This is a genomic window from Streptomonospora wellingtoniae, assembly GCF_031845375.1.
GTDB lineage: Bacteria > Actinomycetota > Actinomycetes > Streptosporangiales > Streptosporangiaceae > Streptomonospora > Streptomonospora wellingtoniae.
Window position 1 is genome coordinate 342,091 of the sequence record NZ_JAVREK010000001.1, and the last position, 56,680, is coordinate 398,770.

Here is a 56,680-nt window from a genome sequence, read left to right on the forward strand (position 1 = left end):
TGACGCTGGTGCAGCGCGGCCCGTCGCTGATGGACCGCGAGGACCCCCGGGTGGGAGAACTGACGGCGGAGCTGCTGCGCGGCGACGGGATCGACGTGCGCACGGGGGCCGAGCCGCGCAGGGCCTACCGCAGGGGCCGCGACAGCGTGCTGGAGCTGCACGACGGCTCCGAGGCCGTCGGCGACGTGGTGCTGCTGGCCACCGGCCGCAGGCCCCGCCTGGAGGACTTGGAGCTGGACGCGGTGGGTGTGCGCACCGCGGCCGCGGGCCTGGAGGTGGACGAGCGCTGCCGAGCGGCGCCCGGGCTGTGGGCGGTCGGCGACGTCACCGGCGTCGCGCTGTTCACGCACGTCGCCAAGTACCAGGGGGGCGTCGTCGCCGCGAACATCCTCGGCGGCGACCGCACCGCCGAGTACACCGGAGTCCCGCGCGTCGTCTTCGCCGACCCCGAGATCGCCGCCGTGGGCCTGACCGCGGAGGGCGCGCGCGAGCGGGGGTTGGACCCGGTGTCGGCGGAGGTGGACCTGACTGCCGGGCTGGCCCGTCCCTGGACCTACGAGACCTCGCCCCGGGGCCGTGTGGGCGTGGTTGCCGACCGCGCGAGCCGCACCCTGGTGGGCGCCTGGGCGGTGGCCCCGCTCGCGGGCGAGTGGATCCACACGGCCGCACTGGCGATCCGCGAGGGGATCGGTGTGGACCGGCTGCGCGACGGGATCTTCCAGTTCCCCACCTACAGCGAGGGCTACACGCTGGCTGTGAACGAACTGGACCTCTAGCGCGGAGGCCGGCGAGCCGTGCGGGCCGTCCCCGCGGGCCCGTGCGGCCGGCCGCGGTGCCCTCCGCGGAACGGCCGGGCGGTGTCCGAACCTCGTCGCATGGGGCGGATACTGGCGGTGAGTGTGTTACCGGTGCCACAGTCGGGCAGGGAAGTGTCTCCGAGCGCGGTCGGCGCGGTTCCGGCCGTGTGCCGCTGCCGGGCTCCGGGGAACACGGTCCAGGAGTAGGCGCGGGCGCCTTCCTACTCTCCGCGCGGTAGAGGCGGTGCCGCCCGCGGCACGACGACGGGCGCAGGCGGCAGGGGCAGACTCGGCCGCGAACAGCCGACGGCACGAGGGGCGGTCCTCATGGGAGCCGATACAGCCGGGCGCGCGGGCCGCTGGGCCGCGCGGCGCGCGGACGCGCGTGCCGCGGGTGCGGCCGTGTGGACCCCCTTCCCGCTACTCGCCGCCCAAGGCGCGCGCCTGTGCTCACCGGTGGTGCGCGGCCTGTCGGCGGCCGCTCCCGCGCCGGCGCTGCTGGCCGCCTCGGCGCTGTCGTCGGCGGCGGCCGGACTGCGGTCGGCCCGCGCCTCCGTCCTCGCACGAGCGGCGTCCCCGCCGCGGAGCGGCCCCCCAAAGCGCCGGGACCGCCTTCCGCGCGCATCCGGGGAGAGCGCGGCCAGCGGAGACGGCCCGGCGCGGGTCCCGGTCCAGCGCCCGCCCGAGCCCCGTCCGCCCGCCGCTCCCGTTCCGCCGCAGTGGACCGTCCCACCGCGCCTGCCCGTGCAGCGGCCTGCGCCGCCGCGGACCGCGGCCGCCGGTGCGGCTCCGGCGCCGCCCGAGCACGCTCGGGCGGATCCGCCCGAGCGGAGCGCGCCGCAGCGGCCGCGGGGGAACGCCGCCCGCCCCCGGTGGCGCTTCGCGGACCGCGCATGGCGGCACTCCGCACTGTGGTGGCTGCGCGTGGCCGCGCTCGTGCAGATCGCCGCCGTTCTGGCCGGTTCGGTCACCGCCGGCGCTCCGACCGCCTCTCCGGTGCAAGCCGCCGCGCTGCTGCACGGCCCGCTGCTCTGGCCGGTGCTCTTCGCGGGTGCGGTACAGGCGGCAGCGGCCACGGCGATCGCGGCGGCCGCCCGGACCAGCCGGCTGCCCGCAGTGTTCAGCCTCGTCCTGGTGGCGGGCACGGCGGCGCAAGCACGGCTGCTCGGCGGGGTCGACCCGTTATACGTGCTCCTCCTCGGTGCGGTGCTCGTGGCACCGGGGCTGTGGGTGGCTCTGTGGGCATGGGGTTGGAGCTGGCCGGAACCGGACGGCGCCGAGGTGCGGGCGCCCGCACCGGCCGACTGACCCGCGGGGCGTCGGCGCGGCGCGGACCAGCCGTCCCGCGCCGCGATCGGGGCCCCGCGCGCAACCGGCGGCCGCGGGCACCTGGTCCCTCCGGCCGGTCGTCGCTCACCCGCTGCGGCGGGCCGGGCGGGTCGGCTCGCGGCGCCCCTGCGGCACCCGCGAGGCCTGCTTCAGTGCTTCCAGGAGGAGTCGTAGTCCGGGTGGGCCGCGTACACCGACGCAAGGTGCTCCAGCGCGCGGCGCCAGGCGTGCAGCGCCGACCAGGCCCCGTCCTCCTCGGCGGCGGACTGCCCACCCTCGTTCAGGGAGTCCATGCACTCGCGGTAGGTGGCGGTGTACTCCTCCACGATGCCGCGCTTGGCGCCGACGTCGGCGCGGGCGCGCTCGGGGCCGCCGGTGCCCGGTGACGCCGCGTGCGCCGCGCGCTCATCCTCCTCCAAGCGCGCGTTGAGGAACTCCACGATCGTCACCCTGCTCCACTCCTTCCGCCGGAGTCCACACCTCATCGACGCCGCCCGCGGCCCGTGCGTTCCGCTACGCGCCCCGGCGGATACGCTACGCGCTCCGCCGGCTCCGGTAGGTCCGTGACTCACTCGTACGGGCGGCGGTCCGGCGATTGTACGGAGTCTCCCCGTTCCGGCGGCCGCCCTCGGCCGCGCCCCGACGACGCCGCCTGCGCTCAGCCGCACCCCTCGAACTGGGGAACGCTGGTATTGATGTCCAGCCCGCTGTCGCCGAACCACTTGCGCAGCAGCCAGGCCGCGGTGCCGTCCTGATACATCCGGGTGATGGCCCGATTGACCTCCTCACAACCCGCGATGTCGTCCTTGGCGACGCCCACCCCGTACTTCTCGTTCGTGAACGGGGCGTTGACCAGGTGGAAGGCTGACGGCCTGTTCTCCAGGTAGCCCGCCAGGATCAGGTCGTCCGTCGAGACCGCGTCCACCTCGCCCTCGGCGAGCAGGCCGATGCAGTCGCTGTAGGTCGGGCGCTCCACGCTCACGGCGTCGATGCCGCGCTCCTCGATCACCCGGCTGGCGGAGTTGGACCCGGCGCCCTGGCACAGCCGCCGGCCCTCCAGGTCGGCCACTCCGGTGATCGAGGTGTCGCCGGCGCTGACCAGGATGTCCTGGTGCGCCACGTAGTAGGGGCCGCCGAACGTGACGACGGTCTTTCGCAGCTGGGTGATGGAGTAGGTGGCCAGCACCAGGTCGACCTCGCCGCTCACGAGCGCGCGCTCGCGCTCCTCGGAGGTCACTCCCACGAACTCCACGTCCTCGGGCGTCAGTCCCAGCTCGCCGGCGATGTAGAGGGCCACGTCCACGTCGAAGCCCTTGATGGCGCCGTCGTCGGCGCGCATACCCAGGCCGGGCTGATCGTCCTTGACTCCGATGCGCAGCCGTGCGGCGTCCACGATCGAGGCGGACCGGCCCACCGCGTCGGTACACGCCCCGACGGCGAACAGCAGTACGGCGGCGGCGACGGCGGGCGCCAGGCGGCGCAGTCCCATCGGCTCTCGCCTCCTCTCCTGCTCGGCCGTACCGTGCGCGGCTAGCGGTACTCCGCGAGGCGGGGACGCACCCCCAGCACCACCAGGGCGGCGAATCCCAGGCAGGCGCCCAGCACGGCCGCGTCCCAGCCGCGCAGACCCGCCCGTGCCTCGGCTACGGCGGTGTCGAACGTGTTGATGTGCAGCGCGGTGAGCTGCACCAGCGACCGCTCGTAGCGGTCGAAGTAGTCGTCGGCGGACTCCTCACCCGACATGTGGGCGTCCACGGCCGCGGCGATCCGCCCGTCCTCGGCCAGGGAGCGCATCCGCTGGTCCGCGCTGAGGAAGGCGCTGTAGTCCCGCAGTGCGCGCCGCTGGACCTCCTCGCGTCCCTCCACCCCGCCGGAGCGGATCTCCCCGCCGAGCAGGCCGAGCATCCGGCCGTCGTAGGCGGTGTGGTCGGGCGCGGCCTCGGCCACCTCGGCGGTGTAGCCCTCCAGGTCGCCCGGCGGATCGGAGCCCTCGGGCACCAGCAGCACCACCATCCGCGCGTCCTCCAGGAAGTTCTGCTCGTAGGTGACGGCGCGGCCGGGGTCCATCAGCCACCGGCTCTGGTCGGCGTTCATGCCGGTGCTGATCGCACGCGCCCGCGACAGCGACAGCACCGAGTCGAGACCGTCGACCTTGGCGCTGCGCAAGTACGAGGCCTGCTGCTCCAGCATGCCGATCGCGGCGAGTCCCAGCACGAGCACACCCGCGGTCGCCACCGCGAGCGGGAGGTTGTAGCGGCGCCGGAACCGCCGGCGCAGGAAGAGCTGGAGAGCGACCAGCGACGCGAGCAGCGCGGTCGCGGCGGCCGCGACCAGCGCGATGCCCACCGACGACGCGGAGCTGTTCTCCTGGTAGGTGCTGCGCACGGTGGCGCCGCTGTCGAGGGTGAGGTTGTAGGCCTTGGGCAGCAGGTCGCGGCGCATCAGTTCGCCGGCCTCCCGGTAGAGCCGGACGACCTCCTCCGGCGGCGAGCCCGCGGGGCGGCCGGCCTCGTCGCTGATGAGCTGGGCCTGGGCGACCAGGTGCTCGTAGCGGTTCATCCCCTCCATGACCGCGCGGACGTTCTGCTCCTCGGTCCGGTCGCCCTCGGCGAGCTGGGCGGCGTGCAGCAGCGCCTCGCTGGCGTCCGAGCGGCGCTGCTCGTAGCGGACCAGGGCGGCCGCGCGCCCGTCGCCCAGCCAGTGGTCGGCGCCCATCAGCAGGACGTTGGCCATCTGGGCGTCCATGTCGCTCAGCGCGAAGTACAGATCGGCGGTCGCAACCACCTTGGGACCCTCGCCGCTGCCGATGACGTCCAGGCCCTGGCGTGCGCGGGCGATCCCCGACCAGGTGGCCGCGAACAGCACGCCCGTCAGCACCAGGCACAGCGCGCTGAGCAGCCACACCCGGCCGCGGGTGCCGGGCCGGCCCGCCCACGCGGGCAGGCCGATGCGCGAGCGCGCCCGCTCCGCGGCCCGGAGGGCGAGCCTGTCGGCGATCTCCGGAGGCTCGACGCTGCGCTTCACCACCTCTCACCCCCGCTGGCGGTGCAGCGTGATCGCGGTCCAGGCGCCGACGTAGATCCGGTCGGCCTCATGGAGCGGCACCTCCGTGTCGTGCGGGACGGGCTCGTCGGTCCCGTTGAGGGTGGTCCCGTTCGTGGAGCCTTCGTCGACCAGCACCCAGCTCCCGCCGGGACGGGCGAGCAGGGCGGCGTGGGTGTGGGACACGGCCGGGTCCTCCGGCGGCCCGGCCAGGTCGATCTCGGGGTGGACGCCCAGCCGGAGGCTGCGCCGCCCGATCCGGACCCGCTTCCTGTTCAGCGGAACCCGGCGCTGCGGCGCGCCCGCGGGAAACGCGATGGCGGCGGGATCGAGCACCCCCAGGTCGGCCATGGCGTGGTAGTAGGCGGGGTCGGCGCAGACGATGGCCCACCAGGTGTCCTGCTGCGGTGCGGCGCCGCCGGGGCGCCGCTCGGCCGGTGCGCCGGAGTGCGCGGCGGAGCGGGCGTGCGGGACGTGCGACAGCGGCAGCGGCGAGGCCTCAGTGCGGTCGGCCGCGGCGAAGTCGTGGCCGCAGTCCTCGCAGAAGCGGCCGGCGCGCTCGGCGGCGCAGTCGGGACAGGCGGAGTCGGACGGATCGGCGGTCGCGCCCGCGGGATCGGCGGCTGTTGGACCGCTCACCGGTACGGAATTCGGCAGTCCGCACACGTGGCAGTAGGCGGTGGCGGCTGAGAGGTGTCCGGCCGGACACGTCGGCATGGTCGGCCCCTTCTTGCTCTCACACGGCCCCCGGTTCGCGGTCGCCCGCACGTGTGCGCATGGTCGTGGTCGAGCGGTTCTCGGGCTCCGCCTCGTCGGCGCGGGCTACCGCCGGGCGCAGCCGGACGGTTCCCGCGGCCGGGTCGACGGCCTCGACCACCCTGTCCAGCAGTGCGGCGGCGGCCTCGTCGTCCGAGGCGTGGGCCAGGGCCACCGCACGCCCCAACCGGGCGGTGGCCGTATCGGTGTCTCCGTCGCGCCGCGCGCGCAGTCCCTCCTGCATGGCGCGCGACAGCTCGCTTGTTCCGGTGCTGCGGGCGGCGAACCCGTCGGCGGGCGCGGCCGGTCCGAGGTCCTCCGCCCATTCCACGACGACGTCGCCGCGGGGACCGTCCGCCGGATCGGAGCCGGCGCACGCGGTCCGCACGCGGGCGGCGCGCATCCGCCGCCCCGCCTGCGCGGGCGGCACTCGGACGTGCAGGTGGAAGGTGCGGGTCTCGGCTCCCCAGGACCCGGTGGGATAGTCGCCGGTCAGCGCGCCGGCGTCCGCGCGGCGCGGCGTGAGGTCGCGGACGCCGGGCGAGACCTGGACCAGCGCAGCCGCGTCGGCTCCGCGGGGCGTCCACAACCGCAGTGCGACGTCGGCGACGGCCTTTCCGGCGGCGGCGCGGACCGCCGCGCGGACGTCGTCGGCCAGCCGCCCCGGTTCGACCACACCGAAGGTGCCGAGCATGGCGTCGGCGACCCGGTGCGGCGCGGCGGAGTCCGGACCGGCGCCCACACACCGGCAGTCGCAGACGAACCGGCCCTCCTGCGCGCGCAGAACCGGGTCGAACGCGGCCGGATCCGCACCGTCGCGGCCTCCGGTGAGCAGGACCGCGTGCTTGAGAGTTCCGGCGGCCAGCGGCGCGAACAGGTCGCCGACCGTGTGCAGCCAGGTCCCGATGCGCGCGTCGCCCCCGGCGGTGAGCGCGCCGACGGCGGCGTGCGCCTCGGCCCGGGTGCGGGCGGAGGCCGCGGCGAGGCGGCCGTGCCCGGGGTAGACGTTGCGCGCGGTGGTGGAACCCGCCACGACGGCGAAGGCGACCCCCTCGCCCAGCTCGTCGACGGCGGCGCACACGGCCTGCTTGGCGGCGGTCAGCCTCGCGCCCCGCATCGCTTCGGAGGTGTCGATCACGACGACCTCGGCCGCGGGCGCGCGGGCGGCGTCCGAGACGGCCGGGCGGCAGGTGACGTGCACGACGGCGTGCACGTCGGCGCCTCCGGGCGGCAGCCGCCCGCCGCGGTCGACGCGTAGGGAGAACTCCGGCGCTCCTTCCGCGCCCGGCCCGATCACGGCGCCCCGCCTTTCCGGGCGCGCGCCGGGGCGCGGAGGCGGCCGGGCACGGTCCCCGGCGGCACCCGGCCGCGGCGCGCGCGGCGGTTCGACGACGGCATCAGACGTCCCCCTCCGCAGCGGCCGGGCCGGGCACGTCGATCACCACGGCTGTGACGTTGTCGTGCCCGCCGCGCTCCAGCGCCAGGCGGACGCATGCGCGCGCGGCCGCCAGCGGGTCCGGGCCGGCGCCTCGGACGAGCGCGGCCAGGTCCACGGGGTCGGGCAGGTGGTTCCACAGCCCGTCGCTGCACAGCAGAAGGCGGCCCGCTCCGCCGGGGTCGAAGGACGCGACCCGTCCGGCGGCGCCGCCGTAGTCGGCGCCCAGCCACGCGATCAGGGCGTGGGCCTGCGGCGCATCCGCCGCCTGCTGGGGGGTGAGCACGGACATCGCGACCATGGCCTCGCTCCAGGAGTCGTCGCGGGTGAGCTGCGCCGAGGGCGCGGCCGGGGGCCCGCCGCTGAGCCAGTAGGCGCGGCTGTCGCCGACCCAGGCCACGCCCAGTGGTCCGGACGGGGGCACCGCCGCGGCGGCGAAGGTGCAGGCGGGCGCCTGGACCGCGGAGTCGGCGAGCGCGGCGACGGCGCGCCCCGCCCGTTGCAGTGCCGCGCTGAGCGACTCGGCGGTGCCGACCCCGCCCTCCAGCGACTCGCCGAGCGCGGCCGAGCCGGCCGCCGCGGCCGCGCGGGAGGCGGTCTCGGGGCGCGGCGAGGAGGACACCCCGTCGCAGACGACCGCGGCGACCGCCGAGCCCTCGGGTCCGGATGCGCCGGGCTGCGCGGCCGCGCGCAGGGCCATGGCGTCCTCGTTGCGTTCGTGGCGCAGCCCGCGGTCGCTGACTCCGGCGGCGGTTCCCGGTCCGAGCCGGAGCTCGCTGTGGTCGCCGGGGCGCCGGCGCAGCCCGCACCGCGGGCAGGCACCCGCGGCCAGCCGCGCGCCGCAGCGCGCACAGGGGGCGGAGTCCTCCGCCGCCGGTGCAGGAGCGGCCCCGGCGCCCGAAGCGTGCACGGCCGCCCGGACGCCGGGGGCGCCGCCATACCCGCTCCCGGCGCTGAGCAGGGAGGTGCCGCAGTGCTCGCAGAAGCGGTCTTCCGCCGACACCGGGTCGTCGCATACCGGGCAGCTCAGCATCCTGCGCCTCGCCTCCCCTCTGCCGCGCGGACGCGGCCGCCGAAGGCGCGCGGCAGGGGCGCCGGCCGTCGGCTCCGGCCGTCCGCGATCGCCGCGCGGCGGTACACCCCCGGACCGCGTCCCCTCGGAACGCGCGCCCCCCTCAGAGCACATACCCGCACCGGGCGGTGGGGGTAACGCGGATGCGCGGCGGGCGGTCACAGCAGCGTCCGCGGCCGCACGGCGTTGGCGCGGTCGACGAGCACGCGCCGGCGCGCCGGATCGGAGGTGATGCGCGCCCGCTCGCGATAGCTGCGCTCCAGGTTCGCGCGCAGCCCTCCCTCGGTCAGCGGAGCGCCCAGCAGCCGCGCGCGCGGCGACTCGGGACCGTATCCGGCCAGCACCCAGTCGAGTGCGGTACGCAGCACCCGCGCATTGAGGCGGTCGCGGGCCTCGCCGCGCAGACCGAGGCGGCGCAGCCGCGCGACGGCGTCCAGGAAGACCGCCTCCGACAGCGAGGCCGGCTCGCGGTCGGTCACCAGCGCACTCACGGCAGCCATCTGCGCGGCGATGTAGACGCTGGACAGTTCCGGCACCATGTCCAGCACCTGCACCGCACCGGCGGGGTCGCCGCGGGCCAGGCGGATGCGGGCCAGGCCGAACCCCGCGGTGACGAAGGAGCGGTCGGTCAGCCACACGGTGCGGTAGAGCTGCTCGGCCTCGTCGAGCCCGCCGGTGAGCTCGCAAGCGCCGGCCAGGCCGAGCTTGGGCGCCGCCTCGCCGGGAAGGTGGTCGAACAGCTCCTCGAAGCGCTCGCGGGCGTCGCAGCAGTCGCGCGCGCCCAGCGCCATGACCGCCCAGTACCAGAACGGCCGCCAGTCGCCTGGCGAGCAGGCGCCGAACTCCTGCAACTGGCGGGCGGCCTCCTCGCGGCGGCCCACCCCGATCAGGGCGCGTGCCAGCAGGAGTCGGGTCTCGGGAGTGGGGCCGGCGTCGCCCTCCAGTGCGGCGACCAGGTCCTCGTCGGGCAGCGCCGCGAGCCCGGACAGCTCCGCGGCGGCCTCGTCGGCGGGGTCGACGAGCGGCAGCGGCAGCGCGGCCGCGACGCCTTCCGGGTCGGGTGGGCCCAGCAGCCGGTCGGTCTCGTCGATGACCCGCACCAGGTTTCCCGAGGTGAACAGCGGGTGCTCGGCGCCGAACAGGTTCGACTGGGCCGGGTGCGGGCGGCCGTGCATTTCGGACAGCACCTCGCGCAGCACGCCGGTGAGCTGCTCGGCCATCTCGGCGGCGTCGGAGAAGCGCAGTTGGGGTTCGGGCTGCAAGGCGCGGCGCAGCAGCCGGTCGTATGAGGGGTGGCGCCGCAGTACCGGCACCGATGCGGCGTCCGGCAGGTCGTCGCGGTAGGCGCCCCCGTAGTCGAACCGGAAGCTGAGCACGGCCAGGCAGCGCGCCACCGAGTACAGGTCGGAGCCGATCGAGGGGCCGATCTCGCGCAGCTCCCGCTCGGGCACGCGGTAGCCCACTGTGGTGTAGACGGGGGTGACCAGGTCGTCGATGCGCCGCACCGCGCCCAGGTCGATGATCTTGATCTGCTCCTCGCTCTGGATGACGTTGTCGGGCTTGAAGTCGCAGTAGAGCAGCCCTTTGCTGTGCAGGTGGCCCAGGGCGCGCAGCGCTTCGAGCCCGTAGGCGATCACCCGGTCCACCGGCAGGCCGTCGGCGCCGGGGTCTCGCGACAGGTGGTCCATCCGCAGGTCCCACAGCGACTGCCCGCCGACGTATTCCATGACGATGTGGCCGGCGGGCACCCCGGTGCGCGGGTCGGGATGCTGCACGAAGTTGTAGATCTTGACCACGTTGGGGTGCTCGACCTCGGCGAGCACGCCGCGCTCGGCGGCCGCGGTCTTGTGCGCCTCGGCGTCGCCGACGTTGAGCAGGCCCTTGAGCACCACCCACCGGTCGTCGACGTTGTGGTCGCGGGCGAGGTAGATCCAGCCGAGCCCGCCGTGGGCCAGGCAGCCCAGCACCTCGTACTGCCCGGCCACGACGTCGCCGGGCGCGAGCTTGGGCGTGAAGGAGAACTCGGTGCGGCAGGAGGGGCAGTACCCCTCGGTACGGCCGGAGCGGCCCTCGCGGGAGCGGCCCACGCTTGCGCCGCAGTGGCCGCATACCCGGCTCCGCTCGGCGACCAGCGGGTTGCTCAGAACGGCGCCGGCGGGATCGCGGTAGGGCACGGGCGGCACCTCGACCATGCCCAGGCCGAGCAGGCCGCGCGAGGAGGGCGCGCCCGGGTGGCTCGGCGTGCCGGCGACCGGGTCGCCGCCCGAGTACGCACCCTGGCCCGCAACGCCGGAGGATCCGGACAGGCGGGCCTCGCGCAGGCTCGGTGAACGCCCCGACGGCGGGGCCGGTGCGGCGGCCGGGCCGCCGGTGTTCGGGCGCCGGCCGTCCCCTGCCGCCCCCTCGGCGCGTCCGCCCGCCTCCGGCGGTGCGGGCGGGCGGGACGGCGCCGACGCGGAGGGCGGCGCCGCGGCGGCGGTGCCGGCCGCCGCCCGCGGAGCGGGGACGGCCGCCGCGCGGGCGGACGGCGCCATGCCGCACTCGTCGCAGTAGCCGTCGTCGACCGCACCGGTGCAGTCGGGTTCGGCGCACTCGTTCATCGGCACGCTCCCGTTCCTCTGTGGGCACAGCAGCACCCCGCGCCGACGTGATCGGCAGGCACGCTGGGGCCGGGGCTCGCGCAGCATGAGGCACGTCGCCTCCGAGTCTTACCCCGTTGCCGGATCTCCACAAGCGAACGCGGCACCGGCGACCGTATCCGGCCGGTAACGACTGGGTGACGCGGCGGCCATGCCCCAATCCCGTTGATCTTGTAGCTATCGCAAATGGAAATCGTTTTCCATCACGATAGCTACAAGATCGATGGTGATGTTCACGGCAGCTCAGCTCAGGCGAGCCAGCCGGGACGCGCCATGCCGGTCTCATAGGCGATGACGACGAGCTGGGCCCGGTCGCGCGCGCCCAGCTTGGTCAGCACCCGGCTCACGTGGGTCTTGGCGGTCGCAGGGCTGAGCGTGAGCCGGCGGGCCAGCTCCTCGTTGGACAGGCCCTCGGCGACCGCGGCCATCACCTCGCGCTCGCGGTCGGTGAGCGAGTTCAGCCGCGGCGCCGGCGGCGGCTCCTTGATCCGCCCGGCGAACTCGCCGATGAGTCGGCGGGTGACCGAGGGCGCCAGGAGCGCGTCCCCACGGGCGACGACGCGCACTCCGCGGATGAGCTCGGCGGGCTCGGTGTCCTTGACCAGGAAGCCGCTGGCGCCGGCCTTGAGGGCGCCGTAGACGTACTCGTCGAGGTCGAACGTGGTCAGGATGACGACCTTCACGCCGCGCAGGGCGTCGTCGGCGGCGATGCGCCGCGTGGCCTCCAGCCCGTCGGTACCCGGCATGCGGATGTCCATCAGGACGACGTCGGGCCGCTCCGAGCGGGCGGCGCGCACCGCCTCCTCGCCGTCGCCGGCCTCGGCGGCGACCGAGATGTCGTCCTCTCCTTCGAGCATGGAGCGGAAACCGGCGCGCACGAGCGTCTGGTCGTCGGCGAGCACCACCGTGGCCATGCGTGCCCCGCCTCCCTGTCGCCGCGGCCCGGACCAGGCCGCTGCCCCTTTCCTACCAGCCCGAGGGGCCGCCGGGGAGGCCGCGCGTGGCCTCAGCCGGTATCGGGGCCAAGAGGCCTGGCAGCACCTCCGCCGGGGGGCGCGGCAGCGCTACCGCCCGGTGCGGGCAGCGGGAGGGCTGCGCGGACGGCGAAGCCGGGCCCGTCGCCGCGAGGGCCCGCGCTGCACGTGCCGCCCACCGCGGCGGCGCGCTCGCGCATCCCGCGCAGCCCGTTGCCCTGCGGTTCCGATCCCGGTACCGCGCCGCCGCCGTCGTCGGCCACCAGGACCCGCAGCTCGATCCCGCCGTAGTCGACGCACACGTCGGCGCCCCCGGCGCCGGAGTGCCGCAGCGCGTTGGTGAGGGACTCCTGGACGATGCGGTAGGCGGCCAGGTCCACCGCTGCGGGCAGCTGCGCCGCGGTTCCCGTGACCTCCAGGCGCACCGGCAGTCCGGCGGCCGTCGTCTGCTCGGCGAGGTCGCCCACGCGCGCCAGCGACGGCACCGGCGCGGTCGGCGCGCCGTCGTCGTCGATCCGGCGCAGCACCCCCAGCGTCGAGCGCAGCTCGCGCAGGGTGTCGCGGCTGGCCTCCTTGATGTGGTTCAGGGCCGCGTAGGCGCCGTCGGGGTCGTCTCGGCGGTGGGCGGCCGCACCGGCCTGCACGTTGATCAGGGAGATGCTGTGGGCGACCACGTCGTGCACCTCGCGGGCGATGCGCAGCCGCTCCTCGACGGCGCGGCGGCGGGCCTCCTCCTCGCGGGTGCGCTCGGCCTCGGCGGCGCGCTGCTGCGCCTCGCGCACGTAGGCGCGCTGGCTGCGGGCGATCTCGCCGACCAGCAGCACGACCAATGCCCAGGAAAGCACCGACAGCGCGCGCGAGATCTGGAAGTCGAGTACTTCCACGACACCGGAGACCGCCAGCACCGCGCCTACCGCGGCCAGAGCGGCGCTTCGTTCGCCGAGCGCGCCCAACCGCACCACCGCGACCACCAGGCCCACCCAGGCGACCCAGATGTCGGCGGCGGCGGTCATGTAGTAGCCGAGGACGCTGAGGCCCATCCCGACCGCCGCGGTGTGCGGGAACCGGGTCAGCAGGGCCATCGCCGCGGCGCCCGCGAGCAGGACCGCCAGGCCCGGTTCGACGCCGTCCTGACCGGAGGCCACGGCCAGCTGGAGCACGGCCACGCCGGCGGCGAGCAGCAGGTCGACGACCGCCTCGGGAATGCGCAGCGGACCGATCGACAGGATGGCCCCGCGGGAGACCGCCGCGTCAGGGCCCGCTGTGGAGGCGGCGCCGGCGGGCGGCCCGGCCGCGGTGCGGCCGCGCGGGCGCCTCGGCCGGAGGGCGCGCAGCACGGCCCGCGCCCGCCGGATCACCGGGCGGCTCCCCGCCCGCGCCGCGGGCGCCCCATGCGTCCGGGCATCGCACCGTCCCTCCCTCGGACCGCGGCCGCCTTCAGGGGGCCGCACGTTCAGAGTGAGGTACGCGGGCGTGCGCCCGCATCCGCCTCGGGAGGGAATTGCGGCTGCGACCGCGGGTGCAGGCGCGGCCGACTCAGGCCGCACCGCCGGTCTGCGGCCCCTCCTGTGCGGGACCGCTGCGCAGCGTGCCGCCGGAGTCGTCCAGGCCCATGCGGCGCATCCGCAGGCTCAGGCCGATGAGCGCCGCGCCGAAGACGATGGCGTAGGCGCCGATGGCGAAGGACATCGCGACCGCCCCGCCGAAGGGTACGATCCAGATCACCAGGCCGAAGGCGACCGAGAGGGCGCCGCTGAAGATGTAGAGCCACTCGCCGTGGATCTCGCGGCGCAGCCGGTAGGCGGTGAGGATCTCGAACACGCCGGTGATGATCGCCCACAAGCCCAGCAGGATCGCCAGGACGAGCACGGTGGCCAGCGGCCACGCCAGGATGACCAGGCCCACGACCACGCCCAGGATCGCCTCCCAGACCAGCGGCGGCCGGTCGCCCTCCTTGGCGCGCAGGGCCGCCCAGCCCGCGAAGACGCCGTCGACGAGGGCGTAGACGCCGAAGACCGTCGCCAGCGCGATCGCCGTGATCCCGGGCCACAGGACCGCGACGAGCCCGAAGACGATCGCGGCCGCGCCGCGGACGGTGAGGACCCACCAGTGCTCTACCAGGTAGTCGAGCATGTCTCCCCCGATCGATCGACCTCAGTGACGCACTGCCCGGGGGCGCGCGCGGTGATGGCCGCGGGGGCGGAATTATTACCGGCGGCGGGGCAAGCCGATACCCGTCAGTGGTGCGGCGCGGAGTGCGCGCGTGCGGGCACCCGACCGCGCGGGCGGGGCGGCTCCGCCGCGCGGCCGGGTACGGATGCGCGGCCCTTCAGCCGTTGTAGGAGCGCTGGGCCGGGCCGACGTAGAGCTGGCGCGGCCGGGCGATCCGGGCGGCGGGGTCGAGGCGCTGCTCGCGCCAGTGCGCGATCCAGCCGGGCAGCCGGCCGAGGGCGAACAGCACGGTGAACATGCCGGTCGGGAAGCCCATCGCGCGGTAGATGACGCCGCTGTAGAAGTCGACGTTGGGGTAGAGCTTGCGGTCGGTGAAGTAGGAGTCGGCCAGTGCGCGGCCCTCCAGGCGCAGCGCGAGCTGGAACAGCTCATCGGGCTGCTCCTGGCGGTCCAGGATCTGGGCGGCCAGCTCTTTGATCTCCTTGCTGCGCGGGTCGAAGTTCTTGTAGACCCGGTGCCCGAAGCCCATCAGCCGCGTGCCGCTCTCCTTGTCCTTGACCTTGGCCAGGAACGAGTCGACGTCGCCGCCGAGGCCGCGGATCTCCTCCAGCATCTCCAGCACGGCCTGGTTCGCGCCGCCGTGCAGGGGGCCGAACAGGGCGTTGATGCCGGCGGAGACGCTGCCGTAGAGGCTGGCCTGGGAGGAGCCGACTACGCGCACGGTGGCGGTGGAGCAGTTCTGCTCGTGGTCGGCGTGCAGGATGAGCAGCAGGTCCATCGCCTTGGCGTAGAGCTCGTCGAGCTCGCGGCTGCCGCTGTCGCCGCCGAAGGTCATCCGCACGAAGTCCTCGACGTAGCCGAGGCTGTGGTCGGGCTCCAGCGGCTGCTCGCCCGCGGAGTTGCGGTAGATGCGCGCGGCGACGGTGGGCAGCTGCGCCAGCAGCAGCATCGTCGCGCGGTCGACCTGGTCGGAGTCGTCGGGGTCGGTCGTGTCGGCGTAGAACGCCGCCATGGTGTTGACCGCGGCGCCGAGCAGGATCATGGGATGGCCGTCGCGCGGCAGAGCGTCGATCATGGCCCGCATCTCGACGGGCAGGGCGGCGTTGGCGCGCAGCTGCTCGGAGAACTCCTTGAGCTCGCCGGGTCCGGGGAGTTCGCCGTGGATGAGGAGGTGGGCGACCTCCAGGAAGGAGCTTCCGGCCGCGAGTTCCTGGATGGGATAGCCGCGATAGCGGAGGATGCCCGCTTCGCCGTCGATGTAGGTGATCTTCGACTGGCACGCGGCGGTGTTGGCGAACCCGGGGTCGAGGGTGACCATGCCGGCCCGGCTCAGCAGGGTCTTGGCCTCGAAAGCCTGTTCACCCTCGGTGCCGGTCAGCAGCGGCAGGGTGTGCGCCCCACCTTCGTACCGCAGCTCTACCGCGCGCTCTTTGCCGTCTTCGCTCATGCCTGAGCAACCTTTCCAGGCGGGGATGCGGGGGATCAGGGAAAGCCGCCGTCCCGGCTCGACCATGTCTCGTGTTCAGTTCTTATTAAACTCCAGTGAAGCAAAACAGTACAATTGTCGCGCATTGGCGAACCGGTGACATGGGACACATCATAAAGCTGGCAAACAGTTTCCCATGAGCTAAAGAATCGCCGTTTTTCGCACCTTCCGAAAGTGTACCTGTTTGACATCCGAACAGTCCTTCGCCCCCCGTGCAACACGGGGAGCCCCGCCGCACGGGGCGTCCCGCCCCCCGCGCGCGGTACACCTCGGTGCGGAGCCCCCGTCAGCCGGCGCGGACTCAGTCGCGGGCGCCCGCGGGGGGTGCCTGCCACGGACGCAGCCGCGGCAGCCACGCGGGCACGTTGCGGCGGTACCGGGCATACTCGACTCCGAAGGAACGGGCCATCATCGGCTCCTCGTAGAGCCGCACGAACACCGCCGCGGCCGCCCAGAAGGCCAGCGCCCACACTGCCGCGCCCCACGAGCCGAACAGCAGCGCCTGACCGGTGTTGACCGCGGTCAGCGCCACGTACATGGGGTTGCGCACGTAGCGGTGGAAACCGTCCACGACCAGGTGCTCGGTGGGCGCCACCGGGGCCGGCGTTCCGCGGGCCGCAGCGAACCGGGTGAAGGCGTGCACGCACGCGTACAGGCCCGCGCAGATCAGCACGACGCCGACGGCCTGGGCCGCGCCCCAGTACGGGAGCGGCCGGCGAAGCTCCCAGCCGCTGATCAGCCACGGAACGAGGCCGACCATCGTGCCCGGCGCCACGACGAAGAACACGGCACTGCCGACTGCGGCCGACGTCCGACTCCGCATCGTCTCTCCTCCTCGTCTTCTGCAGTGGTTTCCCGCATTGCGGGCTTCCGCATCAGGAGGTGCCGCGGTCCGCGGCACCGGCGCCCCGGCTGCGGCTGCCCGGTACGCCGACGCCTGGGTACCTGAAACTGCTTCATATGTACAGTAGTATCGAATTCCATGATGGAGCAGAACGACGCAGACGCCCCGACGGTCCCGCCCGGTCTCGTCGACGCGGCCGTGGCGGCCGCGCGCGAGCAGGGCCGAGACGTCGCCGAGGTCCCGCTGACAGCCGTCGCCGCGAAGGCCGGCGTCTCGCGCAGCACCCTGCTGCGCCGGCTCGGCGGAACGCGCGCCGCGCTGGACGCCGCCGTCCTGGCCTCCGGTGTGGACCCCGGAGGCCGCCCGCCCGTGCGCGAGCGCGCGGTGACCGCGGCGGCGGCGATCATCGGCGACCGCGGGCTGGGCGCGGTCACCCTCGACGCCGTCGCGGCCGCTGCGCCGTGCTCGGTGCCGAGCCTGCACACGGTCTTCCACGGGCGCGACGGCCTGCTCTCGGCCGTCTTCGAGCGCTACGGACCGGTGATCGGCGTCGAGGCGGTCGCCGCGGACCCGCCGGAGCGCTTCGAGGACGTCGTGCAGAGCCTCTTCCACGCGATCGTCACCGCGTTCTCGACGGAGCCGCGGGTGCTGCCCGCGATCGTCGCGGACCTCCTCGGCCGCCCCGACGGTCCGGGGTCGCACCTGCTGGAGGCGGCGGTCCCCCGCCTGCTCAACGGAATGACCAGCCTGTTCGCCGCCGAGATCGAGGCCGGCCGGCTGCGCCCGCTGCCGATGCCCGTCATCATCCAACTCCTCATCGGGCCGCCCGCGGTGCACATGATGGTGCGCCCGGCGCTGGACCGCGCCCTCGGCCCGGAACTGCCCTCGGTCGACGACGCCTGCGCCATGTTCGCCGAGGGGTTCCTGCGCGCCGTTGCCGCCGATCCGGACCCCTGCGACGGCGGCGGCCCGCTCGCGCCGGGCGGGACCGGACCGCGGGACCGGGTCTGAGGGCACCACCCCTCAGCGAACGGCCGCGCCCTCGCCGTCGGCGGGCCGCGCGCCGGTCGAGCTAGGAATGCGGTCGGAGCGCCCGCGCCCACCGCCTCCGGCGCCGCCGCTCAGCCGTGTTCGGACCCCAGCGCGGAGCGGATGCGCGACAGCACGTCCTCGCCGGAGGCGGCCGCGGGGTAGACCGCCACCAGTACCGACTCCTGCGGCGCGGCGTCTTGAACGGCGGCGCCGCCCCGGCCGGCGGGCTCGCGCAGCAGGGCGCCCAGGGATCCGGTCACGAACGCCATGGCCTCGTCGAACCGGCGCCAGGGCACCGGCTCCTGCGGGGAGTGCAGCCACGACCGCAGCACGTGGTTGTGCGCAGCGATCACCGACGCGGCCAGCGCCTCGCCCGTCAGGGCGCGCCGCCCCGCCGTCTCTCCGCGGCCCAGGAAGCGGCTGAACGCCGCCTGATAGCGGGCGGTCATGGCGATCTCGCGATCGCGCAGCCGCGGCACCGCGCGCACCAACCGGAAGCGGGGGACGGTGATCTCCGGCGAGCGCACGTACTCCTGGAAGACCATGCGCGCAGCCGAGCGCACGGTGGCCACGGGGTCGTCGTCCGGAGCGGCTTCGAGGAAGCGCTCGACGGTCTCGAACAGGTCGTCGTGCTCGGCGAAGAGGATGTCCTCCTTGGAACCGAACCGCCGGAACAGGCTGCGCCTGCTCATCCCGGTCGCGGCAGCGATGTCGTCCATGGTCGTGGCCTCGTAGCCGGCCTCGGTGAACAGCCGTACCGCCACCTCGACCACCGCGGTCCGGTCCGCGCCGTGCGGCCTGCCCCGATCGCCGTCCGCGCGCTCAGCCACCTCGGCCCCGTTCCCCGTCGGTCCCCTGCGTGTGCCCCGTGCTCATCCCCCGAGTATCGGCCGTCGTTCCGTTCGGCGCACCCGATCCGTATGATGACACTAGATGCCATACTTGGACACGCAGTGCCAGATGGCGCGGGCAGCCGGGACCGAGGAAGGGCGGGGAGCGTCATGGGCGAATTCGACCTGTTCAGCATCACCGAAGAGCACGAGCAGCTGCGCGAGGCGGTACGCGCCGTCTCCGACGACAAGATCGCGCCGCACGCGGCCGATGTCGACGAGCGGTCCGAGTTCCCCAAGGCGGCCCACGACGCGCTCGTGGACACCGACTTCCACGCCGCACACATCCCCGAGGAGTACGGCGGTGTCGGCGCCGACGCCGTCGCGACCTGCATCATCATCGAGGAGGTGGCCCGCGCCTGCGCGTCCTCCTCGCTGATCCCGGCGGTGAACAAGCTGGGCACGATGCCGCTGCTCCTGGGCGCCTCCGAGGACGTCAAGCAGCGCTACCTGGCGCCCGTGGCCAGCGGCGAGGCGATGTTCTCCTACGGCCTGTCGGAGCGTGAGGCCGGTTCCGACACCGCGAGCATGCGCACGCGCGCCGAGGCCGACGGCGACGGCTGGATCCTGAACGGGCAGAAGTCCTGGATCACCAACGCCGGGGTCAGCCGGTACTACACGGTCATGGCCGTCACCGACCCCGGCGGCAAGCGCGGCGGCAACGTCAGCGCGTTCGTGCTGCACGCCGACGACCCCGGCTTCACCCTCGGCGAGCCCGAGCGCAAGCTGGGGATCAAGGGATCGCCCACCCGCGAACTGTACTTCGACAACGTGCGCATCCCCGGCGACCGGCTCGTCGGCGGCGTCGGCGAGGGCCTCAAGCTCGCGCTGCGCACGCTCGACCACACCCGGGTGACGATCGGCGCCCAGGCGGTGGGCATCGCCCAGGGGGCGCTGGACCACGCGGTGGCCTACGCCAAGGAGCGCAAGCAGTTCGGCACCGCGATCGCCGACTTCCAGGGCATCCAGTTCATGCTCGCCGACATGGCGATGAAGCTGGAGACTGCCCGGCAGATGGTCTACGTCGCCGCCGCGAAGTCCGAACGCGGCGACGCCGACCTGCCCTTCTTCGGCGCCGCCGCCAAGTGCTACGCCTCGGACGCCGCCATGGAGATCACCACGGACGCCGTCCAGCTTCTCGGCGGCGCCGGCTACGTCAAGGACTTCCCGCTGGAGCGCATGATGCGCGACGCCAAGATCACCCAGATCTACGAGGGCACCAACCAGATCCAGCGCCTGGTGATGGCCCGCCAGCTGCTGAAGTAGCGCACCGCCGGCCGGCCGGGTCCGCCGGCACTCGGCGCGGCACCGTCGATCTTGTAGCCATCGCAAACGGAAATCGCTTTCCTTCACGATGGCTACAAGATCGGCGGGAATCGACGGACGGAGACCCCATCACAACCTGCTAGCCGGAGGACCAGCCCGACCAGCGGGTCACCTCGATGAGGACGACCGGTCCGGCGGGCGGGGCGTCGCGGTACTGGGCGTAGCGCTCCTGCAGGCGGCGGACCGCGGTGCGATGCTCGGGGGGCGCGTTCTGGGAGTCGGTCCCCGGATCGACGATGCGGGCGAGACCGTCGGCGCGCACCCACCACAGACCCGACCAGTCGTCGGAGTACTCGTCGGCGAGCAGGCACACCCGCGGGTCGGCGGCGATGTTGGCGAGGCGGCGCAGGGAGGTCGTGCGCTTGGGCTTGTCGTCGACCGCGAACGCGACGGTGTCGGCGTCCCCCTCCCCACCGGCGATCAGGGCGAAGGTGACCGGCACCAGATGGGGCAGGCCGTCGGCGTCCACCGTGGCAAGGCGTGCGACGCGCGCGCGTGCGAAGTGCTCCCGGCACTGTCGGGCGTTCCAGCGCATGCCGCGAGCCTGCCACGGAATGCGGCCCCGGCGCACGCACCCGCCCCGGTGGGGCCGATCCGCGGCCGACGGGCCGATGGGCGGCCCGGCCGACGGGTCGTGCGGCCGATCCGGCGGCGGCTCCGCGGCTACCCGGCCGGCTCGAACGACTCGGCGGCCTCGTCCAGGATCGCCTTGTTGCGCGCGAAGCTCGCCTCGGTCGAGACCAGGAAGAGGGCGTAGCCCTTCTCCTCGGTATGGAACGCCCGGTCCACGGCGTGCATGGCGGTGCCGTCCTGCCCCGTGAAGGTGAACTCCCAGTCGGCCGCGCTGATGTAGTCGTCGGTGTAGGGCTCGCCGAGCGCCTCGATCCCCACCAGCGAGTAGCCGTCGAAGTTCGCCGACATGCGCGGCTCCTGGGCCACCCAGTCGTCCTTGGCGTCGTCCGCGGGGTCGTCGCTCTGGTCGACCTGCAGATAGCCCGGCTCACCGGGGATGTCGAAGAAGACGCTGGTGCCGCTGCGGTTGTCCAGCGGCCAGTCCTCGGGAATCTCGACGGAGAACCCGGTGGGGTCCTCGTGCTCGGACATCTCGGGCAGCTCCGGCCTGTCATCGCCGCCGCCCTCGTCCTCCTCCGGCTGCCCGCCGTCCTGCGCATCGGAGTCCGGCGCCGCCTGCGTACCCTCCTGCCCCGAGCCGTTCTGCCCCTCCTCCGAGGAGCCCGCGCTCGGCGCGGCGCTGTCGCCCACGGCGCCGGCCTCCTCCGCGGGGGCGCCCTGGCGGCTACCGATCCAGGCCACCGCTCCCGCGACCAGCACCAGCGCCACCAGTCCGCCCGCGATCGCCAGCGCGGCGCCGCCGCGGCGGCCCCCGCGTTCCGGTGCAGACTGCCCCGCTGCCGGTATGGGACCGGGCGGAGCCGCGGACGCGGGTGCCGCTCCGCCGCCGTTCCCGCCGGCCGGCGAGGCCCCCGACGCCTGCGGGGAATGCGCGACATGCAGGGCCGCGCCGACGGGGGCGTGCTGCGCAGCGTCGTCCCGCCGCCCGGCCGAAGCTGCGGAGTCCCGCTCCCCGTGCGCCTCCTCGGCAGCGGCCTGGAGCAGCGAGGCCGCCTCGTCGACCGAGGGCCGGTCCCCGGCGTCCTTCTGCAGCAGCCGTTCGAGCACCGGCGCCAGCTCGCCCGCCGACTTCGGCTGCGGCACCTCCGCGGTGACGATGGCGGTGAGCGTGGCCATGGGTGTGTCGCGATGGAAGGGCGTGGTGCCCTCGACCGCCTGGTAGAGGGTCACCCCCAGGGCCCAGATGTCGCTGGCCGGCGTAGCCGGCCGGCCATGCGCCTGCTCGGGCGCGAGGTAGCTCGGCGACCCCACGAGCAGGCCGGTCCTGGTGAGGTGGCTGGAGCCCTCCAGGTGTGCGATGCCGAAGTCGGTCAGCACCGCGCGGTCGCCGCGGGCGATGAGCACGTTGGCCGGCTTGATGTCGCGGTGCACGATGCCGCGCTCGTGGGCGAGCGACAGCCCGGCCGCCACCTGCGCGCCGATACCCGCGGCCCGCTGCGGCTCGAACGCTCCGCCGCTCTTGATGAGGGAGCCGAGCGACGGCCCGCGCACCAGCTCCATGACGATCCACGGCCGCTCGTCGATCTCGACCACGTCGAAGACGGTGATGATCGAGGGATGGCTGAGCTGGGCCGCGTGCCGGGCCTCCCGCAGCATCCGAGTGCGCAGCACCTCGACCTCGGCCGAGGGCAGCTGCGGAGGGATGAGAAGCTCCTTGACGGCCACCGACCGGTCCAGAACCTCGTCGACGCCCTCCCAGACGCGCCCCATCCCGCCCTCGCCGATCAGCTCGGTCAGGCGGTAGCGGCCGGACAGCAGTCGCCCCGGCTCACTGCTCTCGTTCGTCATCGATGGGGATACCTCGTAGTGGGATGGCGGTGCCCGGCGGAGGGGGCGCGGTCAAGGCGAGTGTAGGAGCAGTCCCGGGCCCGCACGGGCGTGCGGTGCGCCCGGCTGACGCGCCGGGTGCGCGCCTCCTCCCGGCGCGGACGGACCGGGCGCCCGGTGGAGCCGTCCTGAGCTGGGGCGACGCCGAGTTCCCGGTTCCGGCGGCCGGTTGCGGCCGCCGCGGTCGCAGACAGGATCCGGGTTTTTATCCGCTCCACAGCGCCTGTGGCTATTGTGTAACCGTGATATGCCCTAAGTGCCAAGGCCAGATGCAGACGTTCGACCGTATGGGGATCCACCTCGAGCAGTGCCAGAACTGCCGGGGCATCTTCCTTGACCGAGGCGAGCTTGAGCAGATCATCTCCGCCGAAGAGCGCCACAACAGCCACGTTCCCGGTCCCGCCGGCCCCGTGGGCGGCCCCGCGCCGGTGCGTCCCTACCGCGACTCCCCCGCCCCCTACCACGGCGGCGGCCACCACGGCGGCGGTTTCGCCGGAGGCGGCTACCGCGACTCCCCCCGGCCCTACGGGTACGGCGACTCCCCCCGCCCCTACGGACAGAAGCGCCGCAAGAGCTTCCTGGAAGGGCTCTTCGACTGACGTGCGCGCCATGGCACCCGCCCGCCGGCGCGGCCGCGTGTGCGGGACGGTCGCGTGAACCCGCTGATCTGCGCGCGCTGCGGAGAGTTCACCGACCGGCCCGGCGTCGACGCCGCCGACCCGGCGGGCGCGGTGCTGTACTGCGCCGACTGCGGCCACCGCGAGCCCTTCCGGCGTCTGCCGCTGCTGTGCGTGACCGGCCCCAGCGGCACCGGCAAGTCCACCGTCGCGCGCCTGCTGCTGGATAGCCTCTCGCAGCGGTTCGTGGTGCTGGAGCAGGACCTGCTGTGGACCGGCGGACTGCGCGACTCCGACACCGAGCACCCCCTGTTCCGCACCACCTGGCTGCGCACTGCCGCGATGATCCAGCAGAACGGCCGCCCGGTCGTGCTGTGCGGCACCGTTGTACCGCCGGAGTTCGAGGATCTGCCCGAGCGCGCGCTGTTCTCCGACATCCGCTACCTGGCGCTGACGTGCGATCCCGAGGTGCTCGCCACGCGGCTGCGCGCGCGGCCGGCCTGGCGCCAGTGGGACGAGCCCCGCATCGCCGAGATGCTCGACTACGCCCGCTGGGTCGAGGAGTCCGCGCACGAGATGGAGCCGCCCGTCGAGCTGCTGGACACCACCGGGGTTCCGGCGGAGCGCACCGCCGACCAGGTGGCCCGCTGGGCCGTCCGCGCTGCGAGCGCGAACGACGCTCCGCCTGCTCCGGACCAGCGCTCAGGCGCCGCCGGGGTCTCCGCTCGCGACTCCACTCCTCCGCACTGACCCGCAGGATCCTCCTCCCCGGGCCGCTGCGCCGGTCACCGCGCCCGCTGAAGCGCCTTCCCAGGCCCTGAGCGTCGCGCCAGGCCATGCGATCCGCCTCCGCCTGCTTCGAGTGGTTGAAAACAAATACTCATTATGGTTTTATAGTTTCAACTTTCGCCACGGGAGCCTGACATGGACCTGCTGACCGACTTCCTCGCCTGGGCCTGGCCACGCCACCTCAACCCGCTGAGCTGGTACATCCGCCCTCTCTTCTTCCTGCCGATCGCCTACTTCTGCTGGACGCGCCGCCCCCTCGCCCTGACGGGGACCGTCCTCGCGATGCTCTCCAGCTTCTTCTGGTTCCCCGCTCCGCCCCCAAACGAGACCGACCCGCGGATGCAGGCGGTACTGGAGATGGAGAAGGACCTGTTCACCGATCCGACATGGGTCACCTGGCTGACACTGCCGCTGGCGCCCCTGCTGATCGCCGCACTGTGCGCGGCCTTCTGGCAGCGCTCGCTGGGCTGGGGGCTGGTGGTCATCGACGGCGGGCTGGCGGTGAAGATCGCCTGGACGCTCGCCAACTCCGGCGCGGACGGCCTGGCCACGGTGCTGCCGCTGGGCGCCGGCGGTCTGGCGATGACCGCCGTCATCGCCGCGGTGGCCCGGTGGCGCGGACTGCGCCTCTCCCTCGTGCGCAAGGGCGCGCCCGCGGCCGCCGACCGGCCGCGGGCCGCGTCTGAAACCATGTGACCGCAACGGACACACGAACGCGAAGGAACACGGGCGACGGAAGGAGGCCGCGATGCCTGCCGCGTTCTCCGCCGACGAGAAGGCCCGTATCAAGGGCCTGCTGATGGAGTCGGGGCGGCGGCTGTTCACGACCCGCGGGCTGCGCAAGACCTCATTGGAGGACCTGGTGGCGCCCGCCGCAATCGCCAAGAGCAGCTTCTACCAGTTCTTCGACTCCAAGGAGGCGCTGTACCTGGAGCTGATGACCGATCGCATGACCGAGGTCAGGCGCGCCACGGTCGACGACGCGCTGCTGTCAGCCCCCGGCACGCGCGAAGGGCTGCGCCGGTTCCTGCACGCCACGGTCGACGTTCTCACCACCGACCCGCTCTACAGCCGGCTGATGACCCACCCCGAGGAGATGGCGGCGGTGTCCCGCCGCCACGACCCGGAGTCGGTGACCGGCGTTCCCGGCAATCCGGTCACCGCCCTCTTCGACTTCGTCGCGGAGAAGCGCGGGGAGGGCGCCCTGGTGGCGGCCGACCCCGCGGTGATCGTCGGCGTACTGCAGGCGGTATTGCTGCTGCCGATGAACGCGGACCGCCTCGCCTCGCCCGAGCACTACCCGCAGGTGCTCGACCTGCTCGTCGACGTCGTGGCCGCCGGGCTGGCGCCCGAGCGCGTGTGACGGGCGAGGCGAGGCGCCCGCAGGTTCAGGCGGTCGGCGCCCCGCTCGGCGCGCCGGCGTCCAACCGCACCGGAAGCGCCGTCACACCGCCCGAGACGATCGACGGCAGTTCCTCCGGCTCGGCGCCCGCCAGGCTCATCCGAGGGAAGCGCTCGAACAGCTTCGGCAGCACGACGCCCAGTTCCAGCCGCGCCAGGTTGGCGCCCAGGCAGTAGTGCGGCCCGTGCGAGAACGACAGGTGGGCCTTGTCCTCGCGGGTGATGTCGAACAGGTGCGCCGTCGCGCCGTAGCGGTCCGGGTCGCGCCCGGCCGCACCGTAGCCGACGAGGATGGCCTCGCCCTCGCCGATGCGGCTGCCCTGGACCTCCAGATCCTCGGCGGCGTAGCGCAGCGGGATGTTGTGGATGGAGGTGTCCCAGCGCAGGGTCTCCTCGATCACGTCGTCCCAGGTGTACTCGCCGCCGCGGACCATGCGCAGCTGGTCGGGATGGGTCAGCAGCGCGCGCACCGCGTTGACGATGAGGTTCATCGTGGTCTCGAACCCGGCACCGATGATCAGGATCAGCGTCCATACCAGCTCCGGCTCGCTGAGCCGGTCCTCGTCCTCCGAGCGGGCGTCGATGAGCGCGCTGGTCAGGTCGTCGCCTGGCTCGCCGCGCTTACGGGCCACCAGGCCGGCCAGGTAGGCCTGCACCTCCAGGTGGGTTCGCCCGGCGACCTCGGGTGTGATGCTCTGGTCCAGAATGAGCCCGATCAGCCGCGCCAGCTCGGCGCGGTCCTCGGGGTCGGCCACCCCGAACAGGTCGGCGGTGATGCCCATCGGCACCGGACGGGCCAGCGCCTCCTTCAGTTCGACCTCGCCGCGGGAGCCGGCCATGTCGTCCAGCAGCGCGTCGGTCAGCGAGGCGACGCGCCCGCGCATCTCCTCGACCCGGCGCGGTGTGAACGCTTTGGAGACCAGCTTGCGCAGCCGGGTGTGGTCGGCATCGTCGCGGGCGAGCATGTTCTCGTTGGCCACCCACGAGATCAGCTGCCAGTCGGGCGGGATCTCGCCGTCGCGCCAGGCGCGCCAGTGCCGGGGGTCCTTCTTGACCGCGGGGTGGGCCAGCACCTCCGCTACCGCCGAGTGCCCGGTCACCGCCCACGCCGGAACATCGCCAGGAAGCCGGACAGGGACCACCGGGCCGGTATCGCGGAGTCGTCGGGACTGCTCATGGAGGTTTCCAGTGAGGAGGGGGACTGCTTCCACGGCGCCTCTTCCTGGGTGGGGTTCTGAGGGGTGAAGGTGACCGGAAGGCGGGTGAGCGAGCGGGAGAACGGGGAGCTGCGCCACTCCAGCTCGTCGGCGGTGACCGCCAGGCGCAGCCCGGGCAGCCGGCGCAGCAGCGTCGAGATGCCGGTCGTGGCGATCATGGTCGCGAGGTCCTGCGCGGGGCATCGGTGCGGGCCGACCCCGAATGACAGGTGGGCACGGTTCGCGGTGGCCCCGGCCTCCTCCTGGGTGGACGCACCCGCCATCGCGCGGTTGGCCGCCCCGTAGCCGAGGAGGACGGGCGAACCGGCGGGCAGCGTGCCGCCGTTGGGCAGCGAGACGTCGGTGACGGGATACATCACCGGATAGCCGATCAGCGGCGGGTCGCGCCAGAGCACGTGTTCGACGGCGTCCTCGACGCCCATGCGCCCGCCGGAGATCTCGTCGCGGAACGCGGGATCGGTGAGGATGATCCGCATGGCGTTGCCGATGAGGCTTGCGGTGGGCTCGGTGCCCGCACCCACGATCAGCACCAGGTGCTGCAGCACCTCCTCGTCGCTGAGCCCGGCGCGGTGGTCCATCAACCATGAGGTGACGTCCTCGCCCGGTTCCTTGCGCTTGCGGGCGATGACCGCGGAGACGACGCGCTCCAATTCGGCGTTGGCTCGCTCGGAGTCCTCGGCGTCCATCATGGCGGCCAGGGCGGTGATGAACCGCCGGCCGCTCTCCTCGTCGAACCCGAAGATGCGGTTCATGACCATCAGCGGCAGCACGCGGGCGTACTCGTCGAGGATGTCGGCTTCGCCCAGCTGGCAGAACCCGTCGACCAGCGACTCGGCGACCCGGGCGGTGTAGGAGGCGATCTCGGCGGAGTCGATGCGGCCGAAGCTGTCGGTGACGGCGCGGCGCAGGCGCCGGTGCTCGGCTCCGTCGGCGAAGAGCACATTGGGGCGGTGCTCCATCATGCCCAGCACCCCGGCGTCCTCGGACACGAGCCCCTCGCGCCAGTCGCTCCAGCGCCGGGCGTCGCGGCTGAACGTGGCGGTGTCGCGGCACCAGGCGATGATCGTGGCGTAGTCGACGACCAGCCAGCCGCGGACCCCGGGTTCGAGCATGGCCGGGACGACGGGCCCGTGGGAGTCGCGCATGCGCTGGTAGACGCGGTCCGGATCCCGGTGGAACTCAGGCTTGTACGGCTCGGCGTAGGGGCATGCGTCGGTCACTCGGTCCGTCCTCGGGCTCGCGGGTCGTGACGCGTGGCGGCGCGGCGGGGCCCCGGTCGGCCCACTGCACCCGACGCGCCGGAACTCCCCGGGGAAGGGGGGGTCGGCGACGCACCCTACGCCACCCGAGCTGCGGGGGGAAGCGCTGCGCGACCGGTTCGCGACGCAATGTCCGGAATGTTGGTTGATACACACCGTTGCAGGGCCGATCCGGACGTCCGGGCGGGTCCACCCCGGACCCCGCGCGCACGCGTAAGGGGGCGGCCGCCGCCCCCTTACGGCGTGCCCGCCGGTCGCCTCGCCGGCCGCCGCACGCGGATCAGCGCGCTGTCTCGGCCCGGTGCTCCCGCTCCACCGCCGGCTCGGCGCCCGCGGGGGTGGTCCCCTCGTCGCCGGATCGCGCCAGCGGGCGGAACGTCCGCAGCCGGAGACTGTTGCTCACGACGAAGACGCTGGACAGCGCCATGGCCGCGCCGGCGATCATCGGGTTGAGCAGCCCGGCGGCCGCCAGCGGCAGGGCGAGGACGTTGTAGCCGAACGCCCAGAACAGGTTGCCTCGGATCGTGCCCAGGGTGCGGCGGGACAGCCGGATGGCGTCGGCGGCCACCCGCAGGTCGCCCCGCACCAGGGTGAGGTCGCCGGCCTCGATCGCGACGTCCGTGCCCGTGCCCATGGCCAGGCCGAGGTCGGCCTGCGCCAGCGCGGCGGCATCGTTGATCCCGTCGCCGACCATCGCGACGGTGCGCCCCTCCTCCTGCAGCCGCCGCACCATGGCGACCTTGTCCTCCGGCATCACCTCGGCGACGACCTCGCCGATGCCGACCTCCGCCGCGACGGCCCCGGCCACCGCGGCCGCGTCGCCGGTCAGCAGCACCGGGCGCAGGCCGAGCGCGCGCAGCCGGGTGACCGCCTCCGCGCTGGTGGGCTTGACCGCGTCGGAGACGGCGAGCACTGCGCGGGCGGCGCCGTCCCAGCCCACCGCGACCACGGTGCGCCCCTGTCCGCGGTCGCGCTCCACGGCGCGCTCCAGCTCCTCGGGCAGTGCCATGCCGCGCTCGGCCAGCAGCGCGGGGCGGCCGACCAGCACCCGGCGACCCGCCGCTACGCCCTCGACCCCGCGGCCGCCAATGGCGGCGAAGCCGTCGACACCCGGCAGATCGCCGACACGCTGCACGGCACCCGCGGCGATCGCCCGGCCGACCGGGTGCTCGGACGCGTCCTCGACCGCGCCCGCCAGGCGCAGCGCCTCGGCCTCGTCGGTTCCTTCGGCGGCGGCCACACCCGCCAGCGCCATGCGCCCGGTGGTGACCGTGCCGGTCTTGTCCAGCACTACCGTGTCGATGCGGCGGGTGGTCTCCAGCACCTCGGGCCCCTTGATGAGGATGCCCAGCTGGGCGCCGCGGCCGGTGCCCACCAGCAGCGCCGTGGGGGTGGCCAGGCCCAGCGCGCACGGGCAGGCGATGATCAGCACGGCCACCGCCGCGGTGAACGCCTCGGCGGCGCCGCCGGTGCTCAGCCAGAACCCGAGGGTAGCCGCCGCGAGCGCGATCACCACGGGTACGAACACGCCAGAGACGCGATCGGCCAGGCGCTGGACCTCGGCCTTGCCGCTCTGCGCCTCCTCGACCAGGCGGGCCATCTGCGCGAGCTGGGTGTCGGAGCCCACGCGCGTGGCGCGCACGAGCAGCCGGCCGCCCACGTTGACGGTCGCTCCCGCAACCGCCGAGCCCGGGCCGACCTCCTCCGGCACCGACTCCCCGGTGAGCATGCTGCGGTCCGCAGCGGAGGTGCCCTCCTGCACCTCGCCGTCGGCGGCGAACTTCTCACCCGGGCGGACGGCGAACACGTCGCCGACCGCGAGCCGGTCCACGGGCACCCGCTCCTCGCGCCCCTCGCGCACGACGGCGACGTCCTTGGCCCCGAGTTCGAGCAGTGCACGCAGCGCGTCGCCCGCGCGGCGCTTGGACCTGGCCTCGAAGTAGCGGCCGAGCAGGATGAAGGAGGTGACGCCGGAGGCGACCTCCAGGTAGATGTCGCCCGCGCCGCCGCCCCGCTCGACCGTCAGCGAGAAGGCGTCCATCGTGCCCGGCTCGCCGGCGGTGCCGAGGAACAGTGCGTAGAGCGACCAGCCGAATGCGGCCAGCGTGCCCATCGACACCAGAGTGTCCATGGTCGCCTGGCCCAGCCGCAGGTTCTTGGCGGCGGCGGTGTGGAACGGCAGGGCGCCCCAGACCACGACCGGCGCGGCGAGGGCGAGCGAGGCCCACTGCCAGTAGGTGAACTGCAGAGCGGGGACCATGGCCATGGCGACGACCGGAACCGACAGCATCAGGCTGACGATCGTGCGGGTGCGCAGCGCGCGCAGCGGATCGTCCTGCCCGCCCTGGGCCGCGGTGGAGTCCGCGCCGCGTCCGGCCTCGGGCGCCGGAGGCGGGGTCGCGGTGTAGCCGGCCTTCTCGACCTGGGCGACGAGGTCGCCCGTGCCGACGCCGTCCGGGTAGGTGACCCGGGCCTTCTCGGTTGCGTAGTTGACCTCGGCGGTGACGCCGTCGAGCCTGTTGAGCTTCTTCTCGACACGGTTGGCGCACGAGGCGCAGGTCATGCCGCCGATCGCGAGCTCGATCCGGTGCTCGGACCTGGCCGGTACACGCTTCAGTTCGGCGCTCTCGCTGCTCATCGCGTTGTGGCCTCCTCCGCGGCCGATGCCGCACATCGCGAGGGTGCTGATCGGGAGCGTGCCGGACGGACCGCCGGGACCCGCCGTCGGGCCAAGCGTACGCCGGATACGGGTGAGGGGTATACGCCGAGGCGTGCACCCCCGTACGTGACCGCTCCGCCCGGCCGGGCACGGCTCCTCCGCACGACCGCTCCCTTCACCCGACTATGTAGGTACTCTACCCCCCTAGGGTATATCGAAAGCAAGACGTGTCCCGTGTTCCGCACACCACCGCCCCTCGGCGGCGCCTGGGGGGCGGGGCGCATCGGCTCGGTCCGCAGCGGGGCGCGGCGGGCCCCGGTCGCACTCGGAGCGGTGCCCGGGGAGGTTGCGGGGGGCGTCGCGGCTGCAGGACTCCTCGGCCCGACAGCCCGCGGGGGTCAGTCGTCCTTGAGGGTCAGCCTGGCGATGGGCCGCCCGCTGCCGGGGTGGGGCGAGCAGGCGAAGCCCGCCTTCTGGAACATGCGCACGGTCCCGGTGTAGACCTCGGCACTGGGCGCCCGCCCGCCGGCGGTGTCGACGGGGTAGGCCTCCAGGATGCGGCCGCCGTTCGCGCGGGCGTGCTCGACCGCGCCGTCCAGCAGCTGCGACCCCATCCCCCGGCGCCGCCGGCGCGGCGGCAGCCAGAAGCACACCAGCGACCAGACCCCGGGCTCGTCGGGGTCGGCCGGGCGCAGCGAGCGCGAACGCGCAAGCCGCACGAAGTCCTCCCGCGGCGCCACCGACACCCAGCCGCACGGCTCCGATCCGTCGTAGGCGATCAGCCCGGGGACCTTCCCGTCGAGCGTCACCCGCTCCAGCGCCTCGCGGTTGCTGCCGCCTCTCTGAGCGGGCGCGCACGACACGCTCGCGGTGAAGTCCTTGGCTCTGCGCCGGAAGTAGACGCACCAGCAGTGGCCGTAGGCCCCGGTAGGCCCGAACAGCCGTTCCAGGTCTGCCCACCGTTCCGGGGTGGCGGGCTCGATCGCGACGATGGTCATCTGGCCCCCTCGAACACGGGCGGTTGTGACCTAGAACACTAGCGACTCCCGCCCCGAGAAGGCACCCTCACAGCGCCCCACTTGTGACCTGCTTCATGCCGACACGCATCACCCCAGCACACGGGCTTTCACCTAGGGCCGGGCCTGCGCGGCGGAGAACCGCGCGCCGAAACCCGGAACGTCCGCAGAAGAGGATGCAGGAATGGGCGACGATCGAAACGAGAACACAGAGGAACTGCGGTGCCATCGGCAAGCCATCATCGACCTCGGTGAAGCCATGCCCGGGAGCGGGCCCGGAGCACTCGGCGAAGCGTTGCCCAAGAGCGACGCATGGCCGGAGGACCTGCGCGATACCCCGATGATCATCGACACGGATATCGGCGGCGACGCCGACGACGCGCTCGCGGTCGCACTCGCAGCACGCTGCGTTTCCCATCTGGCCCTCGTGACCACGGCGGACGAGACGGGCTCCGAACAGGGCCGGGGACAACGCGCCCGATTCGCCAGGTACCTCCTGGACTCCGTCGGCCGCACCGAGACCCCGGTGACGGCGGGCGCCGACCTGGGCGGGACCCGCTACTACTGTGTCGAGGGGCTCACTCCCGCCCAGGTACCCCCGCAGGAAGCGGACGTCGTCTCGGCGGTGCGCCGACTCGCGGCCGAACGCACCGGCCCGATCCGCTGGGTGGGGATGGGGCCCATGACCAACCTGGCCGACCTGCTTTCCCATGCCCCTGAAGTGGCATCACGGCTGCGCGTGACGCAGATGGGCGGCGCGCTGCGCTATCGCGACCCCGAGCGCGCCGAGCACAACTTCCGTCTGGACGCGGCGGCAGTGCACACCGTCTTCGGCGCCATCGCCGACGGCCTGCTGCCGGCTCCGGAGTTCGTCACATCAGAGGTCACCTACACCCCCGAGATCAGAGTCGATTCCAGCCATGCCCTCTATCGGAAGCTGCGCGCCTTCGACGCCCCGCCCTGGGCTGCGCTGCTGGGCACCCACCTCGACCGGTGGTTCTCGGGAGCCGACCTCCCCATCCCCGGCACGCTTCAGCACGACGCGCTGACGTTGAGCGCGGCGCTGAAGCTTCCCTTCGTGCAATCCGAGGACATGCCGCTGGCGGTCGACGACATCGGCCGCACGACAGTCAGCGTGGAGGGGACCGTGGTGCAGGTCAGCACAGCGGCGCATTACTCCGGATTCATGTCCTGGCTGCAGACCGGACTCGACCCGGCTATCGCCCCCGCACCCCGCCCTTAAGCGGTGCGAAGGCGGTCCCGAGGCTCGTGAAAGGGCCGATGACAGGCCCGCAGCGCCTTCCGTCGGCGCAGTCGGCCCGACCAGAAGGGCCGCTCGGGGACCGCCGCGCGGTCCACGCCCGGTGCCCGCGAGGGCTCCTCGCCTCGGGACGTTCCCCCGTTGCCGTCGGTCAGGCCGCCTCCCGTTCGCGGCGAAGGTCGGCCACCTCCCCTCGCAGGGCGCGGAGCTCGGTGAGGATCTCCTGCTGGGGGTCGTCGCGCTCCCCGGTAGGCGAAGATCCGCAGGGCCAGCTCGACGACGAAGACGCCCAGCACCAGCACGTCGATCCGGTGCAGCAGAGCGCCGTGCTCCTGAACGACCCGGGGGGAGGTCTCCAGACCCCGGCCGCTCCGCCGACGCCGAACCCCCGTTGATCTTGTAGCCATCGTCACTGGAAATCGTTTTCCTTCACGATAGCTACAAGATCAACGGGGGTCGGGGCTTCCGGGGGCGCACCGCCCTGCTCTCGGTCCGCACCGCCCCGCCGGATGCTGTGCCGACCGCCCGGAGCGTTTCGCGGGTGCGCCGGCGGCCTAGCGGTGGCCCGTGCCCGCCTCGTCGGCCGCGGGCTGATGCTCGGCGTCCCAGCACTGGACTCCGCGCAGTTGCGGGAACCGGTCGCGGGTGAACACCGGGTCGAGGCCCTGCTTGCGCTGCTCGATGTAGTCCTTGAGCACGATCCCCACCGCACCGGCGAGCGGGGCGAGCGCCAGCAGGTTGACCAGGGCCATGAAGCCCATCGCGGTGTCGGCCAGGCTCCACACGATCTGCACCGTGCCGATCGAGCCGAGGAAGGTCGCGATCAGGAAGACGACCTTGAACCCGGTCATGACCCCGCGGTTCTCGGTGAGGAAGGCGACGTTGGCCTGGCCGTAGTAGTAGTTGCCCAGGATCGAGCTGAAGGCCAGGAGCAGCAGCACCACCGTCAGCGCGTGCAGCGACCATGTGCCCAGCCCGGTCTCCAGGGCCTCCTGGGTCAGCATCGGGCCGCGCTCGGCGCCGAGTGTCGGGTTGGTGGTCAGGATCAGGAACGCGGTCATGGAGCAGATGATCAGGGTGTCGAAGTAGACGCCCAGGGTCTGCACGAGGCCCTGCTTGACCGGGTGGGTCACCGACGCGGTGGCGCCGGCGTTGGGCGCCGAACCCAGTCCGGCCTCGTTGGAGAACATGCCGCGCCGCACGCCCTGGATGATCACCGTGCCGATGGCCGCGCCGGCGACCTCGCGTAGGCCGAGCGCGCTCTGCACGATCTCGGAGAAGACGGCCGGGATCTGACCAGCGTTGAGCACGACCACAACCAGACCCATGAGCAGGTAGAACACCGCCATGAAGGGGACCAGCGTCTGCGTGACGTGGGCGATGCGGCGCACGCCGCCGAACACGACGAGCGCCGTCACGGCCACCAGCAGCAGCCCGACCCCGGCCGTCACCGCGCCGCCGAACTCGTAGCCCACGGCGCCGGCGGAGTTGGCCACTGCGTTGGCGATGGTGTTGCTCTGCACCGCGTTGAACACGAACCCGAAGGTCACCGTGATGGCGATGGCGAAGATGATCCCCATCCACCGGGCGTTGAGGCCGTACTGCATGTAGTAGGCGGGGCCGCCGCGGTAGCCGGTCCGGTCGCGCACCTTGTAGAGCTGACCGAGCGTGGACTCCACGAAGCTCGCGGCCCCGACGAAGAGGCCGGCGACCCACATCCACAGCACGGCGCCGGGACCGCCGACCGCGATCGCGCCGGCCACGCCGACGACGTTTCCGGTGCCGATGCGCGCGGCCGCCGAGATCGAGAAGGCCTGGAACGACGAGATCGCCCGCTTGCCGTCGGGGGCGGTCTCGGGCTTGCTGCGCAGCGTCCGGAACATCTCCGGGATCATGCGCAGCTGCACGCCCCCGAGCCTGACGGTGAAGTAGATGCTCAGGACCGCCAGCAGGGGGATGAGCAACCACGCCCAGAACGCATCTGTGAACGTGGTGACGAGGTCGTTCGCTAGTTGGTTGAGTTGATCCACGGCCCGTGGTGCTCCTTTGCTACGGGGGACGGCACCCGCCCTTGCGTACCCGATTCGGGCACTTGCTCACGAATCGGCACGACCCGTTACCTTATGCCTACCGATCCGTTACGCAACCCCGTGGCCGGGGACGACGCCGGGTCTCGGCTCCACCGGACCGTTGCAGCGGGCGCCTTCGGCCCGCAGGCGCGCGGGTGCCTTTCCTGCCTCCGCGCGCAGCGGGGCACGGGATACCCGGTCGCGCCGGTGCCGCGCCCCGCCGGGCGGCGGGACTCAGGAGCCCGCGCGGCGGTCGGGGACCATGCCGGAGCGCGCGGCGCCGAAGCGCACCGCGCCGGCGGCCTCCGATCCGCTCTCCGGTCCGCGGGCCTGCCGCGGAAGAGCGGCCACCGCCCCGTCGGGGCCGCCGACGTGCGCCCTCTCCGCCCGAGCGACGGGTGCGGTGCCCCGCCCCGCAGGCGGGAGTGTGGCCCGCACTGCGTCCAGCGCCCGCGCGTAGGGCGTACCGAGGTCGGCCGTCGCCCCGATCAACCGCTCCATCCCGGGGCGCAGCCGCCCGAGCAGCCGCTCTCCGCGGCCGGGGTCGCACCGGGCGGCGAACTCCAGGACCACTGCCAGGTGGTCGGGCTCCTCGGTGCCGGTCGTCCGCCAGCCGCGGTCCGCATAGAGCCCGGCGATACGCACGCGGACCCGGCGCCGGCGCCGAGCGTCGCTTTCGGCGTGGTCGAGCAGGTGCAGCGTGCGGAACCGCCGGGGGTCGAAGGTCCGGGCATGCTGTGCGCGCAGTTCGGCCTCGGGTACGGCGGCGGCGTGTTCGCAGAGGTCGGTGAGGGCCCGGCGGGCGGCGATGGCGGGGAGTTCCAGCAGCGCGCGGCGGATGAGCGGGAGGCGCTCGAAGAAGCGTCCGTCGGGCGGGCCGAGCAGCAGCGAGGCCGACCGGCGCACGACGGCCTCGGCGACCGCCTCCTCGTCCGCGGGCCGAGGCGTGCCGGTCGCCGCGCGATCCGGGCTCCCGTACACGCGCGCCCCGTTCGGCGTGGGCGGCGTGGGCGGCAGAGGTGTTTCGGCCGGGGACGGATTTCCGTGCCGCCGCGGATACGGCTCTCGGCCCGCGTTTTCCGGCGATCGACTCAGGTATCCGTCGACCCCGAGCAGGAGTTCCCCTGCACACGGATTCCGACCTGCAGTTTTACCGCGATTATCCACAGTCACCACTCGCTTTTTGCGTCGGCGTGGACCGGGCGGAGCGATGCCGCATCCGCCCGGTGAGTAAGCCGGACCCATCGAACGGAATACCCATTCAGGGCGCTTTCCCCCACACGATGCGCTTTCGGAATTTCCGGCTCCCGGAAATCGCGGACGGATCCGCCTGCTGTGCCCGGGCGGCGGGCGGCATTCGGCTGAGGCCGGGAACGCGCGGAGCCGGACCTCAGCGCGGCACGTCGCCGGCGCGCACCAGCGCGGCCGCGCGGTTGCCCACGCGGACCCGCTCCAGCGCGCGCACGCCCGCGGGCAGGGCGACCTTGCGGGTGCGCGCGGTCACCGCGAGCACGGCGCGCTCGGGCAGGACCGCTGCCAGCGCGCGCAGCAGCGCGGGAACGGGCTCCCCTCCGGACGGCGCGCCGACGAAGGAGGTGAGGCCTCCGTAGGGGACATCGGTGAGCACCAGGTCGACGGGGCGCTCCGGATCGGCCGGGGCGAAGACGTCCCCCTCGCCGACACGGTGCGCGAGGTCCCCGCCGCGTTCGCGCAACCGCGAGGCCAGCCGCGCGGCGGTGTCGGCCCGGTCCAGCAGGGCCGGCTTGCCGAACTCCGCGGCCTCGGCGCGCAGCACCCGCTCGCGTTCGGCCAGGCCCTGACCGGTGAGCAGGGCGAGGTTGCGTCGGGCGATGGAGAGCGCGGCGGCGTCGGTGTCGGTGGCCAGGAGCCAGGACAGCCGGTCGCGGTGCAGAGTCCCGACGGAGGCGGCGAGGTGCCCGCTGCCGCAGCAGGGGTCCCACATCGCGAGCGGCGCGGTGGGCAGGTGGGAGGCGGCGCGCTGGAACAGTTCGTCGGCCAGGCGGACGGGGAATCCCGGGTGGCCCGGCGCGGAGCGGAGCACGTTCCCGCAGGCCAGGTCGGAGTGGTCGCGGCGCTCGGTGGCGTAGCGGTAGGCCACGGGGTCCCTTCGCGACCGCAGGCAGCGGTGCCGGTGCGGAACGGGTGGTCGAGAGGACCGGGAAGCCGGTTGAGAGGAGGCGGTCCTGACGGGATTTGAACCCGCGGCCTCCACCTTGACAGGGTGGCGAGCACTCCTAGCTGCTCCACAGGACCTCGGTGCGGCCGAGCCGCCGGGGCGGCTGCGCACTCGTCCCACTCTAGCGCCCGTCGGGAGTGCTCCGCACCTCGTATTCGCCCGCCGCCGGGGCGGCGCGCACCCGCGCCGGCGGGCTACAGTGCGGGCAGAGGGGCCGCCCGCGGCAGGCGGCCCAGGTGAGACGCCGGCCGAGGACACAGCGCCGCCGCCGAGCGGGATCGCGACGGCTGCCGGAAGGATTGCAGGTGAACGACTCCGATCACGCCACCCCGCCCGCGCAGGAGAACGACTCCGCGGCACAGTCCGATCCCCGGATGCCGCAGGGGTATCCCAGCGGTCGCGTGGACCGCTGGGTCTGGGCGGTGCGGCTGGCCAAGACCCGCGCCGACGCCGCCCAGGCGTGCCGCGGGGGGCACGTGCGCGTCAACGACCGGCCCGCCAAGCCCGCGACGCCCGTCCGCGCGGGCGATGAGGTGCAGGTGCGCCTCAACGGCGTCACACGGGTCGTGGACGTCGCCCTCGTGATCGAGAAGCGGGTGGGCGCCCCGATCGCGCGCCGTTGCTACACCGACCGCAGCCCCGAGCCCGCGCCAGAGCAGCCCGGCGCGGTCCTGCGCCGCGACCGCGGGGCGGGGCGCCCCACCAAGCGCGACCGCCGGCAGATCGAGGAGCTGCGCCGCCACGGACTCTGAGGCGGCGCGCCCCCGGGCCGGCAGGCGCGCGGGCGAGTGGGCCCGCAGGACCCCGCGAGGCGGTGCGCCCGGTTCGGCGGGCCCGGGCAGGTCAGGCGTGTGCGGGTGGAACGCATGCCCCACCGCTTCGGCGACGCCGCCGGGCGGCCACCAATGCGCGTGCAGGTCCGGCTGTCGGCGCCCTCCGGACCACGCAGGCGAGACGAGGGCCGCCGGCGGCTCACGCGGGCCGGACCGCCGCCTTCCCGCCGACCGGCGCCCGCCCATTCGTCCGGACCCACCACTCGATCAGCAGCACGTTGGGCACCCAGCACAGCCATGCGGCCGCCGTGTAGGCCACGCTGAAGAGGGCGTCGAACTCCCCGCTGTACACCGGTTCCAAGAGGGGCAGCTGCGCGAAGATGAGCAGCCCCAGCCAGGCCCGCAGCGTGACCGCGGCGAAGGTGGCGGCGAAGTTGCGGCGCATCCAGCGCTCGTGGGCGCGGAAGTCGCGGCGGCGCACTGCTGCGTACCCGCAACCGGCACTGACCAGCCAGAAGACGCTGAGCAGAGCGAACCCCGCCCCCGCCACCGGCCCCTCCCTGGTCAGAAGCGCGACGCCGAACCCGGCGATCCCGGACGGCACGACCCCGGCCAGCAGGTACACCCGGCCGATCAGCCGGTGGGCCCGCGGCGCCCGCCGCCGGATCGGACCGAAGAACTGAAGCGGACCGAGCAGCAGGGCCACGCTGCCGGTGAGGAGGTGCGTCATCAGCAATGGGAAGTGGAACGGCACGTCCTCCCGGAGGCGGGCCTTGGAGTCCTCGGGGTCGAAGCCCAGATAGGGCAGGACGATGGCGGCGAGGGTGCCGAGGCTGAGCACCGTGACGACTCCGAGCACGACACGCCGCCGCCTGCGGCGCCGGGCGCCGCCCTTCGGACCGGCGGGTGCCGCCTCTTCGCTGCTGCGTTCGATTGTCATGCCGATAATATAACTATCGATAGTACTACTATCAATAGTCAGGGCATCGGTCGTCGGCACGCGATTGGCGGCTCCACCGCAGCCTGGGGTAGAAAAGGCGCGTGCGTATCGGCGAGCTGAGCAGGAAGTCCGGCGTCCCGGTGCCGACGGTGAAGTACTACGTGCGCGAACGGCTGCTACCTGCGGGCGAACGCACCCACACCAACCAGGTGCACTACACGGACACCCACCTGAAGCGGCTGCGCCTGGTGCGCACGATGATCGACGTCGGCAAGCTGCCCGTCAGCACGGTCCGGGAGCTGATGGCCGAGGTCGACTCCCCCGACCGCGATCTCGACGGCCTGCTCGGCGTGCTGTCTCGGACCTTCGCCGAACGCGTCGGCTCCGGAACGGCCGACCCGGACGAGGAGACCCTGGACGAAGCGAGCGAGCTCCTGCGGCGGCACGGCTACGCGCACAGTCCCGAGATCCCCTACGTCCGCGACATCGCCGAGGTGATGGCCACCTTCCGCAAGCTGGGGCAGGGCGACCAGCTCGACCTGTTCCTCGACGTGTACGCGGCCGCCGCCATGCAGGTCGCCGAGGTCGACCTGGCCTCCCTCTCCGGGTTCACCGACCGCGAGAGCACGGCCGAGGCGATGATCGTGGGGACCCTCCTCGGCGAAGCCCTGTTCTCGGCCATGCGCCGCCTCGGTCAGTCCACCATCTCAACCAGGGCCGCCGCGCGGGACGCCGACACCGGAACGGGCACCGCCTCGAACCGCGACTGAACCCGCCGAACGCCTCCGGCCGGCCCCCGAAGAACGTCCGCACCCGGCCCCGCCGGCGAGCCGGCCCAACCCCCGCATAGCAGCGGCCGCCGAAGACCGTTGCTGTCATGGTGCCGCTAAAAAAGCCCGGCGCCTCTTCGGCTCCGGGCTTTCGCACTGCTCAGACTGTGTGGCCAGGGACGGGGTCGAACCGCCGACCTTCCGCTTTTCAGGCGGACGCTCGTACCAACTGAGCTACCTGGCCAGGCACACCAAGCGGTGTGCGAGGCGGTCCTGACGGGATTTGAACCCGCGGCCTCCACCTTGACAGGGTGGCGAGCACTCCTAGCTGCTCCACAGGACCTCGTGACGTGTTCTGTTGTCGCACGGTTCGAAGATGTCCGATTCATCGGGATCATCGCGTTCCGCTCTCCGCGTCTCATTCTGCCAGACCTTCGGCAGTGCTTTGACCGGAGCCGTACCCCCAACCGGATTCGAACCGGCGTTACCGCCTTGAAAGGGCGGCGTCCTAGGCCACTAGACGATGGGGGCCTCGACGACGAACGCGGCCGTCATTCCCACTTCGCCAGCCGTCGGGGACGGACCAAGCATAGGGGAGATTCCACCGCGGTGCCAAAGCGGTTCGCCGGGCGCCGTCCGGGGCCCTCCCGCGCCTCCCGCGGGCGACAGAGGGCCCAAGGGCTCGGGGGTCTCATCCCGGCGAGCCCTCCGGCTCGGGCTCCGACTCCTGCGGGCGGGCGGCCGGCGTCTGCGTGGGGCCCGTCTCGCCCGAGGCGGGTGTACCGGGCGACGACGGAGTGGGGGGCGTGGGCGCCTGGGGTGTGGAGGTGGGCGGGGTGATCTCGCGGTCCGGGTTCTCGGCGATGTGCCGCTCGATCTGCGCCGACGACAGGCCGAGTCCGCCGAGGGTGACGTCGTCCCAGGCCTGGAGGCGCTTGGACTCGGCGTCGAAGTACAGCACCGAGGCCTGGTAGGGCGTGGGTTCGTCGGAGTCGCCGTCCAGCGCGCGCAGCCCGGCGCCGCCGGTCGAGCCCTGCACGATGAAGCGCGTGCCCGTGCCCTGCTGCTCCGTCCAGCGGCTCTGGGCGTCTCCGGCCAGCACCAGCGGGACCCGGCCGCTGAAGGCCTGGCCCTGGCGCGGGTCGTGGAACACCGCGACGTCGACCGGCGGCTCGTGGTCCTCGACCGCCGGCATCTGCTCGGCGCCGATCGCGGCGAGCTCGCCGCCGGTCGGGTTGTCCAGCGCCTTGTCGGGGGTGAAACGGGGGTCGCCCGCACCGTAGAAGACGATCCCGCCGACCCGCTGGACTTCGTCGTCCAGGACGACGGCGTTGTCCTGTTCCTGCACCGCACGCTGGGTGCCCATCGAGTCGTGGTTGCCGCGCACCCATACGTAGGGGACGTCCAGGGTCCCGATGTCGTCGGCGAAGACGTCCTCGGCCGCGCTGCCGCGGTCGGTGATGTCGCCGGTGTCGACGACGAGGTCCACCTGGAACTGCCCGCTCAGGGACCGGACGACGTTCCATCCCGCCGGGTTGAGGTGCAGGTCGCTGACGTGCAGCACGCGGATGGTGTCGGCGTCGTCCTCATAGACCGGCAGCGCCGAGGTCGCCTCGTAGAGCTGGGAGACGTTGCCCACAAGGCTCGCGAGCTGCTCGCGGTAGCGCGAGAACCGGCTGACGACGCTTTCGGCGCTGCCCACCACCTGGGGCGCGCCCGCCAGCAAGCCGGTGTAGCGGGGCTCGGCGATGGCGGCAGGGTTGAACGTGGCGGCACTGAGCCCGCCCGCGCCGGCGAGCACGAGGAGCGCCGTCGCCGAGCTCATCCCGGCCCGCCGCCAGTCGCGGAGCAGGATCAGCGCGGTGACGCCCGCACCCGCGACCGCGGCCGCGACCGCCTGCACGAACAGCCGGATGACACCGCTGCGCAGCTCGTCGCCGATGCTGTCGGCCATGCGGTCGATGGCCGCGGGGTTCTGGAACATCTCCCGGGTCGCCGACAGCCGGATCTCGGAGATGGAGGCCCGGAAGCTCAGGGGGCCGGTGTGCGTGTCGAACTCGAGCTTGCCCAGCGGTGAGACGTCCACGACCGTCTTGCCGTCGAAGTCGGGGCTGACGCTGAACTCCACGTCGGCGGGACCGATGGGCGCCACGATCTGGCCTCCGAGGGTCAGCCCGAGCCAGCCGCCCAGAAGTGCGGCCGCCACCACGGCGCCGTAGCGCCAGGTGCGGCCCCGGCGCACGCGGGAGAACCGGGCGGGGGCGGCTCGCACGGCCTCTGCCAGACGGGATCTCACGCTCGACAACACCTCCCCATCATGCACGTGCGCGCGTGCCGCCGACGCCGGGCCCGCTGCCGCGCGGCGGCGCCTGCGGGCCGGGCCCGCGTCCGCCCGGCGCGGCGGCCGGTATCGGACTCGTCGCCCGCTGCCCGATGGCGCACAATGCGATGCGTGGTGGAACTGACGCGCGCACGGTTCGAGGAGCTTGTCGCAGACGCCCTCGACACCATTCCCGAGAACCTGACCGGCTACATGGACAACGTCGTGATCACGGTCGCCGAGGACCCGCCCGAGCCCGGTCTGCTCGGCTTGTACGAGGGCGTGCCGCTGACCGAGCGGGGCGACGCCTACTTCGGGGTCCTGCCCGATCGGATATCGATCTACTGGCGGGAGATCTGCACCGTGTGCTCGACGCCCGAGGAGGTCGTCGAGGAGGTCCGCATCACCGTCGTGCACGAGATCGCCCATCACTTCGGCATCGACGACGACCGCCTGCACGAGCTCGGCTGGGGGTGAAACCCCGTGCACTTCCCACCCGATTACGCTGCGCTTCCTCCCGACCGCCGACTTCACCCGGGCATTACCCGACGAAAACGGCACTTCCGGCACATGAATCCGCTGCGCGGACCTAAGGGCTACAACGAAACAGAAACGAATAGGCGCGAACGACTTGCGGAAAAGCGCACACATCAGGAACGGTAGGTCATCGACCAACGACTTAGAGTGACACCTTCGTTATCAGTAAGGGAGTCGCCGAGTGGGCGATCCGCACACGGACAACCGCGGAGCACGCGTCCCCCCTCAGACCCGCGGACAGGCGAACCCACCGCACCCTGAATCCGACTCCGGAGCCGGGGCCGAAACGGCCGCGCCCGCGCCTTCCGGAGATCCCGCCCCCGCTGCTGTCGCCGACCCCGACCCCTCCGGGGCCGCCGCGCCCGCAGGTCCCTCGGCCCCCGGGACGCCCGACTCCCCCGGACCCCCCGGAGGCGCCTCCGAGTCCGGAGGCGACGACGCACCCGAGCCCCTCTCGGACTGGCGGCACGGGTACCGCGAGGTCCTCAAGGTGCCCGAGTACAGGGCCCTGTGGTCGGCCCACGCGCTGGCGACCACCGGCAACTTCCTGCTCAACGTCGCCATAACCGTGCTCGTCTACCAGAAGACGTCCTCGGCCCTGGCCGCCGGCATAACCCTCGCACTCACCTACATCCCGCAGGTCATCGGCGGTCCCCTGCTGTCAGGCCTGGCGGACCTGTTCCCGCGCCGCCGCGTCCTCGTGGTCTGCGACGTGATCCGCGCGGTGATGGTGGCCGCGATGGGCATCCCGGGACTGCCGATCTGGGCGATCTGGACGCTGCTGTTCCTGTCCACCATGCCGCTGGTGCCCTTCGGGGCGGCACGCGCAGCGCTGATGACCGAGATCGTTCAGGGCGAGCGCTACGTCGCGGGCTCGGCCATCTTCCAGCTGACCTCCCAGGCCGGAACGCTGGTGGGGTTGGCAGCCGGCGGCTGGGTCGTCGCTGTCGTCGGCGCCGACTCCGCCGTGATGTACAACGGGCTGACGTTCCTGGTGTCGGCCGCCATCGTCTGCGCCGGAGTGCGCCGCCGGCCCGCCCCGCATCGGAACCCCGACGCCCGGCCCTCGCTCTGGCAGGTCACCCGCGACGGCACGCGGCTCGTCTTCGGCGACTCCCGACTGCGCACGCTGGGCTTGTTCGCGTGGCTCGCCGGGCTCTACATGATGCCCTACGGGCTGGCCAACCCCCTGGCCGACGAAGCGGGCGGCGGTGCCACGGCGGCCGGGTTCATCATGGCCGCGCCGTCGTTCGGGGCCGTGATCGGCGGCTTCGTGCTGACGCGGCTGATCAACCCGACGACCCGCATGCATCTGCTCGGCCCGCTGTCCGTGACGGCGTCGGCACCGCTGCTGCTCTGGCTGGCCGATCCACCGCTGTGGGGGATGATCGCGCTGATGGTGCTCTCGGGTGCGGCGGCGTCCTACCAGATCGTCGCCAACGCGGCGTTCGTACTGTGCGTCCCCGGCGAGGGGCGCGGACTGGCGTTCGGCCTGGTGGCGGCCGGCCTGCAAGCGGCCCAGGGCATCGGTATCGCGCTCGCGAGCCTGCTGGTGGAGATCGCCGGCACGCAGGTGGTCATCATCTCCGCCGGCGCGGTCGGCATGCTGACCGCGCTGTGGCTTGCCGTCCACTGGTCCCGGATCTCGCGCAGCGCGATCGAACTCATGAACACGCCGGAACCGGCGGTCGGCTGACGGCGGCGCGGCAGCGCGCCGCCGTCAGGCGGGAGCGCCGTCCGCCGAGCTCTCGGGCGCCCCCGCTGCCGCGGCCCGCTCCGGCCCGCGGCGGGCGGTCGGCTCCGGTCGCGGCCCGGTCGGTTCCCCCTCGCCCTGGTCGAGGGCTCGGGGGAGCCTCGCGACGAAGTCCGGTCGTGCGCGCAGCGACCACATCACAGGTCGGACTTCTTGCCCTGGAAGTTGCGGATGATGTGTTCGAGCATCGAGTCCTCGCCGTCCTCCTCGGGCATCACGAGCCAGGCGGCGATGTAGAGCAGGACCGCGGTCCCGGCACCGAAGATCGTGAGGGCCACGAAGACCACGCGGACGATGTTGGGGTCGACGCCGACGAACTCGCCGATGCCGCCGCTCACGCCCGTGAGGATCCGCTGATGGCGGCTGCGGCGCAGTTTCTTGCTTCCGGTGTTGTCGTTCATGCTTCCAGCGTGCCCCTTCACCGCGCGATTTCCCATCGGGAACGCCCCTGGCACTCCCCTGACCGCGACCCTGAACCGGTCGACGCCGAGCGCTCCGCCGCGGGGTGCGGCCGCCCGGCATCCGCCCGACGTGCGCTTCCGCCTCCCCTGCCTCGTCGGGCCTCGGGTGCGGCGCCTCCACCTGGGCAGAGCCCTGAACCGATCGCGGTACAGGCTTCGTGCGCGCCGTGCGAAGGCCCGCGGGACGGGCCGGCGGCTCCGGCCGCACCGCGAAGGGTTGTTGACCGGGTGCCCTCATGGAATTATTATGACTGACCAGTCAGTCAAAAATAGGAGGGCTGTTGCGATGGACACCGAGGCGGACAGCACGGGAACGACCGCACGGAACGAGCCGCCCAGCCCGGTCGCCGGGCGCGCGGCTCCAGGGAGCGCCTCGGGCGGGGGCGGCGGCAGGCGTGCGATGCGCCGGATCGCCGACGCGATGGTGGCTCCGCAGGCCGGTGCGGGCGAGATCGCGCTGACCTTCGCCGCCGCCGGCACCGGCGCCGCAGCGGTGCTCGCAGCGGGCGCAGCGGCCGGCTGGACGGGGCTCGCCGTCGCCGTCGCCGCCCTCGTGGCCTTCGACTACTTCGGCGGCGCGGTCGCCAACGCCACAGCCTCCGCCAAGCGCCGCTTCCACGGTCCGGGCCGGGGCGCACGCCACCGGCTCGGCTTCGTCGCGATGCACCTCCAGCCGGCTGCGGTCGCCTGGGCCGTTCCGGGCTTCGGTTGGGCCGACGCGGCGGCGGTCTACGCGCTCACCCTCGCCGCAGCCGTCGTCGTGGAACTGACCGGCCCGGACCTGCGCCGCCCGGCCGCCTTCGCCGCGGCGACGCTGGGCATCGCCGCGGCGCTCGCACTGCTTTCCGTGCCGCCGCAGGTCGCCTGGCTGGCGCCGGTGGGCCTGATCAAGCTGCTCCTGGGCCACCTGGTGCCCGGGGAGGGCCCAGCCGTACCGGCCGCGACGCCCGGCGGGCGTTTCGCCGACGACACGCCCTGACCGGTACCCGCCGAGGGGCGCCCGGATCCCCGGGGCGATCATCGAGTTCGGTACCGCCACTATGGGGAAGGGGCCTGATGGCGCCGAAACGGGTCGACCGCGCCGCCCGCCGCGAGGACATCCTGGACGCCGCCGTGCGCGTCTTCGCGCGCCGCGGCTACGCCGCCACACGGATCGAGGACGTCGCCGCCGAGGCCGGCATCGCCAAGGGCAGCGTCTATCTCTACTTCGAGGGGCGCGAGGCGCTGCTGGCGGCCGGCTTCGAGCGGATCGCGCAGCGCTCCGCGCAGGTCCTCGCCGACGCGCGGAGCGGCGACCGGCCCGCCGACGAAGCGCTCGCCGCACTGGTGGAGGGTGCGGTCGCCATGCTCGCGGCCGAGCCCGACCTCACCGCCGTGATGCTGGACCTGTGGAGCGCAGGGGGCGCCGCGCGCCGCACCGGCGAGGCCGGCCCGCCCCCGCCGGCGTTCGACATCGCCGCCGTCTACCGCGAGTACCGCACGCTGGTGGCCGAACTGCTGCGGCGCGGCGGCAGCGAGGGCGCCCTGCGGCCGGGGCTGGGCGAGCCGGAGGCCGCCGTCGTCGTCGCCGCAATCGAGGGGTGCCTGCTGCAATGGCTCGTCGACCCCTCGGTGGATCTGGCCCGCCTGGCCGGCCCGATCACCGCGACCTGCCTCGACGGGCTGCGGGCGCGCCCGGTGGGCTGACCCTCCGGGGTGCGCTGTAGCTAACGCCGGCTGCAGCCGGATACGGGTTGCGGCGCTCGCAAGCGGCAGACACGGCGCCCGGAGGCGACCGCTCGGGACTCGGCGCCGCGCGCTCGCCGGTCACTCGGCGGAGGGGTCGAGGGCGACCACCGTCTTGATATCGCCCGACTGCGGCGTGTACGCCTCCGCCGCACGCGCCACGGGGACCCGGCGGGTGATGAGGCGCTCCAACCACGACTCGTCGGCGGCGGCCAGGGCATCGGCCGCCTGGCGGTAATGGCGCAGGTTGGCGTTGACCGAGCCGATCACCGCGTCGTTCTCCAGCACGATGTCGCGGTTGAGGCTGCCCGCGTCGACGGTGATCCGGCGGCCGGCCGGCGAGACGCCGGTGAGGCAGACGATGCCGTAGGAGGCGGTGCCCGCCATCGCCTCGAAGACGAGGCGGGCGGCGCCGGTCGCCTCGACGACGACGTCGGGGGCGATCTTGTCCATCACCTGCTCGATGTCCTCGGAGTGGTACTCCGCACCCAGGTCGCGCGCCAGCAGAGGCTTGGGGCCCTCGGTGACGCGGTCGAGCACGTGCACGTCCAGGCCCCGCTGCCGACCGAGCAGCGCCGCCAGCATGCCGATGGGCCCGGCCCCGGTGACCAGGACGCGGCGGGGCTCGAACCAGGAGCGCTCGCCCACCCGCTCGATCTGCTCCCAGGCCTTGGCGACCACGGTGGTGGGCTCCATGAGCACCCCCACGCGCTCCAGGCGGGAGTCGAGCTTGACCGCGTAATCGGGGTCCACCGACCATGCCTGAGCGCCGTACCCGTCGATCCCCTTGATGCCCCGCTCGGTGTAGCGGCCGTTGCGGCACATGTCGAACTCGCCGCGCGCGCACGCCCCGCACGGCACCGGGTCGGGGCGGCGCACCACACCCACCGCCACGTCGCCCTCGGCGAACCCGCTGCCCTCGGGGGCCCGGCGGACCCGGCCGAGCGACTCGTGGCCCAGCACGAGCCACTCGCGGCCCTCCGGCAGGGCGCCGTGGCCTCCCGAGAGGATCTCCCGGTCGGTCCCGCACACCCCTACGGCGAGGCCCTGCACCAGCATCTCCCCCGGCCCCGGCTCGGGGTCGGGCAGCTCGCGCACCTTCAAGGGGTCCTCGCGACCGGGGGTGACGGTGACTGCGCGCATGGCTGCCCTCCACTGGTCTACTGCGCCGCTGTCCAACCCATGCCTAGCCATCGAGCCGCAGCGCAAACCCTCCGGAGCGCCGACCCCGGATCGCAGGTGCGGCGGGTCTCCTGACGAATGTGTTCACTCGAGTCCCGGCAGCCCTCGGATACCCCGGGCTGTCGTCGATCGCGCCCGGCACGCCTTTGCTCCCGACCGACCGACCGGGGTGGAGGGACACGAGGACGGGGAGAGGATGCGCCCGCGAAGGCTCTCGCCGAGCACACCGCGGGCGTGTGTTGCGGTCCTGCTCCTCACGGCGTCGATCCGACGTACTACGCCTCGGTCGAGTCGCGCTGCCACTTGGGGCTGTCGGCCAGCTTGAGCCAGATGACGCCGCCGATGATGACCGCCAGCCAGAAGGCGCGGATCGGGGTCAGGACCTCGTCGAAGAAGACCGGCCCCAAGAGTGCGGCACCGACCGCTCCGATGCCGGCCCACACGGCGTAGCCGATGCCGACGTCGATGGCCTTGAGGGCCACGCTGAGGCAGAACAGGGTCAGCAGAAAGAAGACGACGGCGGAGACGGACCAGCCCAGGGTGGTGAACCCGGAACTGCCGGCCACGCTCAGCGCATAGCCGACCTCGAAGGCCCCGGCCAGCAGCAGGACCAGCCAGGCAAACGTCTTCGTCTTGGCATCCGTGTTCTGGGTGGTGGTAGAGGTCATCGCAATGGTCCTTTCAGTTTGGGATTCGGGTATTCGGGTTATGCGGCTCCGCTGAGCTGGAGCCCGATAACCCCTCCGATGACGATCGCGATTCCGAGGCCTTTCCTCCAGGTCAGTTGCTGGTTGAGGAAGAGCGCTCCTACGATGACGATTCCGACGCCGGCGACGCTGGTCCAGATGGCGTAGCCGACGCCCACGTCGAAGGTCAGCAGCGCAAGGCTGAGGAAGAACGTGGCTATCGCGCCACTGGCAAGGGTTCCGATCGTCCACCACAGCTTCGTGAAGCCTTGTGCCTTGCTCGCGGCGATGCCGACGGCGGCCTCGAAGACGACGGCGACGCCCAGATAAAGCCAACTCATGGTGTTCCTTTCGATGAATGCGTGATTGTGCCCGAACGGTTTGCGTTTCCCCGCAGGTACCGCGCGAAGGGTTCCGTGCCCCGCGCGACGGGGACTCTGTGCACCAGGCCGTCGAGTTTGCCGTCGGAGATCCCCGAGGGCCGATAGCTCGCGCGGTAGTCGACTCCCCATTCAGCGGCCGCTTCGCGGTCGACCGCGCAATAGGCGGCGTCGACTTCCCGCTCGACGGCGAAGCGGTAACAGAGTCCGCAGGGTTCGCCCGTAGCCAGAAGCGAGGTTCCGACCAGGTTCTTCAACCCGTGGGAAGCCATCGCCGTGAGCGAGCCGACCGTCGACTCTGAAGGCGGGGACCGCGGAGACCCCGACGGTGGCTACGGCGTACTCCTGGTCCGCACGCCGGCGCCGGTCTTCATCGGTGAATGCGGCGATGACGTCACCACGATCCAGCCCCACGGACTCGGCGACGTCGATGACGACCGCGTCTTCGCCGATGTTCCGGTCCTGCTGGAAGAAGGCGCGGAACATCGCGTCGGAGTACGCGTCGCCCACGCCGCGTTCCGCCCCAACTGCAGGATCAGGAACGCCTTGTCGCTGCGCGGCTGCGGGGAGACCGTCGGCAGTGAAACGTCCACCCATCCGCCGCGCCATCGGATAGACGGACGCGTTCCACACCCCGGGCAGGTAGCCGTCCTCGGTCCTGAGCGTGGGCAACGGATCCGGCCTCAACTCGAAGGGCCGCATGTCGACCTCCACGTCGCGTCGTCGCCGGAGTTCCCGACGGCGTCCCCGATGAGGAAGCAGAACGGGCATACGTAGTCCACGAAGACGTCGACTCTGGTTGTCATCCCTCTCCTTCGCCCCTGTGAATATTTATATGTACATGCAACTATCTGACGACAAAGCTATCCGCGTATCGACGCGCCGAACCGGCCCGTTCAGCGGATGAGTGAACCGATGACCTCGAAAGCGCGGCCCAGGTCGCCGTGACCGAGTTCCGGATAATCCTCGGTCGCGTTCTGCAACAGCTCGCGAACCTTGCCCTCGTAGGGGTCGCGGATCGCGTCGACGGCGCCCATGCCTTGATCGGTCATCACCGCATAGACACCCCGACCGTCATCCGGGCAGGTGTCGCGGAAGATCAGCTCCTTGCGCTCCAGTCGCTCCACCAGCCGGGTCACGGAACTCTGGTTCAGGCCGACCTTGCGAGCGAGGTCGTTGAGCCGCAACTCTCGGTCCGAAGCCCTGCTCAAATGAAGCAGCGCCCGATAATCGGCAAGGCCCACACCGTACGTCTCCATCAGCCATTTACTCAGCGCTGCGTCCATTGCGGTGACGGTCGCCGTCACCTGGGACCAAGCCGCGCTCACACTGTTGACCACCGACGCCCCTTCCCCGGAATGTTCCATGTACATGCAAGGAACAGTAGCACGTTCCACCTCACCGGTCACCTGGCGCGCTCTTCCTCGCTGTCGTTGGGCCGGGCGTAGAGGACCTCCTCGGCCACGATCCGCTGGTAGCGCTCGACCTCGCCGTTGTTCCGGGGCGGGAACGACTTCGTCCGGCGATGCTTCGGGAGGCGACCACGCACGAAAAGGCGGCCGAGCGCTAGCAGGCCCCGTTGTCGGTGACCACGCGGTGGATGTGGGCGATGCCGTGCACGGCGAAGAAGACTCTGGCGCGGGCCAGGAAGGCGGGCGCGGTGGCGCCCTTCTCATCGGCCAAGTGCTCGGTGCCGGCCAGGCGGGAAGGACAGCGGTGCATTACTGTGTGGCACGCATCCGCTCCGAGCCCGTCGCCATCGATCCTGAGCTCGGCACTCCGCAGCGAGGCGTCGTGTGGCAGTTCTTTCGGGGGCGCTCGCGCGGCGGTCTCGGCGCACGGTTTTAACAAGCCTCGACGAGGGCCGGTACCAGCGACGCCGGCCGCCTCAAGCGTCGTCAGCGGTTGTGGCCCGTGTCGGGCAGGTAGAGGTCCAGCGTCACCATGACCGTGCGAAGGAGCTCTTTGAGCTGGTGCTCCTGTGCGGGTGTCAGTGCGGACATGGCGCGGTCCTCCACGCTTTTGGCGGCTACCTGGGCGCGGTCGAGCAGGTCCCTGCCATCGCCGGTGATGGTGACGTCGAGGACGCGGCCGTGGTTCGGGTTCGCTTGGCGGGCGACCAGCCCGCGGTCCTGGAGGTCGCTGACGGCGTTGGACATGGCTTGGGGTGTAACGCCTGCGCGATGGGCCAGCCGGGTGCCGGTGAGCGGTTCGGGGTGTGCGAGACCAAGCTGTGCCAGCGCGGCAAGCTGGGCGTGGGTCAGCGAGAAGTGGCGCAGCGCCTGTTCGAGCTGTTGCCCGAGCGTGTTGCCGATCATGCGTGCCATGTATGGCAGACGCTGACTGAAGTCCTGGGCCACCGAGCTTCCCCTGTCGTCTCCGCGTGATCTAGTCTGCGAACACTATATCAAATGGTTGACAACCACTTGATTTTGTCATTGGATTCGACCACGTCGGGATGTGAGGGCGTGGCGAAGGGAGAACGTGATGATGGCGAGCACCGCGGATGGGGCGGTCCCCCCGGACGATCCGGCGCGGCAGATGGTGGTAGCGGGGCGAGCGGCCGGTGACGTCCGGCATATCGCGCTGGCCGGGAACGTCTACTCGATCCTGATCAGCGGTGAGCAAACCAGCGGGCGGTACTGCCTCATCGACATGCGGATTCCACCCGGCGGAGGGCCGCCGCCGCACCGACACGACTTCGAGGAGATGTTCACGCTGCTCGAGGGGGAACTGGAGTTCATCTTCCGGGGCGAAAGCGTACGCGTGGGGGCCGGTGAGACCGTCAACATCCCCGCGAACGCGCCGCACTTCTTCCGCAACGTCTCTGAGGCCCCGGCGCGAATGCTGTGCATGTGCACCCCTGCCGGGCAGGAGGAGTACTTTCTGCAGGTCGCCGATCGGGTGGAAAGCACGGATTCCGTACCGCCGAATCTCACCGAGGACGAACAGAGGGCGCGGCGGGACAAAGCCGCCGACCTCGCCGCCCGGTACCGCACCGAGATTCTGTAGCCCCGGCGTTCGCCGACCCGACCGATCGGGCCAGCGGGACCTCGCCGAGGTCACCCCGGACGCGCACGCCAAACGGATCCGCCGCCAGGAGCGCTCAACGCCATGCACGACCCGGCGTTCGCCGACGCCGTCGCGGCCACCGGCCGCCGCAACCTCATCCTGGCCGGCGTCACCAACGACGTCCGCACCGTCTTTCCCGCCCTCACTGCGCTGGAGCAGGGCTACCGGGTTCAGGTCATCGCCGACGCCGGCGGCTCCATGACCACGGACGCCGACGACATCGCTCTGGGCAGGATGGAACGAGCCGGCGTCGACATCAGCTCCACCAACCAGATCCTCCCCGAGCTCGCCGGAAGCTGGGCCTCAGAACGGGCAACGCCTGCTGCCCATCGTCGGCGCGCTCATCATCCGATGACCGCGAGCACGGACACCCCGACATCCGGTTTCGGCTCCGACGTGGTCTGCCCCGGTGACCCATCATCAGGTGGCGCCAGCGGGATAGTGGCAGCCCAAGCCGAGACACGGAGCCCCGGGGTGGTCGCCTGGACTACCCGTGTCCCCCTCACTTCCGTGCCGCGACAACCTCAGACCGGAGCGGCAGCGAGGAGGTCGTCAATCGGAGACCCCGGGGGCCGCACCGACAGCGCGATGGAGAGCTGTAACGGTCATGGACCGAAGCGTAGAGACAGCGTGGGACATTCGCAGGCGAGGGCGAAGAACGACTCCGCTGGTGGATGAGGGGAGGGGGGTCAGCGCGTGACTGATGCGCGGGAGACCCACCCGGGCGGGGCGCCCTGGCTATTGATTGCGGGACGTTTCTGCCGGAACGTGCCGGGTGCTCCGCATGGCTCCAGCGGGACCGGAGAAGTCATGGATTCTCGGGCAGCCAACAGGTGCCCGGAAGGCCGCTGACCTGCGCATTCGACACGTTCGCGCGATAAGAGCACCGACGGAGCAACCTGGCCGTCGACACTCGCCAAGCCGGGGAGCCATTAGGCATCTGACCTGGAAAAACGGGTAGGCCGCCCGGGGCTCGAACCCGGAACCTACTGATTAAAAGTACGCTGCGCGGGGGCCGTGAAATGCCGGGGAGTGCCGTGAACTGGTGTTTTCTAGCCCCGAATTGGTGTCGCTGTACCGGTTGATGCCACCGTGTGCCGGGCCCGTCCCCAACATCCGAGCACCGACGGAGCATCGATCGCCTCGTCGTCGGACCCGTACCGTAGAGCCTTGCAAGGAGTCGGCCTCCCCGTCGACCTATTCGCCGAAGTGAAAAACTGCGGCCGGGGCGTCGTGGAGCGTATACCGAATCAGCGCTGGCTCACCCCCGCTTGCGCGGGGCGCACCAGGGCGCGCGAGACGGTGGCCCGCGAGACCCCGGATCACCCCCGCTTGCGCGGGGCGCACGAGATCTTCAGCAGCTCGCGCAGTTCGCCGGACGGCTCACCCCCGCTTGCGCGGGGCGCACCCCCGGACTCGGTGCGCGGCTACACGGCCAGTCGGCTCACCCCCGCTTGCGCGGGGCGCACGAAGGGTCTTCTGCCGGTTCTTCGCGTGGCTGCGGCTCACCCCCGCTTGCGCGGGGCGCACGCCGGTGACAACCGGTCCACTCCGCGGCCCGACGGCTCACCCCCGGTTGCGCGGGGCGCACGAGACGTCCCATTCCAGGTGACCGGCGCCCTCCGGCTCACCCCCGCTTGCGCGGGGCGCACTCCAAGACACAGAGCAGAGAAGAGGCAGAGCACGGCTCACCCCCGCTTGCGCGGGGCGCACGCGTCCATGACATCGGATGGCGAACGTCGAGGCGGCTCACCCCCGCTTGCGCGGGGCGCACTGCCCGTACAGCGGCGGATCATCCCACCACAGCGGCTCACCCCCGCTTGCGCGGGGCGCACGGCGCCCCCGTCCCGACCGGACCCCGCGGCGGCGGCTCACCCCCGCTTGCGCGGGGCGCACCCCGCGCTGTTGTAGGCGCGCAGCCCGTCGCTGGGCTCACCCCCGCTTGCGCGGGGCGCACGAGAAGACGGTGATCACGCCCGAGCGCACCACCGGCTCACCCCCGATTGCGCGGGGCGCACCCATGAACGGAACGACCCCGGAGCAGCCGTATCGGCTCACCCCCGCTTGCGCGGGGCGCACGTCCCGATTCATCACACCTAGGCACTATGAGTGGGCTCACCCCCGCTTGCGCGGGGCGCACTACACGGATTCGATGACGAACCGGACCGGCGCCGGCTCACCCCCGCTTGCGCGGGGCGCACGGAGACGGTGAGGTGATCAAGGCTGTTGAGAACGGCTCACCCCCGCTTGCGCGGGGCGCACTCCAGCAGCCGCGCGTTCACGTACTTCGGGGACGGCTCACCCCCGCTTGCGCGGGGCGCACCAGCACAAGGGCTGCCCCTGACCGGTCGGCGCCGGCTCACCCCCGCTTGCGCGGGGCGCACTGCTGCTCTGTCCCGACGGCCAGCGCCTCCTGCTGGCTCACCCCCGCTTGCGCGGGGCGCACGAGTGGTCGCAGAACCAGCCGTGGTGCGCGACCGGCTCACCCCCGCTTGCGCGGGGCGCACGTGCTCGCCGAGCAGGCGGACCTGGCTGACGACGGCTCACCCCCGCTTGCGCGGGGCGCACCCGGTGTCGGCCAGCGTGGACTGGCGCCGGTACGGCTCACCCCCGCTTGCGCGGGGCGCACGATGCAGCGCGAGGGCACCGCCCAAACCCGCAGCGGCTCACCCCCGCTTGCGCGGGGCGCACGCCTTTCCGGCCTTAGCCTGGTCGAAACACCACGGCTCACCCCCGCTTGCGCGGGGCGCACGGTGAAACGCGCGCAGCGGTTTCCGATGTTGCCGGCTCACCCCCGCTTGCGCGGGGCGCACTCCGCCGACGGCATCCTGTCCGCCCACGACTACGGCTCACCCCCGCTTGCGCGGGGCGCACACTTCGCGACCTGCGGGCCTATAAGTCCGATGCCGTTTTGTTATCAGAACCAGTTGTGCTGGCGCAGGGGATATGGGTGCGCATGTCCCTTTCCTTTCCAGGAGTGCTGCGTTCTTCTGAAAGTAAGTCTCGCGCATGCGACCCGGATTGTCCGAGGCCGGTGATACCCCTTGCGTCATGAGCGACGACGACATGCCCGGCCCTTGCATGTTCGCGCCGGAGCAGCCCCCCATCGATACGCGCCTGTGGGGAAAAGAGCGCGGCCTCCCCGGCCCCTACCCGCTGATCTGCCACCTCCTGGACACCGCTGCCATCGCCGGCGCCCTATGGGACACCGTACTGAGCGCACGAGCCCGTCAGCGCATCGCCGCCCGCATGGGGGTAAACGTCTCTGCCGCACGGACATTGGTGATTTTCTGGGCCGGACTGCACGACCTCGGGAAAATCACGCCGCCTTTCCAGGCCCAATTGCCCAACGAGTACGCGCGCCTGCAGAGTGACGTGCGGTATTCAGGCGCCGAGGGGGCCCACGGCGAACCGCTGACCCATTCGGCGGCCACCCAGTGGACGCTGAGTGCCGTGCTGCCCGACCTCGGCTACCCCGCGACACGGCCACTCGCGCGATCGCTGTCCCACCAGATCGCCCAGATGCTCGGCGGACACCACGGATGCTTTCCCGTCGCCCTACACCCCCGCCGACTCGCCGCGGCCACCAGCTGGCAGCCGGGACTCGGGCAGAGCGGATGGGACGAGCAGCGCCGCGCCCACACCCGAGTCCTCGCCGACCTGACCGAAGCGCACGACATTCCCACGGGGGCGCTGTCGGGCGAGGTCGCCACCGTGCTCGCCGGGCTCACCGTCGTGGCCGACTGGCTGGCCAGCCAAGCACACACGATCCGCGCGCGCTTTCCCGCCTCCGGTTGGTCGGGCAGCCGTGCGCAGCTGCGCGCCCACTGGAAGCAGATCGTCGCCGATGCCCCCGGCGTGGTGTCCCAGGCCCGTCTGGGCCGCGCACGCCCGTCCCCGGCCCCCTTCGGCAAACAGTTCCCGCGCATCAGGGAGCCCAACGAGCTCCAGGCCAGCCTGGACCGGGAACTGCCCGACCTGGTGAGCGACGACCCGGGCCTGCTCATGATCACCGCTCCCACCGGCGACGGCAAGACCGAAGCGGCACTGTTCGCCGCCTCGGTGCTGGCGCGCCGCTCCGGCGCCGGGGGCCTGTACTTCGCCCTGCCGACCATGGCCACCGCCACCGCCATGCGCCAACGCGTGCGCACCTATGTGGAGGCCAACATCGGCGGCAATGCGGCGATGACCCTGCTGCACAGCATGGCGTGGTTGGAAACCGCCCCTGCCCCTGAGGGCCACGAACCCGACGACACCATCAGCGACGACGCCGCCACCCGCACCGCAGCAGGGGAATGGCTGCGCACGGGCAAACGCGGCATCCTCGCGCCCCTGGCGGTGGGCACCATCGACCAGGCGCTGAGTGGCGTACTGCCGGTGCGGTTCAACGTGCTGCGCCTGCTGGGGCTGTCCACCAAGGTCTTCATCGTCGACGAGGCCCACGCCTACGGGCCCTGGATGCACAGCCTGCTCGTGCGGCTTCTGGAGTGGCTGGGCGCCTTGGGCGCCCCGGTGGTGCTGCTCTCCGCCACCCTGACCGGGCGCTCGGCCTCCTCCCTGGTCGAGGCCTACCGCCGCGGCCGCGGGCTCACCGCCCCGCTCCCGGTGCGACCGCGCTATCCGGGATGGATCTATGTCGACGGCGCCGCCCAAACGGCCCCCGCGGAACGGCAGGTCGCCAGCAGCCGCCCGCGGCTGCTGGAGGTCTCCACCCGTCCTGTGGCCTGGGACACCCACCAGATCACCGCCCCGGTCGCGGCCGGCTCGCGGCGCCGCGCCCTGGCAGAGCTACTGGAACCGGACGTGCGCGCGGGCGGCTGCACCCTCGTGTGCTGCACCACCGTGGAAGAAGCCCAGAACACCCACCGCTACCTGCAGACCGTGCTTGCCGACCTCAACCAGCGCGGCGATCTCCTCCTGCTGCACTCGCGGTATCCGGCCTGGCGGCGCGACGAGATCACCGCCCGGGTCGAACACGCCTTCGGCAAACCCACCGAGGACGACGCGCCCGGCCGCCGCCCCTGCGGCGCGGTGCTGGTGGCCACGTCCATCGTCGAGCAGTCCCTCGACCTCGACTTCGACCACGTCATCACCGACCTGGCCGCACTCGCCCAACTCTTGCAGCGCGCCGGCCGGTGCATGCGCCACACCCGCGCCGACCGCGCCGCGGCCATGGGATTGCGCCCGCGCCTGAGCGTGCTCGAGCCCGCCGACCGCCACGACCGGCTCAGCATCCCCCGTGCCTGGGGAGCGATCCACGACCCCGGGCTGCTGGCACGCACCCGCCGCCTGCTCCACGAGCGCGAAGGCCGCCCCGTCCGGGTGCCCGAGGACGTCCAATC

The 56,680-nt window shown here is 72.7% G+C and carries 51 protein-coding genes, 4 tRNA genes, 1 pseudogene and 1 CRISPR repeat array (2 of these 57 running past the window's edge); of the genes and pseudogenes, 19 read left to right on the forward strand and 37 right to left on the reverse strand.

The features are described 5' to 3' along the window. Positions 1-776: the 3' portion of a dihydrolipoyl dehydrogenase family protein gene (locus RM446_RS01470; protein ID WP_311543205.1), read on the forward strand. 577 nt of this gene lie to the left of the window's left edge; the window shows 776 of its 1,353 coding nt (coding positions 578-1,353); its start codon lies off the left edge, out of view; its stop codon occupies positions 774-776. A gap of 348 nt (positions 777-1,124) precedes the next feature. Beyond that, positions 1,125-2,105 (forward strand): hypothetical protein, encoded by a 981-nt coding sequence (locus tag RM446_RS01475; RefSeq protein ID WP_311543206.1) that lies wholly within the window; start codon positions 1,125-1,127, stop codon positions 2,103-2,105. 170 nt (positions 2,106-2,275) lie between these two features. Here RM446_RS01475 and RM446_RS01480 read toward each other — a convergent pair whose 3' ends face one another. The 12 genes from RM446_RS01480 to RM446_RS01535 form a co-directional block, all read right to left on the reverse strand. Beyond that, positions 2,276-2,575 carry a DUF6221 family protein gene (locus RM446_RS01480; protein ID WP_311543207.1) on the reverse strand — a complete coding sequence of 100 codons (300 nt, stop codon included), beginning with the start codon at positions 2,573-2,575 and terminating at the stop codon, positions 2,276-2,278. A 209-nt stretch (positions 2,576-2,784) separates the two neighbouring features. Continuing rightward, on the reverse strand, positions 2,785-3,615 hold the full coding sequence (locus RM446_RS01485; protein ID WP_311543208.1) for a glutamate ABC transporter substrate-binding protein: 831 nt from the start codon (positions 3,613-3,615) through the stop codon (positions 2,785-2,787). Between the two features lie 41 nt (positions 3,616-3,656). Next, complete coding sequence (locus tag RM446_RS01490) at positions 3,657-5,150, reverse strand: hypothetical protein (RefSeq protein ID WP_311543209.1); 1,494 nt, start codon at positions 5,148-5,150, stop codon at positions 3,657-3,659. A gap of 6 nt (positions 5,151-5,156) precedes the next feature. Beyond that, positions 5,157-5,807, reverse strand: a complete 651-nt coding sequence (locus tag RM446_RS01495) for an FHA domain-containing protein (RefSeq protein ID WP_311543210.1) — start codon at positions 5,805-5,807, stop codon at positions 5,157-5,159. 97 nt (positions 5,808-5,904) lie between these two features. Further along, positions 5,905-7,221, reverse strand: coding sequence for a VWA domain-containing protein (locus RM446_RS01500; protein WP_311543211.1), 1,317 nt, complete (start codon positions 7,219-7,221; stop codon positions 5,905-5,907). A gap of 100 nt (positions 7,222-7,321) precedes the next feature. Beyond that, positions 7,322-8,392, reverse strand: a complete 1,071-nt coding sequence (locus RM446_RS01505) for a protein phosphatase 2C domain-containing protein (RefSeq protein ID WP_311543212.1) — start codon at positions 8,390-8,392, stop codon at positions 7,322-7,324. Positions 8,393-8,589: 197 nt separating this feature from the next. Further along, a complete protein-coding gene (locus tag RM446_RS01510) occupies positions 8,590-11,031 on the reverse strand; it encodes a serine/threonine-protein kinase (RefSeq protein WP_311543276.1) in 2,442 nt (813 codons plus the stop codon). A gap of 287 nt (positions 11,032-11,318) precedes the next feature. Next, complete coding sequence (locus RM446_RS01515) at positions 11,319-11,984, reverse strand: response regulator transcription factor (protein ID WP_311543213.1); 666 nt, start codon at positions 11,982-11,984, stop codon at positions 11,319-11,321. 92 nt (positions 11,985-12,076) lie between these two features. Continuing rightward, entirely contained in the window at positions 12,077-13,402 is a 1,326-nt protein-coding gene (locus RM446_RS01520) for a sensor histidine kinase (RefSeq protein WP_311543214.1), read from the reverse strand. Between the two features lie 178 nt (positions 13,403-13,580). After that, positions 13,581-14,177 (reverse strand): HdeD family acid-resistance protein, encoded by a 597-nt coding sequence (locus tag RM446_RS01525; protein ID WP_311543215.1) that lies wholly within the window; start codon positions 14,175-14,177, stop codon positions 13,581-13,583. Positions 14,178-14,373: 196 nt separating this feature from the next. Further along, positions 14,374-15,663, reverse strand: a complete 1,290-nt coding sequence (locus RM446_RS01530) for a citrate synthase (protein ID WP_311543216.1) — start codon at positions 15,661-15,663, stop codon at positions 14,374-14,376. Between the two features lie 340 nt (positions 15,664-16,003). Next, the gene (locus RM446_RS01535) at positions 16,004-16,525 is read right to left on the reverse strand and encodes a methyltransferase family protein (RefSeq protein ID WP_311543217.1); all 522 of its coding nucleotides are present in this window, start codon (positions 16,523-16,525) and stop codon (positions 16,004-16,006) included. Positions 16,526-16,684: 159 nt separating this feature from the next. Between RM446_RS01535 and RM446_RS01540 the strand changes: the two genes are divergently transcribed. Further along, the gene (locus tag RM446_RS01540) at positions 16,685-17,557 is read left to right on the forward strand and encodes a TetR/AcrR family transcriptional regulator (RefSeq protein ID WP_311543218.1); all 873 of its coding nucleotides are present in this window, start codon (positions 16,685-16,687) and stop codon (positions 17,555-17,557) included. A 110-nt stretch (positions 17,558-17,667) separates the two neighbouring features. Here the strand turns inward: RM446_RS01540 and RM446_RS01545 are convergent, their stop codons facing one another. Beyond that, positions 17,668-18,408, reverse strand: a complete 741-nt coding sequence (locus RM446_RS01545) for a TetR/AcrR family transcriptional regulator (protein ID WP_311543219.1) — start codon at positions 18,406-18,408, stop codon at positions 17,668-17,670. Positions 18,409-18,579: 171 nt separating this feature from the next. On the opposite strand from RM446_RS01545, the gene RM446_RS01550 reads away from it, so the two are divergent. Then, a complete protein-coding gene (locus RM446_RS01550) occupies positions 18,580-19,734 on the forward strand; it encodes an acyl-CoA dehydrogenase family protein (protein ID WP_311543220.1) in 1,155 nt (384 codons plus the stop codon). Between the two features lie 139 nt (positions 19,735-19,873). Here the strand turns inward: RM446_RS01550 and RM446_RS01555 are convergent, their stop codons facing one another. Both RM446_RS01555 and RM446_RS01560 read right to left on the reverse strand, forming a co-directional pair. Next, positions 19,874-20,329, reverse strand: a complete 456-nt coding sequence (locus tag RM446_RS01555) for a TIGR03668 family PPOX class F420-dependent oxidoreductase (RefSeq protein WP_311543221.1) — start codon at positions 20,327-20,329, stop codon at positions 19,874-19,876. A gap of 128 nt (positions 20,330-20,457) precedes the next feature. Then, on the reverse strand, positions 20,458-22,215 hold the full coding sequence (locus tag RM446_RS01560) for a serine/threonine-protein kinase (RefSeq protein ID WP_311543222.1): 1,758 nt from the start codon (positions 22,213-22,215) through the stop codon (positions 20,458-20,460). A gap of 281 nt (positions 22,216-22,496) precedes the next feature. Between RM446_RS01560 and RM446_RS01565 the strand changes: the two genes are divergently transcribed. The 4 genes from RM446_RS01565 to RM446_RS01580 all read left to right on the forward strand — a co-directional run bounded on the left by RM446_RS01565 (position 22,497) and on the right by RM446_RS01580 (position 25,023). Beyond that, positions 22,497-22,853, forward strand: coding sequence for a TFIIB-type zinc ribbon-containing protein (locus tag RM446_RS01565; protein ID WP_311543223.1), 357 nt, complete (start codon positions 22,497-22,499; stop codon positions 22,851-22,853). A gap of 54 nt (positions 22,854-22,907) precedes the next feature. After that, positions 22,908-23,621: an AAA family ATPase gene (locus RM446_RS01570; protein WP_311543224.1), complete on the forward strand. Its 714-nt coding sequence runs from the start codon at positions 22,908-22,910 to the stop codon at positions 23,619-23,621. Between the two features lie 174 nt (positions 23,622-23,795). Then, positions 23,796-24,356: a hypothetical protein gene (locus RM446_RS01575; protein ID WP_311543225.1), complete on the forward strand. Its 561-nt coding sequence runs from the start codon at positions 23,796-23,798 to the stop codon at positions 24,354-24,356. A gap of 52 nt (positions 24,357-24,408) precedes the next feature. After that, entirely contained in the window at positions 24,409-25,023 is a 615-nt protein-coding gene (locus RM446_RS01580; protein ID WP_311543226.1) for a TetR/AcrR family transcriptional regulator, read from the forward strand. A gap of 25 nt (positions 25,024-25,048) precedes the next feature. Here the strand turns inward: RM446_RS01580 and RM446_RS01585 are convergent, their stop codons facing one another. From RM446_RS01585 to RM446_RS01600, 4 genes are all read right to left on the reverse strand, one after another. Then, complete coding sequence (locus tag RM446_RS01585; protein ID WP_311543227.1) at positions 25,049-26,161, reverse strand: cytochrome P450 family protein; 1,113 nt, start codon at positions 26,159-26,161, stop codon at positions 25,049-25,051. Next, positions 26,158-27,498, reverse strand: a complete 1,341-nt coding sequence (locus RM446_RS01590) for a cytochrome P450 family protein (RefSeq protein WP_311543228.1) — start codon at positions 27,496-27,498, stop codon at positions 26,158-26,160. The genes RM446_RS01585 and RM446_RS01590 overlap by 4 nt, the downstream gene beginning before the upstream one ends. 319 nt (positions 27,499-27,817) lie before the next feature. Next, positions 27,818-30,175 (reverse strand): heavy metal translocating P-type ATPase, encoded by a 2,358-nt coding sequence (locus RM446_RS01595; RefSeq protein ID WP_311543229.1) that lies wholly within the window; start codon positions 30,173-30,175, stop codon positions 27,818-27,820. 419 nt (positions 30,176-30,594) lie between these two features. Beyond that, complete coding sequence (locus tag RM446_RS01600) at positions 30,595-31,194, reverse strand: GNAT family N-acetyltransferase (protein WP_311543230.1); 600 nt, start codon at positions 31,192-31,194, stop codon at positions 30,595-30,597. 202 nt (positions 31,195-31,396) lie between these two features. Between RM446_RS01600 and RM446_RS01605 the strand changes: the two genes are divergently transcribed. Together RM446_RS01605 and RM446_RS01610 are read left to right on the forward strand one after the other, a co-directional pair. Beyond that, positions 31,397-32,455 carry a nucleoside hydrolase gene (locus RM446_RS01605; protein ID WP_311543231.1) on the forward strand — a complete coding sequence of 353 codons (1,059 nt, stop codon included), beginning with the start codon at positions 31,397-31,399 and terminating at the stop codon, positions 32,453-32,455. A 230-nt stretch (positions 32,456-32,685) separates the two neighbouring features. Then, on the forward strand, positions 32,686-32,868 hold the full coding sequence (locus RM446_RS01610; RefSeq protein WP_311543232.1) for a hypothetical protein: 183 nt from the start codon (positions 32,686-32,688) through the stop codon (positions 32,866-32,868). A gap of 159 nt (positions 32,869-33,027) precedes the next feature. Here RM446_RS01610 and RM446_RS01615 read toward each other — a convergent pair whose 3' ends face one another. From RM446_RS01615 to RM446_RS01630, 4 genes are all read right to left on the reverse strand, one after another. Beyond that, entirely contained in the window at positions 33,028-34,503 is a 1,476-nt protein-coding gene (locus RM446_RS01615) for an alanine/glycine:cation symporter family protein (protein ID WP_311543233.1), read from the reverse strand. 273 nt (positions 34,504-34,776) lie between these two features. Beyond that, positions 34,777-35,523 (reverse strand): nitrate reductase molybdenum cofactor assembly chaperone, encoded by a 747-nt coding sequence (locus RM446_RS01620; RefSeq protein ID WP_311543234.1) that lies wholly within the window; start codon positions 35,521-35,523, stop codon positions 34,777-34,779. A 409-nt stretch (positions 35,524-35,932) separates the two neighbouring features. Then, entirely contained in the window at positions 35,933-36,661 is a 729-nt protein-coding gene (locus RM446_RS01625) for an rRNA methyltransferase (RefSeq protein WP_311543235.1), read from the reverse strand. An 80-nt stretch (positions 36,662-36,741) separates the two neighbouring features. Continuing rightward, positions 36,742-36,816 (reverse strand) — tRNA-Asp (locus RM446_RS01630). A gap of 297 nt (positions 36,817-37,113) precedes the next feature. Here RM446_RS01630 and RM446_RS01635 point away from each other — a divergent pair. Continuing rightward, the gene (locus RM446_RS01635) at positions 37,114-37,491 is read left to right on the forward strand and encodes an RNA-binding S4 domain-containing protein (protein ID WP_311543277.1); all 378 of its coding nucleotides are present in this window, start codon (positions 37,114-37,116) and stop codon (positions 37,489-37,491) included. Between the two features lie 220 nt (positions 37,492-37,711). On the opposite strand, the gene RM446_RS01640 is transcribed toward RM446_RS01635, so the two are convergent. Next, positions 37,712-38,452 (reverse strand): DUF2306 domain-containing protein, encoded by a 741-nt coding sequence (locus RM446_RS01640; RefSeq protein ID WP_311543236.1) that lies wholly within the window; start codon positions 38,450-38,452, stop codon positions 37,712-37,714. Positions 38,453-38,553: 101 nt separating this feature from the next. On the opposite strand from RM446_RS01640, the gene RM446_RS01645 reads away from it, so the two are divergent. Then, a complete protein-coding gene (locus RM446_RS01645) occupies positions 38,554-39,222 on the forward strand; it encodes a MerR family transcriptional regulator (protein WP_311543237.1) in 669 nt (222 codons plus the stop codon). 170 nt (positions 39,223-39,392) lie between these two features. Here the strand turns inward: RM446_RS01645 and RM446_RS01650 are convergent. The 4 genes from RM446_RS01650 to RM446_RS01665 all read right to left on the reverse strand — a co-directional run bounded on the left by RM446_RS01650 (position 39,393) and on the right by RM446_RS01665 (position 41,518). Next, positions 39,393-39,466: transfer RNA gene (locus tag RM446_RS01650), tRNA-Phe, on the reverse strand. 24 nt (positions 39,467-39,490) lie between these two features. Continuing rightward, positions 39,491-39,565 (reverse strand) — tRNA-Asp (locus tag RM446_RS01655). 115 nt (positions 39,566-39,680) lie between these two features. Next, positions 39,681-39,753, reverse strand: a tRNA-Glu gene (locus RM446_RS01660). Positions 39,754-39,913: 160 nt separating this feature from the next. Beyond that, on the reverse strand, positions 39,914-41,518 hold the full coding sequence (locus RM446_RS01665) for a metallophosphoesterase family protein (RefSeq protein ID WP_398694256.1): 1,605 nt from the start codon (positions 41,516-41,518) through the stop codon (positions 39,914-39,916). A 147-nt stretch (positions 41,519-41,665) separates the two neighbouring features. On the opposite strand from RM446_RS01665, the gene RM446_RS01670 reads away from it, so the two are divergent. Next, on the forward strand, positions 41,666-42,019 hold the full coding sequence (locus RM446_RS01670) for a metallopeptidase family protein (RefSeq protein ID WP_311543238.1): 354 nt from the start codon (positions 41,666-41,668) through the stop codon (positions 42,017-42,019). 241 nt (positions 42,020-42,260) lie between these two features. Then, positions 42,261-43,775, forward strand: a complete 1,515-nt coding sequence (locus RM446_RS01675) for an MFS transporter (protein WP_311543239.1) — start codon at positions 42,261-42,263, stop codon at positions 43,773-43,775. A gap of 194 nt (positions 43,776-43,969) precedes the next feature. Here the strand turns inward: RM446_RS01675 and RM446_RS01680 are convergent, their stop codons facing one another. Continuing rightward, positions 43,970-44,233, reverse strand: a complete 264-nt coding sequence (locus RM446_RS01680) for a PspC domain-containing protein (protein ID WP_311543240.1) — start codon at positions 44,231-44,233, stop codon at positions 43,970-43,972. Between the two features lie 346 nt (positions 44,234-44,579). Here RM446_RS01680 and RM446_RS01685 point away from each other — a divergent pair, with 346 nt between their 5' ends. Together RM446_RS01685 and RM446_RS01690 are read left to right on the forward strand one after the other, a co-directional pair. Continuing rightward, the gene (locus tag RM446_RS01685; protein WP_311543241.1) at positions 44,580-45,272 is read left to right on the forward strand and encodes a hypothetical protein; all 693 of its coding nucleotides are present in this window, start codon (positions 44,580-44,582) and stop codon (positions 45,270-45,272) included. Between the two features lie 77 nt (positions 45,273-45,349). Then, positions 45,350-45,979, forward strand: coding sequence for a TetR/AcrR family transcriptional regulator (locus RM446_RS01690; protein WP_311543242.1), 630 nt, complete (start codon positions 45,350-45,352; stop codon positions 45,977-45,979). Between the two features lie 120 nt (positions 45,980-46,099). On the opposite strand, the gene RM446_RS01695 is transcribed toward RM446_RS01690, so the two are convergent. From RM446_RS01695 to RM446_RS01725, 8 genes and pseudogenes are all read right to left on the reverse strand, one after another. After that, positions 46,100-47,161, reverse strand: a complete 1,062-nt coding sequence (locus RM446_RS01695) for a glucose 1-dehydrogenase (protein ID WP_311543243.1) — start codon at positions 47,159-47,161, stop codon at positions 46,100-46,102. Between the two features lie 314 nt (positions 47,162-47,475). Beyond that, positions 47,476-47,868 carry a DMT family transporter gene (locus RM446_RS01700; RefSeq protein WP_311543245.1) on the reverse strand — a complete coding sequence of 131 codons (393 nt, stop codon included), beginning with the start codon at positions 47,866-47,868 and terminating at the stop codon, positions 47,476-47,478. A 38-nt stretch (positions 47,869-47,906) separates the two neighbouring features. Further along, the gene (locus RM446_RS01705) at positions 47,907-48,227 is read right to left on the reverse strand and encodes a DMT family transporter (protein ID WP_311543246.1); all 321 of its coding nucleotides are present in this window, start codon (positions 48,225-48,227) and stop codon (positions 47,907-47,909) included. 171 nt (positions 48,228-48,398) lie between these two features. Beyond that, positions 48,399-49,037, reverse strand: a complete 639-nt coding sequence (locus RM446_RS24805) for a DsbA family oxidoreductase (protein ID WP_398694260.1) — start codon at positions 49,035-49,037, stop codon at positions 48,399-48,401. Between the two features lie 125 nt (positions 49,038-49,162). Beyond that, positions 49,163-49,639 (reverse strand): MarR family winged helix-turn-helix transcriptional regulator, encoded by a 477-nt coding sequence (locus RM446_RS01715; RefSeq protein WP_311543248.1) that lies wholly within the window; start codon positions 49,637-49,639, stop codon positions 49,163-49,165. A gap of 32 nt (positions 49,640-49,671) precedes the next feature. Continuing rightward, complete coding sequence (locus tag RM446_RS24810; protein ID WP_398694262.1) at positions 49,672-49,815, reverse strand: hypothetical protein; 144 nt, start codon at positions 49,813-49,815, stop codon at positions 49,672-49,674. Positions 49,816-49,834: 19 nt separating this feature from the next. Then, positions 49,835-49,973, reverse strand: a pseudogene (locus RM446_RS24815) (IS481 family transposase); the annotation flags it as partial. 191 nt (positions 49,974-50,164) lie between these two features. Further along, positions 50,165-50,593: a MarR family winged helix-turn-helix transcriptional regulator gene (locus tag RM446_RS01725; protein WP_311543249.1), complete on the reverse strand. Its 429-nt coding sequence runs from the start codon at positions 50,591-50,593 to the stop codon at positions 50,165-50,167. Between the two features lie 160 nt (positions 50,594-50,753). On the opposite strand from RM446_RS01725, the gene RM446_RS01730 reads away from it, so the two are divergent. The 3 genes from RM446_RS01730 to cas3 all read left to right on the forward strand — a co-directional run. Further along, on the forward strand, positions 50,754-51,278 hold the full coding sequence (locus RM446_RS01730; protein WP_311543250.1) for a cupin domain-containing protein: 525 nt from the start codon (positions 50,754-50,756) through the stop codon (positions 51,276-51,278). Between the two features lie 102 nt (positions 51,279-51,380). Further along, a complete protein-coding gene (locus RM446_RS01735; RefSeq protein WP_311543251.1) occupies positions 51,381-52,016 on the forward strand; it encodes an isochorismatase family protein in 636 nt (211 codons plus the stop codon). Between the two features lie 579 nt (positions 52,017-52,595). Beyond that, positions 52,596-54,212: direct repeats of the CRISPR family, unit length 29 nt; unit sequence CGGCTCACCCCCGCTTGCGCGGGGCGCAC. A gap of 177 nt (positions 54,213-54,389) precedes the next feature. Then, a protein-coding gene (gene cas3 / locus RM446_RS01740) for a CRISPR-associated helicase Cas3' (protein WP_311543252.1) crosses the window boundary here: on the forward strand, positions 54,390-56,680 show its 5' portion. It continues 550 nt past the right edge of the window; 2,291 of the gene's 2,841 nt are visible here — the first part of the coding sequence; it begins with the start codon at positions 54,390-54,392; its stop codon lies beyond the right edge, outside the window.

Coding starts and splice junctions, on each gene's coding strand:
- RM446_RS01640 (WP_311543236.1), bottom strand. CDS start 38,452: ATGACAATCGAACGCAGCAGCGAAGAGGCGGCACCCGCCGGTCCGAAG.
- RM446_RS01485 (WP_311543208.1), bottom strand. CDS start 3,615: ATGGGACTGCGCCGCCTGGCGCCCGCCGTCGCCGCCGCCGTACTGCTG.
- RM446_RS01695 (WP_311543243.1), bottom strand. CDS start 47,161: ATGCGCGCAGTCACCGTCACCCCCGGTCGCGAGGACCCCTTGAAGGTG.
- RM446_RS01690 (WP_311543242.1), top strand. CDS start 45,350: ATGGCGCCGAAACGGGTCGACCGCGCCGCCCGCCGCGAGGACATCCTG.
- RM446_RS01510 (WP_311543276.1), bottom strand. CDS start 11,031: ATGAACGAGTGCGCCGAACCCGACTGCACCGGTGCGGTCGACGACGGC.
- RM446_RS01725 (WP_311543249.1), bottom strand. CDS start 50,593: ATGGCACGCATGATCGGCAACACGCTCGGGCAACAGCTCGAACAGGCG.
- RM446_RS01685 (WP_311543241.1), top strand. CDS start 44,580: ATGGACACCGAGGCGGACAGCACGGGAACGACCGCACGGAACGAGCCG.
- RM446_RS01715 (WP_311543248.1), bottom strand. CDS start 49,639: ATGTACATGGAACATTCCGGGGAAGGGGCGTCGGTGGTCAACAGTGTG.
- RM446_RS01580 (WP_311543226.1), top strand. CDS start 24,409: ATGCCTGCCGCGTTCTCCGCCGACGAGAAGGCCCGTATCAAGGGCCTG.
- RM446_RS01600 (WP_311543230.1), bottom strand. CDS start 31,194: ATGACCATCGTCGCGATCGAGCCCGCCACCCCGGAACGGTGGGCAGAC.
- RM446_RS24805 (WP_398694260.1), bottom strand. CDS start 49,037: ATGCCCGTTCTGCTTCCTCATCGGGGACGCCGTCGGGAACTCCGGCGA.
- RM446_RS01735 (WP_311543251.1), top strand. CDS start 51,381: ATGCACGACCCGGCGTTCGCCGACGCCGTCGCGGCCACCGGCCGCCGC.
- RM446_RS01475 (WP_311543206.1), top strand. CDS start 1,125: ATGGGAGCCGATACAGCCGGGCGCGCGGGCCGCTGGGCCGCGCGGCGC.
- RM446_RS01595 (WP_311543229.1), bottom strand. CDS start 30,175: ATGAGCAGCGAGAGCGCCGAACTGAAGCGTGTACCGGCCAGGTCCGAG.
- RM446_RS01635 (WP_311543277.1), top strand. CDS start 37,114: ATGCCGCAGGGGTATCCCAGCGGTCGCGTGGACCGCTGGGTCTGGGCG.
- RM446_RS01680 (WP_311543240.1), bottom strand. CDS start 44,233: ATGAACGACAACACCGGAAGCAAGAAACTGCGCCGCAGCCGCCATCAG.
- RM446_RS01575 (WP_311543225.1), top strand. CDS start 23,796: ATGGACCTGCTGACCGACTTCCTCGCCTGGGCCTGGCCACGCCACCTC.
- RM446_RS01550 (WP_311543220.1), top strand. CDS start 18,580: ATGGGCGAATTCGACCTGTTCAGCATCACCGAAGAGCACGAGCAGCTG.
- RM446_RS01530 (WP_311543216.1), bottom strand. CDS start 15,663: ATGAGCGAAGACGGCAAAGAGCGCGCGGTAGAGCTGCGGTACGAAGGT.
- RM446_RS01730 (WP_311543250.1), top strand. CDS start 50,754: ATGATGGCGAGCACCGCGGATGGGGCGGTCCCCCCGGACGATCCGGCG.
- RM446_RS01515 (WP_311543213.1), bottom strand. CDS start 11,984: ATGGCCACGGTGGTGCTCGCCGACGACCAGACGCTCGTGCGCGCCGGT.
- RM446_RS01700 (WP_311543245.1), bottom strand. CDS start 47,868: ATGACCTCTACCACCACCCAGAACACGGATGCCAAGACGAAGACGTTT.
- RM446_RS01705 (WP_311543246.1), bottom strand. CDS start 48,227: ATGAGTTGGCTTTATCTGGGCGTCGCCGTCGTCTTCGAGGCCGCCGTC.
- RM446_RS01555 (WP_311543221.1), bottom strand. CDS start 20,329: ATGCGCTGGAACGCCCGACAGTGCCGGGAGCACTTCGCACGCGCGCGC.
- RM446_RS01560 (WP_311543222.1), bottom strand. CDS start 22,215: ATGACGAACGAGAGCAGTGAGCCGGGGCGACTGCTGTCCGGCCGCTAC.
- RM446_RS01670 (WP_311543238.1), top strand. CDS start 41,666: ATGCGATGCGTGGTGGAACTGACGCGCGCACGGTTCGAGGAGCTTGTC.
- RM446_RS01505 (WP_311543212.1), bottom strand. CDS start 8,392: ATGCTGAGCTGCCCGGTATGCGACGACCCGGTGTCGGCGGAAGACCGC.
- RM446_RS01535 (WP_311543217.1), bottom strand. CDS start 16,525: ATGCGGAGTCGGACGTCGGCCGCAGTCGGCAGTGCCGTGTTCTTCGTC.
- RM446_RS01540 (WP_311543218.1), top strand. CDS start 16,685: ATGATGGAGCAGAACGACGCAGACGCCCCGACGGTCCCGCCCGGTCTC.
- RM446_RS01525 (WP_311543215.1), bottom strand. CDS start 14,177: ATGCTCGACTACCTGGTAGAGCACTGGTGGGTCCTCACCGTCCGCGGC.
- RM446_RS01605 (WP_311543231.1), top strand. CDS start 31,397: ATGGGCGACGATCGAAACGAGAACACAGAGGAACTGCGGTGCCATCGG.